This is a genomic window from Limnoglobus sp. (assembly GCF_059499385.1).
Genome location: NZ_JCABYM010000153.1, coordinates 1 through 55,229 on the forward strand (window position 1 = coordinate 1; position 55,229 = coordinate 55,229).

54 protein-coding genes (1 of these 54 running past the window's edge) are annotated in these 55,229 nt (G+C 68.5%); 14 read left to right on the forward strand and 40 right to left on the reverse strand.

The window, feature by feature from the left end; all coding sequences use genetic code 11:
* The first annotated feature begins 119 nt into the window (after positions 1-119).
* The 3 genes from AC5JJ2_RS26225 (at position 120) to AC5JJ2_RS26235 (ending at position 3,496) form a co-directional block, all read left to right on the forward strand.
* Positions 120-446: a winged helix-turn-helix transcriptional regulator gene (locus tag AC5JJ2_RS26225; RefSeq protein WP_495861012.1), complete on the forward strand. Its 327-nt coding sequence runs from the start codon at positions 120-122 to the stop codon at positions 444-446.
* Positions 447-582: 136 nt separating this feature from the next.
* Positions 583-2,538: a protein kinase domain-containing protein gene (locus tag AC5JJ2_RS26230; RefSeq protein WP_495861013.1), complete on the forward strand. Its 1,956-nt coding sequence runs from the start codon at positions 583-585 to the stop codon at positions 2,536-2,538.
* Between the two features lie 139 nt (positions 2,539-2,677).
* Positions 2,678-3,496, forward strand: coding sequence for a metallophosphoesterase (locus AC5JJ2_RS26235; RefSeq protein WP_495861014.1), 819 nt, complete (start codon positions 2,678-2,680; stop codon positions 3,494-3,496).
* Positions 3,497-3,576: 80 nt separating this feature from the next.
* On the opposite strand, the gene AC5JJ2_RS26240 is transcribed toward AC5JJ2_RS26235, so the two are convergent.
* The 4 genes from AC5JJ2_RS26240 to AC5JJ2_RS26255 all read right to left on the reverse strand — a co-directional run bounded on the left by AC5JJ2_RS26240 (position 3,577) and on the right by AC5JJ2_RS26255 (position 10,546).
* The gene (locus AC5JJ2_RS26240) at positions 3,577-4,098 is read right to left on the reverse strand and encodes a pyridoxamine 5'-phosphate oxidase family protein (RefSeq protein WP_495861015.1); all 522 of its coding nucleotides are present in this window, start codon (positions 4,096-4,098) and stop codon (positions 3,577-3,579) included.
* Between the two features lie 92 nt (positions 4,099-4,190).
* Entirely contained in the window at positions 4,191-7,631 is a 3,441-nt protein-coding gene (locus AC5JJ2_RS26245) for a PVC-type heme-binding CxxCH protein (protein WP_495861016.1), read from the reverse strand.
* A 211-nt stretch (positions 7,632-7,842) separates the two neighbouring features.
* Positions 7,843-8,253, reverse strand: coding sequence for a nuclear transport factor 2 family protein (locus AC5JJ2_RS26250; RefSeq protein ID WP_495861017.1), 411 nt, complete (start codon positions 8,251-8,253; stop codon positions 7,843-7,845).
* A gap of 97 nt (positions 8,254-8,350) precedes the next feature.
* Complete coding sequence (locus AC5JJ2_RS26255; RefSeq protein WP_495861018.1) at positions 8,351-10,546, reverse strand: hypothetical protein; 2,196 nt, start codon at positions 10,544-10,546, stop codon at positions 8,351-8,353.
* Between the two features lie 248 nt (positions 10,547-10,794).
* Here AC5JJ2_RS26255 and AC5JJ2_RS26260 point away from each other — a divergent pair, with 248 nt between their 5' ends.
* Complete coding sequence (locus AC5JJ2_RS26260) at positions 10,795-11,754, forward strand: DUF1559 domain-containing protein (RefSeq protein WP_495861019.1); 960 nt, start codon at positions 10,795-10,797, stop codon at positions 11,752-11,754.
* 215 nt (positions 11,755-11,969) lie between these two features.
* Here AC5JJ2_RS26260 and AC5JJ2_RS26265 read toward each other — a convergent pair whose 3' ends face one another.
* The 11 genes from AC5JJ2_RS26265 to AC5JJ2_RS26315 form a co-directional block, all read right to left on the reverse strand.
* Positions 11,970-13,211 (reverse strand): hypothetical protein, encoded by a 1,242-nt coding sequence (locus AC5JJ2_RS26265; RefSeq protein ID WP_495861020.1) that lies wholly within the window; start codon positions 13,209-13,211, stop codon positions 11,970-11,972.
* Positions 13,212-13,283: 72 nt separating this feature from the next.
* On the reverse strand, positions 13,284-13,976 hold the full coding sequence (locus AC5JJ2_RS26270) for a hypothetical protein (RefSeq protein WP_495861021.1): 693 nt from the start codon (positions 13,974-13,976) through the stop codon (positions 13,284-13,286).
* Between the two features lie 12 nt (positions 13,977-13,988).
* Complete coding sequence (locus tag AC5JJ2_RS26275; RefSeq protein WP_495861022.1) at positions 13,989-14,471, reverse strand: hypothetical protein; 483 nt, start codon at positions 14,469-14,471, stop codon at positions 13,989-13,991.
* A gap of 6 nt (positions 14,472-14,477) precedes the next feature.
* A complete protein-coding gene (locus AC5JJ2_RS26280; RefSeq protein WP_495861023.1) occupies positions 14,478-14,825 on the reverse strand; it encodes a hypothetical protein in 348 nt (115 codons plus the stop codon).
* A 149-nt stretch (positions 14,826-14,974) separates the two neighbouring features.
* Positions 14,975-15,604, reverse strand: a complete 630-nt coding sequence (locus AC5JJ2_RS26285; RefSeq protein ID WP_495861024.1) for a histidine phosphatase family protein — start codon at positions 15,602-15,604, stop codon at positions 14,975-14,977.
* A 57-nt stretch (positions 15,605-15,661) separates the two neighbouring features.
* On the reverse strand, positions 15,662-16,105 hold the full coding sequence (locus AC5JJ2_RS26290; RefSeq protein ID WP_495861025.1) for a molybdenum cofactor biosynthesis protein MoaE: 444 nt from the start codon (positions 16,103-16,105) through the stop codon (positions 15,662-15,664).
* A gap of 10 nt (positions 16,106-16,115) precedes the next feature.
* Positions 16,116-16,361, reverse strand: coding sequence for a molybdopterin converting factor subunit 1 (moaD, locus tag AC5JJ2_RS26295; protein WP_495861026.1), 246 nt, complete (start codon positions 16,359-16,361; stop codon positions 16,116-16,118).
* Complete coding sequence (locus AC5JJ2_RS26300) at positions 16,358-19,333, reverse strand: FAD-linked oxidase C-terminal domain-containing protein (RefSeq protein ID WP_495861027.1); 2,976 nt, start codon at positions 19,331-19,333, stop codon at positions 16,358-16,360. Before AC5JJ2_RS26300 ends, moaD begins: the two co-directional genes overlap by 4 nt.
* A gap of 23 nt (positions 19,334-19,356) precedes the next feature.
* The gene (gene folE / locus AC5JJ2_RS26305) at positions 19,357-19,971 is read right to left on the reverse strand and encodes a GTP cyclohydrolase I FolE (RefSeq protein WP_495861028.1); all 615 of its coding nucleotides are present in this window, start codon (positions 19,969-19,971) and stop codon (positions 19,357-19,359) included.
* A gap of 71 nt (positions 19,972-20,042) precedes the next feature.
* The gene (locus AC5JJ2_RS26310; protein WP_495861029.1) at positions 20,043-20,489 is read right to left on the reverse strand and encodes a hypothetical protein; all 447 of its coding nucleotides are present in this window, start codon (positions 20,487-20,489) and stop codon (positions 20,043-20,045) included.
* Complete coding sequence (locus tag AC5JJ2_RS26315) at positions 20,477-20,728, reverse strand: hypothetical protein (protein WP_495861030.1); 252 nt, start codon at positions 20,726-20,728, stop codon at positions 20,477-20,479. Before AC5JJ2_RS26315 ends, AC5JJ2_RS26310 begins: the two co-directional genes overlap by 13 nt.
* Before the next feature lie 97 nt (positions 20,729-20,825).
* Here AC5JJ2_RS26315 and AC5JJ2_RS26320 point away from each other — a divergent pair, with 97 nt between their 5' ends.
* The 3 genes from AC5JJ2_RS26320 to AC5JJ2_RS26330 all read left to right on the forward strand — a co-directional run bounded on the left by AC5JJ2_RS26320 (position 20,826) and on the right by AC5JJ2_RS26330 (position 24,330).
* Positions 20,826-22,592 carry an acyl-CoA dehydrogenase family protein gene (locus tag AC5JJ2_RS26320; RefSeq protein WP_495861031.1) on the forward strand — a complete coding sequence of 589 codons (1,767 nt, stop codon included), beginning with the start codon at positions 20,826-20,828 and terminating at the stop codon, positions 22,590-22,592.
* A 140-nt stretch (positions 22,593-22,732) separates the two neighbouring features.
* Positions 22,733-23,719 (forward strand): GTP 3',8-cyclase MoaA, encoded by a 987-nt coding sequence (moaA, locus tag AC5JJ2_RS26325; protein WP_495861032.1) that lies wholly within the window; start codon positions 22,733-22,735, stop codon positions 23,717-23,719.
* 122 nt (positions 23,720-23,841) lie between these two features.
* On the forward strand, positions 23,842-24,330 hold the full coding sequence (locus tag AC5JJ2_RS26330; RefSeq protein ID WP_495861033.1) for a fasciclin domain-containing protein: 489 nt from the start codon (positions 23,842-23,844) through the stop codon (positions 24,328-24,330).
* 58 nt (positions 24,331-24,388) lie between these two features.
* Here AC5JJ2_RS26330 and AC5JJ2_RS26335 read toward each other — a convergent pair whose 3' ends face one another.
* The 7 genes from AC5JJ2_RS26335 to AC5JJ2_RS26365 form a co-directional block, all read right to left on the reverse strand.
* Positions 24,389-24,709 carry a type II toxin-antitoxin system RelE/ParE family toxin gene (locus tag AC5JJ2_RS26335; protein ID WP_495861034.1) on the reverse strand — a complete coding sequence of 107 codons (321 nt, stop codon included), beginning with the start codon at positions 24,707-24,709 and terminating at the stop codon, positions 24,389-24,391.
* On the reverse strand, positions 24,706-24,945 hold the full coding sequence (locus AC5JJ2_RS26340; RefSeq protein ID WP_495861035.1) for a hypothetical protein: 240 nt from the start codon (positions 24,943-24,945) through the stop codon (positions 24,706-24,708). The genes AC5JJ2_RS26335 and AC5JJ2_RS26340 overlap by 4 nt, the downstream gene beginning before the upstream one ends.
* 23 nt (positions 24,946-24,968) lie before the next feature.
* Positions 24,969-25,736, reverse strand: a complete 768-nt coding sequence (locus AC5JJ2_RS26345) for a DUF4058 family protein (protein WP_495861036.1) — start codon at positions 25,734-25,736, stop codon at positions 24,969-24,971.
* A gap of 21 nt (positions 25,737-25,757) precedes the next feature.
* On the reverse strand, positions 25,758-27,152 hold the full coding sequence (locus AC5JJ2_RS26350) for a DUF1501 domain-containing protein (RefSeq protein ID WP_495861037.1): 1,395 nt from the start codon (positions 27,150-27,152) through the stop codon (positions 25,758-25,760).
* A gap of 117 nt (positions 27,153-27,269) precedes the next feature.
* Positions 27,270-27,731 (reverse strand): carbohydrate-binding domain-containing protein, encoded by a 462-nt coding sequence (locus AC5JJ2_RS26355; protein ID WP_495861038.1) that lies wholly within the window; start codon positions 27,729-27,731, stop codon positions 27,270-27,272.
* A gap of 205 nt (positions 27,732-27,936) precedes the next feature.
* A complete protein-coding gene (locus tag AC5JJ2_RS26360) occupies positions 27,937-28,758 on the reverse strand; it encodes a TIGR02996 domain-containing protein (RefSeq protein ID WP_495861039.1) in 822 nt (273 codons plus the stop codon).
* Positions 28,745-29,539: a TIGR02996 domain-containing protein gene (locus AC5JJ2_RS26365; protein WP_495861040.1), complete on the reverse strand. Its 795-nt coding sequence runs from the start codon at positions 29,537-29,539 to the stop codon at positions 28,745-28,747. The genes AC5JJ2_RS26360 and AC5JJ2_RS26365 overlap by 14 nt, the downstream gene beginning before the upstream one ends.
* 129 nt (positions 29,540-29,668) lie before the next feature.
* Here AC5JJ2_RS26365 and AC5JJ2_RS26370 point away from each other — a divergent pair, with 129 nt between their 5' ends.
* Positions 29,669-30,259, forward strand: coding sequence for a hypothetical protein (locus AC5JJ2_RS26370; protein ID WP_495861041.1), 591 nt, complete (start codon positions 29,669-29,671; stop codon positions 30,257-30,259).
* A 285-nt stretch (positions 30,260-30,544) separates the two neighbouring features.
* Here AC5JJ2_RS26370 and AC5JJ2_RS26375 read toward each other — a convergent pair whose 3' ends face one another.
* The 8 genes from AC5JJ2_RS26375 to AC5JJ2_RS26410 all read right to left on the reverse strand — a co-directional run bounded on the left by AC5JJ2_RS26375 (position 30,545) and on the right by AC5JJ2_RS26410 (position 36,596).
* The gene (locus tag AC5JJ2_RS26375; protein WP_495861042.1) at positions 30,545-33,400 is read right to left on the reverse strand and encodes a protein kinase domain-containing protein; all 2,856 of its coding nucleotides are present in this window, start codon (positions 33,398-33,400) and stop codon (positions 30,545-30,547) included.
* Between the two features lie 65 nt (positions 33,401-33,465).
* Complete coding sequence (locus AC5JJ2_RS26380) at positions 33,466-33,678, reverse strand: hypothetical protein (protein WP_495861043.1); 213 nt, start codon at positions 33,676-33,678, stop codon at positions 33,466-33,468.
* A 38-nt stretch (positions 33,679-33,716) separates the two neighbouring features.
* Positions 33,717-33,962, reverse strand: a complete 246-nt coding sequence (locus tag AC5JJ2_RS26385) for a hypothetical protein (RefSeq protein WP_495861044.1) — start codon at positions 33,960-33,962, stop codon at positions 33,717-33,719.
* A 42-nt stretch (positions 33,963-34,004) separates the two neighbouring features.
* Complete coding sequence (locus AC5JJ2_RS26390) at positions 34,005-35,396, reverse strand: DUF1501 domain-containing protein (RefSeq protein ID WP_495861045.1); 1,392 nt, start codon at positions 35,394-35,396, stop codon at positions 34,005-34,007.
* Positions 35,397-35,421: 25 nt separating this feature from the next.
* Positions 35,422-35,742: a type II toxin-antitoxin system RelE/ParE family toxin gene (locus AC5JJ2_RS26395; protein ID WP_495861046.1), complete on the reverse strand. Its 321-nt coding sequence runs from the start codon at positions 35,740-35,742 to the stop codon at positions 35,422-35,424.
* Positions 35,739-35,987 carry an addiction module protein gene (locus tag AC5JJ2_RS26400; protein ID WP_495861047.1) on the reverse strand — a complete coding sequence of 83 codons (249 nt, stop codon included), beginning with the start codon at positions 35,985-35,987 and terminating at the stop codon, positions 35,739-35,741. The genes AC5JJ2_RS26395 and AC5JJ2_RS26400 overlap by 4 nt, the downstream gene beginning before the upstream one ends.
* 52 nt (positions 35,988-36,039) lie before the next feature.
* Positions 36,040-36,357 (reverse strand): hypothetical protein, encoded by a 318-nt coding sequence (locus AC5JJ2_RS26405; protein WP_495861048.1) that lies wholly within the window; start codon positions 36,355-36,357, stop codon positions 36,040-36,042.
* The gene (locus AC5JJ2_RS26410) at positions 36,354-36,596 is read right to left on the reverse strand and encodes a hypothetical protein (protein ID WP_495861049.1); all 243 of its coding nucleotides are present in this window, start codon (positions 36,594-36,596) and stop codon (positions 36,354-36,356) included. Before AC5JJ2_RS26410 ends, AC5JJ2_RS26405 begins: the two co-directional genes overlap by 4 nt.
* Before the next feature lie 106 nt (positions 36,597-36,702).
* Between AC5JJ2_RS26410 and AC5JJ2_RS26415 the strand changes: the two genes are divergently transcribed.
* Entirely contained in the window at positions 36,703-37,983 is a 1,281-nt protein-coding gene (locus AC5JJ2_RS26415; protein ID WP_495861050.1) for a hypothetical protein, read from the forward strand.
* 236 nt (positions 37,984-38,219) lie between these two features.
* Here AC5JJ2_RS26415 and AC5JJ2_RS26420 read toward each other — a convergent pair whose 3' ends face one another.
* The 6 genes from AC5JJ2_RS26420 to AC5JJ2_RS26445 form a co-directional block, all read right to left on the reverse strand.
* Entirely contained in the window at positions 38,220-39,254 is a 1,035-nt protein-coding gene (locus AC5JJ2_RS26420) for a 3-keto-disaccharide hydrolase (protein ID WP_495861051.1), read from the reverse strand.
* A gap of 96 nt (positions 39,255-39,350) precedes the next feature.
* Entirely contained in the window at positions 39,351-39,734 is a 384-nt protein-coding gene (locus AC5JJ2_RS26425; RefSeq protein WP_495861052.1) for a hypothetical protein, read from the reverse strand.
* A complete protein-coding gene (locus tag AC5JJ2_RS26430) occupies positions 39,731-40,522 on the reverse strand; it encodes a hypothetical protein (RefSeq protein ID WP_495861053.1) in 792 nt (263 codons plus the stop codon). The genes AC5JJ2_RS26425 and AC5JJ2_RS26430 overlap by 4 nt, the downstream gene beginning before the upstream one ends.
* A 3-nt stretch (positions 40,523-40,525) precedes the next feature.
* Positions 40,526-41,023: a hypothetical protein gene (locus AC5JJ2_RS26435; RefSeq protein ID WP_495861054.1), complete on the reverse strand. Its 498-nt coding sequence runs from the start codon at positions 41,021-41,023 to the stop codon at positions 40,526-40,528.
* A complete protein-coding gene (locus tag AC5JJ2_RS26440) occupies positions 41,020-41,442 on the reverse strand; it encodes a hypothetical protein (protein ID WP_495861055.1) in 423 nt (140 codons plus the stop codon). Before AC5JJ2_RS26440 ends, AC5JJ2_RS26435 begins: the two co-directional genes overlap by 4 nt.
* Before the next feature lie 68 nt (positions 41,443-41,510).
* Positions 41,511-41,840 carry a hypothetical protein gene (locus tag AC5JJ2_RS26445; protein WP_495861056.1) on the reverse strand — a complete coding sequence of 110 codons (330 nt, stop codon included), beginning with the start codon at positions 41,838-41,840 and terminating at the stop codon, positions 41,511-41,513.
* Between the two features lie 604 nt (positions 41,841-42,444).
* On the opposite strand from AC5JJ2_RS26445, the gene AC5JJ2_RS26450 reads away from it, so the two are divergent.
* Positions 42,445-44,187, forward strand: a complete 1,743-nt coding sequence (locus AC5JJ2_RS26450) for a hypothetical protein (protein WP_495861057.1) — start codon at positions 42,445-42,447, stop codon at positions 44,185-44,187.
* Between the two features lie 104 nt (positions 44,188-44,291).
* Complete coding sequence (locus AC5JJ2_RS26455; RefSeq protein ID WP_495861058.1) at positions 44,292-45,800, forward strand: helicase HerA-like domain-containing protein; 1,509 nt, start codon at positions 44,292-44,294, stop codon at positions 45,798-45,800.
* Here the strand turns inward: AC5JJ2_RS26455 and AC5JJ2_RS26460 are convergent, their stop codons facing one another.
* From AC5JJ2_RS26460 to AC5JJ2_RS26475, 4 genes are all read right to left on the reverse strand, one after another.
* Positions 45,801-46,529, reverse strand: coding sequence for a DUF4058 family protein (locus tag AC5JJ2_RS26460; RefSeq protein WP_495861059.1), 729 nt, complete (start codon positions 46,527-46,529; stop codon positions 45,801-45,803). It lies immediately after the preceding gene.
* 48 nt (positions 46,530-46,577) lie between these two features.
* The gene (locus tag AC5JJ2_RS26465) at positions 46,578-50,291 is read right to left on the reverse strand and encodes a sigma-70 family RNA polymerase sigma factor (protein ID WP_495861060.1); all 3,714 of its coding nucleotides are present in this window, start codon (positions 50,289-50,291) and stop codon (positions 46,578-46,580) included.
* Between the two features lie 80 nt (positions 50,292-50,371).
* A complete protein-coding gene (locus tag AC5JJ2_RS26470; RefSeq protein WP_495861061.1) occupies positions 50,372-51,091 on the reverse strand; it encodes a DUF4058 family protein in 720 nt (239 codons plus the stop codon).
* A 38-nt stretch (positions 51,092-51,129) separates the two neighbouring features.
* On the reverse strand, positions 51,130-51,789 hold the full coding sequence (locus AC5JJ2_RS26475) for a Uma2 family endonuclease (protein WP_495861062.1): 660 nt from the start codon (positions 51,787-51,789) through the stop codon (positions 51,130-51,132).
* A 291-nt stretch (positions 51,790-52,080) separates the two neighbouring features.
* Between AC5JJ2_RS26475 and AC5JJ2_RS26480 the strand changes: the two genes are divergently transcribed.
* The 3 genes from AC5JJ2_RS26480 to AC5JJ2_RS26490 form a co-directional block, all read left to right on the forward strand.
* Positions 52,081-52,920 carry a hypothetical protein gene (locus tag AC5JJ2_RS26480; protein WP_495861063.1) on the forward strand — a complete coding sequence of 280 codons (840 nt, stop codon included), beginning with the start codon at positions 52,081-52,083 and terminating at the stop codon, positions 52,918-52,920.
* A gap of 153 nt (positions 52,921-53,073) precedes the next feature.
* Positions 53,074-54,189 (forward strand): DEAD/DEAH box helicase, encoded by a 1,116-nt coding sequence (locus AC5JJ2_RS26485; protein ID WP_495861064.1) that lies wholly within the window; start codon positions 53,074-53,076, stop codon positions 54,187-54,189.
* 81 nt (positions 54,190-54,270) lie between these two features.
* Positions 54,271-55,229, forward strand: the 5' portion of a protein-coding gene (locus AC5JJ2_RS26490) for a DUF932 domain-containing protein (RefSeq protein WP_495861065.1). It continues 181 nt past the right edge of the window; 959 of the gene's 1,140 nt are visible here — the first part of the coding sequence; the start codon lies at positions 54,271-54,273; its stop codon lies beyond the right edge, outside the window.

Sequence of the window (55,229 nt, forward strand, 5' to 3'; positions counted from 1 at the left end):
CGGCCCTCCTCCAGCGGTGACGATCGCGGCCGCGGCTGGAGGCTCACCCCCCTCCCTAACCCTCCCCCCCAAGGGGGGAGGGAACAAGAACAGACATGAACCGAGGTCGCTTGGAACCCATGCCGAAACCCCGCCGCTCCCCGTGCCCCATCGCCTGCACGCTCGACCTGATCGGCGACCGGTGGACGCTGCTCGTCGTCCGCGACTGCCTGTTCGGGAAGTCGCAGTTCAAGGAGTTCCGCGCGTCGCCGGAGGGGATCGCCACGAACATCCTGACCGACCGCCTCGCCCGGCTGGTGGACCACGGCGTCCTCGCGCGAGACGAAGCCGGCTACCACCTCACGCCGAAGGGGAAGTCGCTCTTGCCGATCCTGGAGTTCATCAAGGACTGGGGCCTTGCGAACATCCAAGGGACCGCGGCGCGGATGAAACCGAAGGTGAAGTGAGCCGCCGCCGGCAAATATGCACGCCCGCCTGAACCGGCGGGAATTCCGACGCCGCCTTCGCGCATCGCGCGAACCGGTGTTCTATCCTTCCGTTACGCCGCCGCCCCGGCCGTCGTCCACCGTTGGTGATCCTCCCGTGACATGGAATTCCACCGTCCTCGGGTCGCCGAAGGCGACTCAGGCCGTGCCCCCGCCCGGCGACCCGAAGACCAAGCTCGCCGCCATCTTGAAGCACGCCCGGCTCATCACGCCGCCGGCCGTCGCGCTGCGGGTCGTGGACGCGGCCAGCGACGACGAGTGTACGCCGAAGGAGATCGCCGACCTGCTCGCCCAGGACCCGGTGCTGTGCGGGAAGGTGCTGAAGGCCGTCAACTCGTGCGTCTTCTCGACCGGCACGCAGCCGATCGCCACCGTCGAGCGGGCCGTCATCCAGCTCGGCATGAACCCGCTCCGGTCGCTCGTCCTCGGCCTCTCGCTGCCGGTCATCCAGTCCCGGTCCGCGACCACGAAGACGAACCGCGACTTCTGGATCAGCTCCGTCAGCGGCGGCATCCTCGCCCGTGAGCTGTCGGCCGTCCGCGGCAAGTCGTCGCCGGGGTACGACCTCGTCGCCGGGCTGCTCCGCGACCTCGGGATGTTGCTGCTCACGCAGGCCAACCCGGCGGCGTGGGACGCCATGTGCAAGATGCCGGTGATCGACGTAATCGCGAACCGGCTCGCCGTCGAGGAGCGGCTGTTCGGCGTGAACCACGCGGAGGTGTCGGCCGAACTGCTGACCGAGTGGAAGCTGCCGCCGGACGTGGTCGAGCCGATCCGCCACCACCACCAGCCGGACAAGGCGACCGCCCGGCCGTCGTGGGCGGAGCGGGCCGAGCTTTTGAGCTTCGTCGAGATGCTCACCAGCCTCGACCACGTGGCCGAGTCGCCGAAGATGCTGGCCGAGATGCTGGCGAAGGCGTCGAGCCGGTTCGACCTGTCGAAGAAGCATCTCATCGCGTTCCTCGAAGGCGTCGCGCCGAAGATTCGGGCGTTCACCAGCCTCCTCGACGTGGAGGTCCACGAGTCGCCGGACTTCGCCGCCGTCCTGACCCGCGGGAGCGAGGCGCTGGTCGATCTGGCGCTGTCGAACCAGTTCCGGCAGTCGGTCGCGCACGTGTCGATCCGGGACGCGGCCGCCGACCCGGTCGGGCAACCGGCGGAAGCCGCGCCGGCGTCCGGCCGGTTTCCAGGCTTGAACCTGCCGGCGTTCTCGCTCGACTTCCTGGCCGGGCTGCCGCCGGAGGGGTGTCAGCTCCAGCAGTACCACGTGAAGCAAATCCTCGGCCGCGGGGCGATGGGCGTCGTGTTCGGGGGTGTCGATCCGGCCCTCGGCCGCGAGGTCGCCATCAAGATCATGTCGCCGGAGTTCGCGGCCAACCCGGAGGCCCGGCTGCGGTTCACCCGCGAGGCGCAGGCGCTCGCCGCGATCGCGCACGAGAACGTCGTGGGCGTGTTCGCGGTGGGCACGGCCGAGGGGATGCCGTTCATCGTGATGGAGTTGGTCCGCGGCGGGTCGGTCGAGGACCGGGTCGAGCGGGACGGGCCGCTGCCGGTCCAGTGGGTCGTCGAGTACGGCGGCCAGATGGCGCTCGGGCTGGCGGCGGCGCACGCGAAGGGGATCGTCCACCGGGACATCAAGCCGTCGAACATCCTCATCGAGGAGGCGACGAACCGGGTGAAGGTGAGCGACTTCGGGCTGGCCCGCGCGACGACGAACTTCGGCATCACGCAGGCCGGAGCGCTGGTCGGCAGCCCGCTGTTCATGTCCCCGGAGCAGATCGACGGGCTGCCGCTGGACGGCCGGTCGGATTTGTTCTCGCTCGGGGCCGTCCTTTACAACATGTGTACCGGCCACCTGCCGTTCCAGGCGGCCGGCATGGGCACGCTCATGCGGCTGATCTCCGAGGCCCGGCCGTTCCCGCCGATCGCGCACCGGCCGGAGCTGCCCCTGTGGCTGAACGAGGTCGTGCTGGACCTGTTGAAGAAGCGGCCGGCGGATCGCATCCCGACGGCCGAAAAACTCTACGCCCGCCTGAAGGCCGGGCGGCGATAACTAACGGCGTTAACTTTCGGCAACGCCCGCCCCGACGACCCCGGAAAATCGTGCCGCCGGATCGGGCGATTCGCCTCGCGAACGGCGGCCGGTTCCGTTACCCTCACACGACGGGAACGCGATTCGCAAGGAACCCGGCATGAACCGCCGCGCGTGTCTGAAGTACCTGGCCTCCTCCGCAATCGCCGCCGGCCTCGGCGGGACCGGGTACGGCTTCTTCGAGGCGAGCTGGGTCCGGGTCGAGAAGCCGACGTTCCGGCTGCCGAACCTGCCGCCGGCGCTCGACGGCCTGACCGTCGCGTTCCTGACGGACATCCACTTCGGCCCGTACAACGACCTCGATTCGATCCGGTCCCTCGTCCGCACCACGAACCTGCTCGACCCGGACGTGATCGTCCTCGGCGGCGACTACGCCGTCCGGGACCGCAAGTACATCGCCCCGTGCTTCGACGTACTCGCCGACCTCCGCGCCCCGCACGGGGTCTTCGGCGTCCTCGGCACGCACGACTACCGCCACGGCGTTGAGGAGACGCGGGCCGCGATGCGGACGGCGAAGGTCACCGAGCTGACGAACGCCGGCGTCTGGCTGAAACTGGGTGACGGCCGGCTGCGGCTAGCGGGCGTCGATGATTTGGAACGCGGGAAGCCGGCACTGGGACCGGCGCTCGGCGACGCGGCGGCGAAGGACGCGTGCGTGCTGGTGAGCCACAACCCGACGTTCGCGGAGTCGATCCGCGACCCGCGGGTCGGCCTCGTGCTGAGCGGCCACTCGCACGGCGGCCAGGTGCGGCTGCCGGTGGTCGGGTCGCCGTGGGTCGGGAGTGGACAAAAGTACCGCGCGGGGTTCGTGCAGGCCCCGGAGACAAAGGTGTACGTGTCCCGTGGCCTCGGCGTGAGCGGGCTGCCGGTGCGGTTCGGCTGCCGGCCGGAGCTGACGCTGCTGACGCTGACGGTTTGAAATATAGCCACCGGCTTGCCGGCGGGGTTTTGAGAGCCGCAAAACCCCGCCGGCAAGCCGGCGGCTATATAGTTGGTTCGTTACGGCTTCATGACGCCGTGTTCCGCGGTCGTCTGCACGCGGTTGCCGGTGGCGACCGCCTTCACCAGGCTGAACAGGTACGACAACTGCGACGGCCCGTCCCAGTACTCGGCTTCCGCCACGTCCACGCGGATGATGCCGAGGTTCGGGTCGTCCGGGCCGCCCGGCCACCACCCCTTCGCGTGGACGTTCCACAGTTCCTTCGCCTTCGCCGGGTCCCGCTCCGCGTCGGCCGTGCCGGTAACGGTCACGAACCGGTTCTTACCGGGGTCGGCGTAGGTCAACAGCACGGCCGGGTTCGCGTTCAGCTCGTCCACCTTGCCGGAGTGGATGTCCGACAGGAACCAGAGCGACCCGGTGAACGTCTCGGCGTCGAGCTTCTGCGTGTACATCGGCCGGGCGTGCGGCTTCCCGGTCTTCGCGTCGAACGTGGTGAACATGGTGACGCGGATGTCCTTGACCAGGTCGGCGAGCTTCTTGAGTTGTTCGGCGTGGGACAACGTTTCGGGTGGGTGCGTCATGGCGTGCCTCGCAGCAGGGACGGGCGAACGGAGTGAGCAACCCGTTTCCTGCTGCAAGGCCGATGCCGCCGACTTAAGCGAAAACGTGACGCCTACTTCTTCGCTGGCTCCTTCAACGTCGCCAGGAACTCGACCACGTCCCGCAGCTCCCGCTTCGACAGCTTCTTGTACAGGTCCTCCGGCATCGCCGACTTGTCCGGCTTCGGCTTCCCGTCCACGTCGTCCGCCGGGATCGTGATGAGCTTGTTGTCGGCCGTGATGAGCGTGAACTCCTTCGCCGTCTGGTTCTTTACGATGCCGCTGACCTGCTTGCCGTCCACCAACTCCAGGATCACGCTCTGGTAGCCCATCGCGATCGTCGCGTTCGGGTTGACGATCGACGCCAACAGATAGTCGCGGTCCTTCTGCGCGGCGATGCCGTTGAGGACCGGCCCCACGTCGCCGCCCTGGCCGTCGAGCTTGTGGCACCGCTGGCAGTAGACGGCCGCGTTGTTCAGGAAGATGTCCCGGCCCCGCTCCGCGTCGCCGCCGGCGAGCGTTTCGGGATACCGCTTCACCGTGTCCGGGCCGGCCTTCGCGCGGACGGTCTTGTCGTAGTCGGCCAGCTTCTCCCGCAGCGGGGCGTGCAGCTTCAGCCCCTTCGTCCGGGTGCGGGCTTCGGCCGCCTCCAGCACGTCGAGCTTCAGTTCCGCCGGGACCTTGTCCGCGATTAGCGCGTCCAGCCACCCGGCCAGGGCCGCGTCCACGTCTTTCGACTCCTTCATCCCGCCGAGGACGCCGAGGGCCATCTGCTTCTCGATGGCGCTGGCGGCCTCGTCCTTCAGCAGTCGCGGAAGTTCCTGCGCGGCGACGGCCTCGTTCGCCTTCGCGATCACCACCCGCGCCGCCGCCCGCAGCTTCGGCTCCTTCGCCTGAAGCGCCGCCTTCGCGGTGTCGGCCAGTTCCTTCGCCTTCAGCGCCTCGAGCGCGAACAGGCTCTCGGCCCGCGTCGTCGCGGACTGCTTCCCGTCGGCGACCATCGCGGCGAGCAGTTCGCCGACCTCCGTGATGCCGAGCTTCGCGACGACCTGCACGGCCTCCTTGCGGACCGCGTCCGACCCGGCGAACGCCTTGCCAATGACCGGTTTCAGCGCGTTCACGGCAATGGCGGCGTCGCGGTCCGGCAGGTCTTGGCGGCAGCCGGTCACGGCGTCCCGCTTCGACGGCTTCGCCCACTCGCCGAGCAGCTTGAGGGCGCTGATCCGCAGCGGGTCCGCCTCGGACGCGCGGGCGGCGAAGTTCGCGACGCGGGCCGCGGCCTCCGGCGTGCCGAGCTTGAAATTCGCGCTGACGGCCCGGAACGCCACCGCCTCCGGCAGCCCCGGCTTGTCGAGCAGCGCCGCGAGCGCGGGCATGGCGTCCGTCATGTTGTTGTCGTGTACGGCACGGGCGGCTTCAGCAACGATCCGCGATTCCACGTCGGTCAGAAACTCCGCGATCTTCGGGTTGTGTGTTTGTCGGAGTGCCAAAACCACACCGAGCCGCACGGAGGGGTTATCACTTTTGGCCCCTTTCCAAGCCGTGTACAGGCTGGCCCAGCCGGCCTGCTCCGCCCGAACAAGTCCGGTCACGATTGCCTGTCGAAGGTATGGATCGCGGTCCTTATTTTCGGCGAGTAGTTCAAAAAATGGGGCGAAGTAGCCCACCTCGGACACCGGTGTGAAGGTATGCTGAGCCGGACCGATCTGACCATAGGCCAGAATCGCCTCTGCCTTCACTCGTAGGTCTTGATCCTTCGTCAATTTGATGAGAGCCGTCCGCGATTCTTCCCGAATCACCTCGGCCTCAAATTGCCCACTCCACCAAGTGTGGCGTTGGATCAATCGAGCGGCATGTCGGCGAATTTCTGCATCTGGATCGGTCGCGAGGGTGATTGCGAACTTGTTTTCTTTGTAGTCCAACTTTTTCCGCATCCCGAGTGCCCAAATCGCGTGGAGTCGAGCTCGAAGTGACTTTGCGTTCTTCGCAACATGTCGGAGTTCTGTTACCGCATCTCGGCTAGCCAGTTCGTACTGAGCCTCCAGCCGTACATTCTGAATCGGGTGATCGAGCAGCTTCACCAGCTCGTCCACGTTCTTCTTCTCCAGCCCGTCGGCAAGCAGCTTCCGCGCCTCCTCGATGGCCGGGTTCTTCATCGCCTCCGGGTCGGCGGCGCGGAACAGGCGGCCCTTGTTCGGCTTGTCCCAGCCGCCGAGCCAGTCGCTCCAGTAGAACGCCCCGTCCGGCCCGAACTCGCAGTCCGTCGGCACCACGCCCTGCACGAACGGCCGCAGGTTCACGACCTCGAACGCCGCCCCCTTCGGCTTCACCGCCAGCGTCCAAATCTTGCTGTTGCCCGCGCTCGCCGTGAAGTCGCACGCGAAGAAGTGGTCCTTGTACTTGTCGCCCAGCCCGACGCCGGGGTAGTGCGTGAGGCCGGACGGCCCGTTGCCGAAGTGCGCCAGCGGCGGCACGACGTAGGCCGGCTGCCCCTCGTGCTGGAGGTGCCAGAGCTTCTCCGTGTTCCACGGCCCGCGGTTGCCCTGCGGCACGGCCGCCGTGTGCATGTGCGTGCCGTACTGGTAGCCGCACCGCCACCCGCTGTCCCCGCCCTCGACGACGTACACCCACCGCGCGGAGTCGCCGCTGTCGCAGTTGTTGTCGTAGGTGAACAGATTTCCGAAGTCGTCGAACGCCAGCTCCTGCGGGTTCCGCAGCCCGGCGTGGACGACCTCCAGGTTCGCGCCGTCCGGATCGCACCGCAGCACGGCCCCGGCGTCCGGGTAGTAGAGCTTCTTCCCTTCCTTCGTGGTGACGTTGAACCCGCGGTCGCCGACGCTGAAGTAGAGCTTGCCGTCCGGCCCCATGCGGAGGCCGTGCAGGTCGTGGCCCTGGAACTGCGCCCGCACGCCGAACCCGGTGGCCAGCGACTTCTTCTCGTCCGCCTTGCCGTCGCCGTCCGCGTCCTTCAGCACGTACAGGTCCGGGATGCAGGTGAAGTAGACCGACCCCTTGCGGGCCAGTACGCCGGCGGCGATGCCGTCCTCGGTCCGGTTGTACCCGCCGGTGAACGTCTCCGCCTTGTCCGCGTGCCCGCTGCCGGTGCTGTCCCACAGCACCCGCACGCGGTCCTCGAACTTCTCGAACTGTGGGTAGTTGTGCTTCTTGTACATCGCGACGCGGTCGGCGACGGAGGCGGCGTTGATGTCCTCGTCCAGCCAGTACATGTGCCCGCGGGTGTCCGGCACGCCGTCCTTGTACCGGTTCGCCTCGACGACGTAGCACTTGCCGGCCTCGTCGAACGCGAACGCGATCGGGTTCTGGAACTGCGGCTCGGCGGCCCAGACGGTGGCCTTGAGGCCGCCCTCGATTTGGGCCCGCCCGGCGGCCGCGTCCGGCGACTGGTCGGCGGCGTTCTTCTTGTTCTTCTCCTGCTCCGGCGGCACGGCGAGGGCGACGAGGGCGAATCCGCCCGCCAGCACGCTGGCGAACAGGGCACGGGTCCAACGCGACATATCGACTCCGAGAGAGGGCGAGCGAACGCGCACACCGGCGCGGGCGGGGATGTGTTCAAGCTAGCTGCGAAATGAAACGAGGGCAACCGTCTTGTAGGGCGGGTCAAGGCTTTGCGCCGACCCGCCGACGCGGTCCCGGCCGGTTCGGCGGTTCTCCGTGCGGTTGCGGTCCCCCGGCGGGTCGGCGCAAAGCCTTGACCCGCCCTACAAATCAATCCTTCCGCGTCGCGGCCATCGCGGCGGCGGTGTCGAAGAACTCGAAGTACTCGGTCACCTTCCCGTCCCGGAACCGCCACAGCCCGACCGTCGGCGACACCACGGTCTTCCCGGTGTGCTTGCACGTCCACGAGCACTCGCCGACCGCCACGACCCGGTCGCCGTGCTCGATGAACTCGTCGGTCCGGTAGTAGACCATCTCCCAGTCGGCCTTCAGCCCGGCCAGGTACTGCTTCAACTCGTCCCGGCCGCTCCGCTTCTTGGAGAACTCCACCCCCGGCCGGCCCTCGCCGAGGGAGCGGAGTTTGAAGTCCTCGGCCGCCATGTCGAGCCAGACGGCCTCGTCCTGGCCGCGGGTGTCGTGCCACCGCTGGTAGGCGTGTCGGAGCTTGTCCACGTTACTCATGAGAAACCCCCGCGGCCGCGAGACTTGAACCACGATATGAGCGTGCGTTCAAGGTACGCGGCCGCGGGGCGGCGGCAACCGGGGAAGTGCGCCGCGACTACGAACCGATCAACGCCCGGACTTCCTCCTCCGCGGCGGCCGGGTCGATGCCGGTCCGGCTGGTCGGGTCGCCGAGGTAAGCGTTCGCGATCACCGTCCGCGGAACCGGGAACGTGCTGACAACTGCCGTGCCCGCGGCGGGCTGGAACACCTGCACCCGCGGCGCGCCGCCGACCCCGGCCCCGACGGCCAGGGCGTCGCCGCCCGCCGTCGGCACGAAGTCCACGAAGCACCCGCCGCGGAAGTTCGCGTCCTCGAAGGCCATGAAGTTGTCCACCACTTCCGGCCGCAGCCCGGCGGCGAGGGTCGTCCCGTCGTACACCGTCACCCGCGGCCCGCCCCCCTTGCCGGCCCCGACCGCCAGTTGCGTCCCGGCCGCCAAGTACCGGCCGATGGCGACCGTGCCGCCGCCGCGGAAGTTCGCGTCCGCGATGCCGAAGAAGCTGTGGACCTGCTCCAGCGCCGCCCCGTCCGCCGACAGCCGCAGGACCACGACCCGCGCGCTGCCGCCGGCCTGGGCGCACACCGCGATCTCGGACTTCCCGTCGCCGTCGAGGTCGCCGGCGTCCCACGACAGCCCGCCCTTGTACCGCTCCTCGTAGGGCTGGTAGCCGGCGACCAGGACCGCCCCAGTCTTGCCGTCCGTCACTTCCAGCCGGTTCGTGTCCACGACGCGGACCGTCTCGGCCACCCGGTCGCCGTTCAGGTCGCCGGGGACGGCCGGGAGAAGCGTCAGGGCCGGGGCTTGGGGGTCCACTAGCGCCGCGACGCGGACGTCCTGGCGGAACGGCTGGTACGGCTCGAAGGTCCCGCCGCGGCCGTTCGCGCCGTACACGGCCAGCAGGCGGTCCCCGTCCAACAGCAGGTCCATGACCGTCGGCGTCGCGCTGCTCTGGTAAAACTGTTCGCCGGTCACGCGTTCCGTGGCCAGCTTCAATACTTGTTCGCTCGCCCCGTCGGCGGTGAACACCTCGACGGCCGCGAACCGATCGACGACCGTTTCCCCTTCGCTCGTCTCGTGGTCCGACCCGGCCACGACGAACCGCCCGTCCGGCAGTTGGACCAGGGTCGTTTCGCTGAACGTGTCCGGGGGCGCGAGGCTCGACCGGAATGCGTCGTACCCCCGGAGGGTCGCCAAGCTGGTTCTCGCCCGCCCGCTGTCGCCGAAGGTCGGGTCGAGCGTGCCCGTCGGCGTTAGGCGGATCAACTCGTCGCGGGGCGGCTTGAGCGAGATGCCGGCGTCGATCACGGCCAGGAACGCGGCCGTGTATTTGCCGGCGATTTGCACCACCAGGCCGCGGGCCGTGTCCACCACATCGCTGACGTAATACTCGGTGTTCGAGGGGGCCGGCAACAGGGTACTTAGTTCCAGGAGGCCGTCGGTCCCCCACCCGGCATCGCGTGCCCCGTTCGGGCGGAGGCGGATCACGAATCCGTCCGCCACCCGGTCTTGAAAGGTACTCCCGGCGACCACGATCCGTCCGTCGGCGTCCGCGAGGACGTTCGCGATCGCGATCACGTCCCCACCGAAGCCGCTCAACGTCGAGGACGCGGCGGCCGGGAGCGGAACGCGGGCCGTGCCGCCGTCGCCGAACGTCGTGTCGAGGCCGCCGGTCGCGGTGAACTTCCGCACGGTCACGAACCGCTGCGGTTGCGAGTTCACATCGAAGAACTCCTGCCCGGCCGCGGCGAGGACCGACCCGTCGGCCAGGACCGCCACCTGAAACTCGGTGCCGTCGACGTGCGTGCCGAACTCGCCGCCGACGAACACGTACCCGTTGTTCCCGAACGTCGTGTCGATGCTGCCGTCGGCGTTCAGTTGGTACAGCGCCGCCGGGTACTCCGGGACGAACGCCTCCGTGTCGTTCGGGTAGCCGTACCCGGCGACGAGGACCTTGCCGTCCGGCCGGGTGTGGACGCTCGTCTGCACGAAGAGGCGGAGGTTCGCGGCCGCCGCGGTCGCCGCGCCGGTCGGAGTCACGCGGGTCAGGACCGGGCCGCCCGGCGTCCGGGTCGCCACGAGCACGTCCGGGCCGGGCAGTGCGGCGAGTTGCAATTCCGACCAGGCCCCGGTCGGCAGGGTGACCTGCCCGCCGTCGCCGAACGTCGGGTCGAGGCCGAACGCCGGGGTGACGCGGTCTTCCAGCCGTTCGATGCGCAACCGGGGCCGGGAATGCGGGCGGAAGTCAAACATGGAACACCCTTGCGAGTCGGGGCGGGGTTGGTGGGTATCGGGTCAGGCACGGAACGGCCGGCCGGCGGGCCGCGCATTCTCTAGACGATCCCCGGCGGTCGTTCGTTTCTCATACGCCGCCCCGCCGTTCAACCCCGACAACCCGCGCCGCTTTCGCGGCCGGGCGAACGATTTCTCACACCTCTCCGTCTCACCTGCGGTAGAATCGAAGCCGTTCACTCCGTTCTTGTCCCCACCCCGGATGCCCCATGCGTCCCCACCGCCGCGGGTTCACGCTCATCGAGCTGCTCGTCGTCATAGCGATCATCGCCATCCTCATCGGCCTGCTGCTGCCCGCCGTCCAGAAGGTCCGCGAGGCCGCGGCCCGCGCCCAGTGCCTGAACAACCTCAAGCAGCTCGGCCTGGCGCTGCACGGGTTCCACGACACGAACACCGTCTTCCCGGCGTCCGGGTGGACGGTGGCCGGCCCCGGCAACCCGGACGGCAAGTTCGTCGGCTGGCGGCCGCTCACCCTGCCGTACATCGAGCAGGAGAACCTCAAGCAGCTCTACGACTTCAAGGTCAACTGGTGGGAGGGGAACAACCTCGTGGCCGGGGCCGTGCCGGTGAAGACGTACCAGTGCCCGAGCGTGCCGAACCGGGCGACGGTCACGTCCGCCATCGCGAAGCCGCCGCGGCCGGCGATGACGTTCCCCAACGCCCTCGCCCCGACCGACTACGAGGCGATCCTCGGCGTGCAGCCGGGGTCGATCAACCCGCACCTGCCGACGGCCGGGTTCTACACGGCCGGCAACCGGTTCTCGGTCATGTCGCGGAACTCGCGGACGACGATGGTCGGCGTCCAGGACGGCACGTCGAACACGATCGTGGTCGTCGAGTGCGGGGCGCGGCCGCTGGTGTACAACAACCGGTCGGTGAACGCGGCCGTCGGCAACGACCAGGGGATCGGCTGGATCGACAGCGAAGGCCCGTTCAGCCTGGACGGGTCGAGCGCCGACGGGTTGACGGAGGGCTGCGGCACGGCGACGCCGGGCTGCGCCGTGGCGATGAACAAGCGGAACAACAACGAGCCGTACGGCTTCCACACGGGCGGGGCGAACTTCCTGTTCGCCGACGGGCACGTGCAGTTCGTGCGGGATGCGGTGTCGCTGGTGACGCTCGCGGCCCTCTGCACGATGCAGGCCGGCGAGGTGGTCGGGGACATATAGCGGTGTGGCTCTGCCCACCGTGCGGGTTCGAGTCTTCGAGAACCCGCACCACGGAGACGCACCACGTATCACGGGAAGGTTCACGCGGGCGCAAAGACGTTCCTCCCGCGGGAATCTTTTTCCCACCGAAATCAGTTCCCCGTGGGAGGCTGCGTGGTGCGGCCGTCGAAGACTCCGGCCGCGCGGTGGGCAGAGCCACACCGCTATATGACAGACTACTTCACCCGTGCCGCGTCCAGCACGGTCATGTTCCCGTAGCCGGTCGGCCACTTCGACTCGACCTCCGCCTGCCCGACGAAGTCGGCCTCACCCAGCTCCGCCTTCCAGTCCTTCGCCAGCTTGTCCGTCGCGTCCAGGTACACCTTCACCAGGTACTTGCCCGGCGGCAGCGTCGGCGTGCCCGCCTTCCACGTCTTCGCGTCCGCCGAGTCTGGCGTCGTCAGCAGCGTGAGGTTGTGCTGCCAGAGCTTGCCGCCGCCCCACACCTTGCGGTCGGTCGTGGCGACCGGCCGCTCGGCCCACTTCTTCGCGGCCGCGTCCCACGCGAACAGCTTCACGGCGACGTACTTGTCGGCCCACGCCGGCGGCGTGTTCTTAATTTTCAGCCACGCTTCCGTGCCGAACTGCACTTCCTTCGGCTTCCCCGGCAACTCCGCCGCCGACGCATAGCTTCCGCGCACCACGGCGGAGTAGTCGTCCAGGAAGCTCCGGAACGCCTTGTACCCCTGGTCGCCGACGAGGAACTTCACGCCTCCGCCGTGCTTCACCTCCTCGTTGAGCGGCTTGAGCAACAGCACGCTCCGCTCCGGCTTCTTCGCGTCGATCAGCTCCGACCGCGTGAGGTACGCCAGCGTTTCGGCGGCCGTCGGCCGAATCCACGCCATGTGCTCGCCGTGCTCCTCGTCCGGCTTCTTCTTCCGGCGGTCGGCCACGCTCTCCGGCGTGTGGCAGCCGGCGCACCGGAACCGCAGCGCCCAGACCGTGTTCTCGAACGATTGCAGCACCCGGTCGGCCCGCGCGTGGCGGATCACCGCGTCCGGCTTCGCCGGCCTCGCCAGCGCCTTGGTTTCCAGCTTCGGCGCGGCCCGCAATTCGGCGTCGGCGCAGCTCGCCTTCACCCACGCGGCGAACGCCTCGTACTCGGCTTGCCGCGTCTTCTGCTGAACGTCGGTAGCCTTCTTCGCCTCCTTGCCCATGTCGATGAGGTGGAGAATCTTCGACTTCTCCGGGCGGTCGAGATCGACGAGGCCCTGGTCGCGCAGCGAGAGGAACGTCTCGCGGTGGGAGGGGCGGATGTAGTCCTTGAGGTCCACGCCGCTGAGGTGGCACTGGACGCAGCTCGAGGGGTTCGGCGACTTGAAGATCGGCACGATCCGGTTGGCGAAAACTTCCTCCGGCGTGTCCGCGCGGGCGGCGAGGGAGAGCGTCAGTGCGGCGAGGGTGAGGCAGAGGCGCATGGAGAACTCCAAGTCGTGAACGCCGCCGCGCCGCGGCGGGCCGCGGGGCGGAAGTGATTCTACAAGAAGCGATCAGCGATTCGGGACGACGATCGTGTATTCGACGGCGGCGAACTCGAACGGCTTCGGGGGGTCGTTTCGTTCCGACACGACCAAGAAGTATCGTCTCGCCGTTCGCTCCTCGCGGTCGAGTTGGCCGTCCCGGTTGCTGTCGAAGAATCGGGTCCCTTCCGCATCGTCGGCATCGGCCATCCGGATCATTTCCTCAACAACCCACGCGGGGCGGACCCACGGCCGTTCGACCGTCGGCAAGTTCGGCCAGTCCTTGGGACTCAAAGAGTTGTACCGGACGCGACGCACCTCCCGGCCGTCGAGGGTGAACACGCAGTCGTATTGCGGTGCCTCGCCGGAGTGAAACTGCAAGCCCAGCAAGTTCACGCGGGTCCGCCCGCCGCACTCGTAAGTCAGCCCGCGGTGGTGAAAGGTCATTCGCCCGTCGGCGTCGCAGACGACGGGGTTTCCGGGCACGAACTCATCGACCGGGTAGAGGTAACTTCGTCCCCCGGCCTGGGTGAACACGTCGAGCCGCACGCCGGGGACCGGCCGACCGTCCGCGTCCACGAACCGCAACCGGTATTCGATACTCGGAAAATGGCTGTCCCAGGACCATCGTTGGAACGGGATGAGCAGCAGCGCCGCGAGAAGCCCGAAAACGACCCAGGCGGTTCGTCGTACCCATCGTCCGGGCTGGCGGCCGTCGGCCATGCGTCTCGCCTTTCATGCCGCCTCGCCGTGGTGGTCCCGGTTCAGTGTAAAGGTCGTGCCGTCCCACGTCGATTCGGCGCTGAAGTTCCTCAGCACGTCGCGGGTGCCGAGGATCGGCATGGCTAGTTGGTCCACGACGATGACGTGCAGTTGAAACGCCAGGTCCGGCTCGCGCCGCCGCTTCGAGAGGAGCGGGAACTGGACTTTCATCGTGGTCAGCCACGCGGGTTGGCTGCCGCCCACGCCGCCGATACCGCCGGGGATGCGGTCGTCGGTGTCGTGCAGGCGGAGGGAGTACCGGAGGGCGAAAACGCGGCTCACCATGCAGAGGTGAGAGCCGGTGTCCCAGAGGAACGGGATGGGGTGATGGACGAACTGCCCGGTCGCGTTGTTGCGGACGGCGAGCGGCACGCGAAAGAACGGGCAGTTGAGACCCAGGTAGTTCCGAGTCGAAACGTCCTCGAACTCTGGGTTGACCGTGAACCAGCGGGCCATGACGGGTTAGCCCTGGGGGACGTAAGCGAACGCCTGATCGACTGGGTGGACGTAGCGGACCTCCGCCCCTTCCCGTTGTTCGTCCGGCAAGGCGTCGTACAGCGACAGCCCCTCTTGCTCCGTATCGCCGACGGCCAGCAGGTACGGCTCGACCAACTTCTCGCCGTCCCACTTCGAGCGGATCACGGCGTACATCCGGGGGTACTGCTTCTTAATTTCATGGAACGCCGCGGTCTCGGCCTTGATCCGTTCTGGCGGATAGCCCGCCGCCCGGACGCGGTCCCGCATCTCTTGGACCGGGTCGCGCTCGTCTTCCGGTGATTCCAGGTCGGTGTCGGTGGTCGTCGTGTTCATGTCCTGCCCTCCGCGAATGCGCTCACGCCGAATCCTACCACGGCTGCCCCACGCACGCAGAAATGAACAAATTTCCATTATACCGACCGCGTCAAGGGCACATCGCCAACTCCCCTGCGACACGGGTTGGCGATGTTGGCGATGTGGTGTCACTTCTTCGCCGGCAGGACGCACCCCTCGCCGCTCAGGTGGCGGTCGTCGTTCCAGAGCATGATCGCCGGCTCGTCGAGCTTCCCGTGGTCGAAGTACAAGACGCTGATCGACGACGTGCCGAGCAACAGGTGCTGGGCGAACGCCGGGTCGGCCCCGACCCACCGGGCCGCGAACACCCGCAGGTAGTGGCCGTGCGCGAACACGAGGACGTTGCCGGTCAGCGCCTTGATCTTCGCGATGACGCGGTCCGCCCGCGCCGCGACTTGCTGGATCGTCTCGCCGTTCGGCGCGCCGTGCTTGGCGAGCTGCCAGCCGGGGTTGTCCTTGCGGATGTCGGCGGTCTTCTTCCCCTCGTAGCTGCCGTAGTCCCACTCCATCAGGTCCGGGTCCACGAAGGCCGCGAACCCGGCGAGTTCGCTCGTCCGCTTCGCCCGCTGCAGCGGGCTGGTGAAGACGTGGCTGAACGTGAGGTGCGCGACCCGCAGGCCGATGAGCTTGGCGTCCTCCTCGCCGTCGGGCGTCAGCGGGATGTCGGTGCGGCCGGTGTGCTGCCCGGTCTTGGTCCACTCGGTCTCGCCGTGGCGGGCGAGGTACACCTTCGGCAGGTTGGACGGGACGACGGCCATCGGTCACCAGGGGTCAGGAGTCAGGGGTCAGGGGTCAGGGATCAGGACAAGAGGGTGCTAACTGACACCTGACTCCTGATTCCTGACCCCTGGTTGCGGGTGCACCCAGGCCGTGTTGCCGTCGGGCGCGTTTTCCTTCTTCCAGATTGGAACCAATTCTTTCACCCGGTCAATCACGAACCGGCACGCGTCGAACGCCTGCGCCCGGTGCGGGCAGCTCACCGCGACGGCCACGCTCACGTCGCCGACGTGAAGGCGGCCGAGGCGGTGGACGATCATCACGTCGCCGACCGGCCACTTCGCCCGCGTTTCGGCCTCGATTTCGGCCATCTTCTTCTCGGCCATCGGCGGGTACGCCTCGTAGTCGAGGAAGACGGTGCGCACGTCGGCGGTGAGGTCGCGGACGGTGCCGAGGAACAGGACCACGCCGCCGCAACCGGGGCGGATCACGGCGGCGGTCAGCGCGTGGTAGTCGATGGGGTCGGGCGTGAGCCGGGTCATGGGGACGATTCTACCCGCCGCTGACCGGCGGGATGACCGCAATTTCGTCGTTCTCGCGAACCGTGTCGGAATCCTCGGCAAACGCCTGGTTCACCGCGACGGCCGACGCCGCGAGTAGCGGCGCGAGGGCCGGGATTTGAGCGGCGAGATGGAAACGAAGGTCGGCGACGGTGGCGTGCGACGGCAACTCGACGGCGACCGAATCGCGGCCGGCGAGGTCCTTCGCACGGGCGAAGAGCAGGACGCGAACGGTCATGACAGGTCGAACTCCATCAGCCCGTAAGCCATCGCGAGCCACTGGACCGGGTGCAGCGTTCGCTTGCCGGCCGCGTCTTCCATTTGCATCCGACACGCCGAGCACTCGGTCGAGCCGTAGATGATCCGCGGCCGGTCGAGAGCGGCGAGCATCTCGGCCCCGGCGGCCAGGGACGTGTCGCGGTTGCGGGCGGACAGGCCCCACGTCCCGGCCATGCCGGAACAGCCGCGGTCCACCGTCTCGACCGTCGCCCCGCCGATGAGTGCGAGCAAGGCCGGAGCCGCGGCCGGCTTGCCGAGCGCCTTCACGTGACAGGGCACATGATGCCCCAGGCCGACGGGCAGCTCCCGCGTCGTCGGCTTCAGCTCGCCGCGGTCGTACAACTCGCCGAGCAACGACATCAGCTCGACCGTGTTCTTCGCCACTAGCGCCGCGTCCGCGTCGTCGAGTAGCGACAGGTAGTCCTGCGTCAGCGCGAGGGCGGCCGTCGGCTCGGAGCAGACGATCGTGTACCCGTCGCGGACCAACTCGGCCAGTTCCCGGACGTTGTACGCGGCAACGTCCCGCGCCCGGTCGGCGTCGCCGAAGCTCAACGGCGTCATCCCGCTGCCCCGCTGCCGGGACGGGACGTGGACCTCGAACCCGTGGTGCTTCAACACGGCCACGGCCGCCTCGCCGATGCCGGGGTCGCAGTAGTTCGCGAACACGTCCACGAAGTACGCGACCTTCCTCGCCCCGGCCCGCACCGTGCCGCGGCGGGTCAGCCCGGCCCACCACGCCCGGCGGAGGAACGTCCGGTGCGTGAACCGCGGCACCTTCCGCTTCCGCGACAGGCCGAAGAACTTCTCCAGCAGCCACCGGCTCCACCGCATCGCGAGCAACGTGTTCATCGTCCAGGAGAACTGCCCCGCGAGCCGGGCGAGCGACTCGGCCCGCGCGACGAGCCACTCGTGGCGGTTGAACCCGTGCTCCTCGAAATGGGCGGCCTTCGCCTCCAGCATCAGCTTCGGCACGTCCACCTTCGCCCGGCACTCGTCCCGGCACATCTTGCAGTTGACGCAATGCCGCGAGACCTCTTCCACCTCGTCGCTCGACAGCTTCGCCGGGTCGTCGAGCAACTTCACGGCGTTCGCCATGCCGCGGGGGGTGGCCGCCTCGTCGCCGGTGGCGCGGAAGATCGGGCACATTCGTCCCGGCCCGGTCCGCGGCCGGCAGTCGCCGCAGCCGTTGCACCGGGCGGCCTCGGCGGTGGGACTCGTTTCTTTCCACACGAGGAGCGATTGGGGGGAGTCGGGTTTCGGGTTTCGGGTTTCGGGTTTCGCAGAATCGGACGGCGGCGTGCCGTTGAGTGACACCTGAAGAGCGGCCTCCGTGGGCTCCAACGGCCGGTGCGTCTTCGACCCGTTGAGGGAAGCGGGCACGGGGGTGGCTTCGTCCGACGAACCCCGAACCCCGAACCCCGAACCCCGATCTGGGGCCATCGGCCACGCCGGGCGGCTGGGGTCCGGGCCTAGAATCTTGCCGGGGTTTAGGATGTTCTTCGGGTCGAAGATGCGCTTGAGTTCGCGGAACACCGGCATCAGCGGGCCGCACTGCTTCTCCACCCACGGCGTGCGGGCCAGGCCGACGCCATGCTGCGTGCTGATCGTGCCGCCGAGGTCGATGGCGAGCGTGTGGACCTTGTCCGCCAGCGGCCACATCTTCTCGCGGTCGGCCGGGAGCAACAGGTCGAGCAGCGGCCGCGTGTGAATCTGACCAGTGAGCAAGTGGACGAGGAACGAGGCGTTGATCTCGTCGGTGCGGAGGATCTCTTGCACCTTCGCGACGAACTCCGGGACGTGCTCGGCGGGGACGGCGATGTCCTCGACGAACGCCTCCGGCCGCCGCCCGCGGCCGATGGCGTACAGCCCGGACACGGCCGAATCGCGGAACACGATCAGCCGTCGGACCTCCGCCGGGTCGCACGTCGGCTCCTGGAGGACGACGCACTGGTGCGACCCGCGGACGATCTCAACCGTCTTCGCCGCCAGGTCGAGCGCGTCGCGCTCGGTGTCCGCTTCGACCTTCCCGATGAGCACGGCCCCGACGGTCGGCGGCACGGGCGACGCCTTCGCCAGCGACAGCAGCCGTTGGTCGAGCACGTCGCCCCCGGCCATGCCGGGGGCGCGGCGGAGGTCCGGCCCGGCCCGGAGGGCGGCGTCGAGCGTGGCGAACCCGACGAGGAACTGCGCGACGCCCCCGGCGAGCGGGATCGTGCGGAGGGTGGCCCGCGTGACGACGCCGAGCGTGCCCTCGGAGCCGACGAGCAGCTTCGCGACATCGACGCCGGTTGGCGTCAGCAAGTCATGGAGAAGGTAGCCGCAGCGGTCGAACGGCGTCCGGGGCCGTTGGGCCGCGATCAGCTCGCGGTGTTCGTCCAACAGCGTTCCGAGTTCCGAGTTCCGAGTTCCGAGTTCGCCGCCGTCGTCGGCCACGGCGGTGACGGCCCGGACGTGGTCCCGCGTGTACCCGTGGCGGAACGCCGTGCCGCCGCTCGCGTTCGTCGCGATCATGCCGCCGAGCGTGCAGCTCGCGCCGCTCGCCGGGTCCGGCGCAAACCGGCGGCCGTGCTTCGCCAGTTCCGCGTTCAGCTCGCCGAGCGTCACGCCGGGTTCCACTGACACCGCGGTGTCAGTAATGTCCGAGACGCGGCGGAAGTGCGTGCTGAGGTCGAGGACGACGCCCGCGCCGAGGGCCTCGCCGGCCAGCCCGGTCCCGGCCCCGCGGGGGACGACCGGCACGCCGCGGTCGAACGCGAACTTCATGACGGCCCGCACGTCGGCGTCGTCCACGGGGACCACGACGGCGGCGGGCAGGACGTGGAACGGGCTGGCGTCCGTGGCGTACAGCCCCCGGGCCAGCGGATCGACGATCAGCTTGCCGCGAACGACGCCCCGGAGCTCGCCGGCGAGTTGTTGCGAGGTCAACGTCACAAGGGGCGTTATATGCCCGGCGGTCAGCGGTTGTTGTAGACGAGGCTCATCAGCTCGTTCCGCGTCATCGGGTTCGTCTTCACCAGCCCGCGGACGGCGCTCGTCATCGTCATCGCGCCGGGCTTCCGCACGCCGCGGATCGTCATGCACGAGTGGCTCGCCTCGACGATCACGCCGACGCCGCGGGGCTGCACCTCGTCCATGATGAGGTCCGCGATGGCTTCCGTCATCCGCTCCTGCACCTGCGGCCGCTTCGCGATCACGTCCACGACGCGGGCCAGCTTGCTGAGGCCGACGACCTTCCCGGCCGGCAGGTAGCCGATGTGCGCCTTCCCGGTGAACGGCAGCAGGTGGTGCTCGCAGCACGACGCGAACTCGATGTCCTTGACGATCACCATCTCGTCGTGCTTCTGCGTGAACAGCTTCTTGAGGTGGACGGCCGGGTCGGCGTGGAGGCCGCTGAAGATTTCCGCGTACATCCGGGCCACGCGGTCCGGGGTTTCGAGCAGCCCCTCGCGGTCCGGGTCCTCGCCGACGGCGAGGAGGATTTCCCGCACCGCGGCCTTGATCCGCTCCACGTCCACCGGCTGGAACTCGGCCGCCCGCATCCGGGCGAGGTCTTGGAGGGACGGGTGCATCGGCTGTCTGCTCACGGCGGCGTCTCAAGGGGAGAATGCGAGGGCATTTTAGGCCGCCGGCGGCCGGGAGGTCAAAACGCGAGGGTGAACGCCTTCAACGGGCCAACGAGATTGAACTGGCAGGCAGCCAAGATGTCCAAGCCGATGAGGCCCTGCACGTCCTCGTCCGGGCGAAAGCCGTCCGTCGCGAGGACGTTGCCTTCAAAAATGGGATGTGCGATTCCCCCAACGAGGAACGACAACGAAGCGATGTAGATGTCGCACGGGTGCGGGCTGGCGGGTTGGGTGGACGGTGTCAGAATCGCCGTCGCCCAATACGGCTGGATGTCGAGCGAGCGGAACACCTGCACCGCGAAACCGGTCAGGTGGGACCCGGTATCCACGAGGGCACGCACGGGGACCGGCGGCGGAACGGGGAACCCGTGCTTGCGGAGCAACGCGGCCCGCGATTCGCCCACCGCGACGAATACGTCGATGACCGCGCCGCCGTTCGCCAGCGGGCCGGTTAAGAGCGGCATGCGATCGGCCGGGAGAAGTACAACGGCTTGATCTGGTCGTTCACTTCCATCACCAGGAAGGGGGCCAGCTCGAACTTCTCCTCGCCGGCCTCGCGGGCGGTGTCGAGGTTCGGGTACAGGCCGACGATCTGCCCGTCGTGCAGCAGGGCGAACTTGCCGCGGTTCGCGGGGTCAGTCAAAAGGCCCGGCAGCGCGGCCTTGAAAACCGCGTGTTCGCGCTCGTGATATTTCTTTTCCATCCCCCCATTCTCGCCGCCCCCGGCCCGCGGTTCAACCGCATTCCACCGGTGGCATCGCCTACAATGGACTATCCACTCTCTCGCGGAGGTTCCTCGCATGGCCCTCACGGCGGCACAGGTCGCGGAGCAGAAAAAGCAGGTCGAAGAACTCCTCGGCGAGGTCGAGCAGCTCGGGTTCGCGAAGGCCCTGTTCTTCGGCAAGGTCCGCGGCGACCTCCTCTTCCCGTACCCCACCCTCCCGCCGGCGCAGCAGCAGCCGGCCGACGAGGCCGCCGCGAAGGTCCGGCAGTACGCCCGCGACCACATCGACCACATGAAGATCGACCGCGAGGCGATGATCCCCGATTCCGTGATCCGCGGTCTCGCCGACTTGGGTGTGCTCGGGATGACGGCCCCGCCGGCCGTCGGCGGCCTCGGGTTCAACCAGCAGCAGTACCTGAAGGTCATGGAAATCATCGGCGGGCACTGCGCCAGCACGGCCGTGTTCGTGAACGCGCACCACAGTATCGGCATCCGCGCCCTGTTGCTGTTCGGCACGAAGGAGCAACAGGACCGTTGGTTGCCGGACCTCGTCGCGGCCAAGAAGATCGCCGCGTTCGCGCTGACGGAACCGGAGGCCGGATCGGACGCCGGGAACGTGCAGACGACCGCGACGCCGGACGGCGACGACTTCGTCCTGAACGGCACGAAGCACTACATCACCAACGGCGGCATCGCGGACGTTCTCACCGTGATGGCCCGCACGCCGGACAAGGACGGCAAGTCGAAGGTGACGGCGTTCCTGGTGACGCCGGACCTGCCCGGCTTCGAGGTGCTGGAGACGCGGGCCGAGAAGTGCGGCATCCGCGGCACGGCCACCGGCAAGCTGCGGTTCACGAACATGCGCGTCCCGAAGGCGAACGTCCTCGGGCCGCTCGGCAAGGGGCTGAAGGTCGCGCTCACGGTGCTGGACTTCGGCCGCACGACGTTCGGCGCGAGCTGCACCGGCCACGCGAAGGCGTGCGTCGAGGCGATGACGAAGCACGCGAAGGCCCGCAAGCAGTTCCAGCAGACGCTCGCCGAGTTCGAGTTGGTGAAGAAGAAGATCGCGTTCGCGGCCGCCCACACGTTCGCGATGGAGGCGGCGACGGCCCAGTGCGCCGCGTGCATCGACAGCGGCCGCGAGGACTACATGCTGGAAACGGCGATCCTCAAGGTGTTCGCGACCGAGCACCTGTGGACGATCGTGAACGACTGCATCCAGGTGTTCGGCGGAAAGGCGTACTTCAGCGACCAGCCGTACGAGCGCTGGATGCGGGACGCGCGGATCAACCTCATCGGCGAGGGGGCGAACGACGTGCTGAAGGCGTTCATCGCCGTCGTCGGCTGCCGCGGGCCGGGCGAGTACCTGAAGTCGCTCCGCGACGACATGCTCGGCGGCCGGTGGAGCCTCCGCAAGATCGGCGCGGCCCTCGGCGTCGGCACGCAACTCGTCATCCCGTGGGCGAGTACGCCGACCGTGCCGGTGAAGTCGCCGAAGCTCGACGCCGAGGCGACGGCGTTCGCCCGGTTGGTGAAGAAGTTCGGGCTGGAGCTGCCGCACGTCTTCCTGCGGCTGAAGGACGAGACGAAGTTCGTGCAGGCGCAGCTCATCCACGAGCGGATCGCGGACATCGCCATCGACCTGTACGTGTCCGCGTGCGTGCTGGCCCGGCTGGACCACCTGATCGCCAATCCGAGCAAGGACGTTTACGCCGACGTTGGGGCCGGGCGGTACTTCCTGAAGCTGGCGAACCGCCGGATGGCGGCGAACTTCGCGGCGCTGACCGACCACGACGACGCGGACACGGTGAGCGTCGCGGACGGGGTGTTGGAGACGTTTTAACCCCGACTTCCGAAGTCCGGCTTCGACTTCGGAAGTCGATCCCGCGCGGGGGCGGTCCTCAACCCGGATCGGCGCTGGCCCTGTTCGACTTCCGAAGTCGAAGCCGGACTTCGGAAGTCGGGTTCTCCTACACTACCCCGATGCCTCCCGCGCTGATCGACTCCTTCGGCCGCGTCCATAATAACCTCCGCGTCTCCGTCACGGACCGGTGCAACCTCCGCTGCACGTACTGCATGCCGGAGGACGTGACGTTCCTCGACCGCGGCGAGCTGCTCACGTTCGAGGAGATCGCCCGGTTCGTCCACGTCGCCGCCCCGCTCGGCGTGACCAAGCTCCGGCTCACCGGCGGCGAGCCGCTCATGCGGAAGGACCTGCACAAGCTCGTCCGCCAACTCGTCCCGATCCCCGGCATCGTCGATGTCGGTCTCACCACCAACGGCCTGCTGCTCAGGGACCAGGCCCCTGCCCTGCGCGACGCGGGGCTGACGCGGCTGAACGTCTCGCTCGACACGCTCGACCCCGGCCGGTTCCGCGAACTCGCCCGGCGCGACGGCGTCGAGAAAGTCGTCGAAGGGTTGCTCGCGGCGAAAGCGCTCGGCTTCTCGATCAAGGTGAACGCCGTGGCGATCCGCGGGTTCATCGAACACGACGCGGCCCCGCTCGCGCGGTTCTGCCGCGAGAACGGGTTCGAGCTGCGGTTCATCGAGTACATGCCGATCGGCGCGGAGGCGTGGGAGCGCGAGAAGTGCGTCCTCGCGCACGAACTGCTCGACCTGTTGGAGCGAGAAGTGTCGCCGGTCGTGCCGTCGCCGGACTACGACCCCCGCGCCCCGGCGATGGAGTTCGACTACACCGACGGCCGCGGCCGGGTCGGGATCATCGCGTCCGTGTCCCGGCCGTTCTGCCGAAGTTGTAACCGCGTCCGCCTGACCGCCGACGGAAAGCTCCGCAACTGCCTGTTCGCGCTCGACGAGGTGGACGTGAAGCCGCTGTTGCGGCAAGAGGGCACGGACGCGCTCCTCGCGGCCGCCATCCGTGGCAACGTGGCCGCGAAGTGGGAAGGCCACCAGATCAACTCGGCGGCGTTCGTGAAGCCGCCCCGGACGATGCACGCCATCGGCGGGTGACTTGAAGAACTTCGGAAAAATCTCTCACCTTCTTGACCCGCCCTCCCGCCGCGCGCCTAGGAATTGGGTCGTGCCGGGGGAATTGGCTTCCCGGCACATCACCTCAGACACCGAGAAGCGTCATGAAGAAGCTGTTCACGTTGGCGGTGGCCGCGCTCGTCGCGGTCGGGTTCTACGCCGGGGCCGAGGACAAGAAGGAATTGACGATCGTCGAGACGGCGATCGCGAACAAGGACTTCAGCACCCTGGTCGAGGCGGTGAAGGCGGCGGAGTTGGTGGACACGCTGAAGGGGGACGGCCCGTTCACCGTGTTCGCCCCGACGAACGCGGCGTTCGACAAGCTCGGCAAGGACACGATCGCGGCCGTGCTGAAGGACAAGCAGAAGCTGACGGCCATCCTGACGGCGCACGTCGTCAAGGGGAGCGTCATGGCGGCCGACGTGGTGAAGCTGAACGGCAAGGAGGCGGAAACGCTCCAGGGCACGAAGTTCCCGATCAAGGTCGAGGGCGACAAGGTGATGATCGGCAACGCGACGGTGACGAAGACGGACATCAAGTGCAAGAACGGCGTCATCCACGTGATCGACACGGTGCTGATGCCGAAGGAGTAAGCCGGAGGAATTGACTCGCGCGTCGGCCCGTTCCCGCGAGGGGGCGGGCCGGTGTCGTTTAATTCCACCTCGGTATCCGCCGGACCCACGCGCCGGGCCGTTGGCGGGCGTGGACCACGGCGATCACCTCGGCCAAGTCGTCCGACACGAAACCGTAGATGACCCGATACTCAAACCGTTGGATATAGAACTCGCGCGTCTCCACGTCGTCCGGGCCGTCTTCCGTCCGCCCGTACATCTGCGGGCTCGCCTCGACCGCCCGGAGGGCTTGCTCGAACAGGTCGGTGAACTGCGTGCCGTACCCCGGATGCTCGGATTCCAGCCGTCGTTCGACGGCCTGGGCATCGAGTTCGGCACTGTCCGAGACGCGGACCCTCATGCCCGCCGTGCCTCGTTTTGCCGGCGGAGGCCGGCGATCACTTCCTCAATGCTCTTCGTCCCTTCTTGCCCGGACCGCAACCGCTCCCAGCGGCGGGTCAGTTCGGCCTTTAGTTCCGGGTCGCCCGTGCGGTCGTGCATCAGCTCGCCCGCGATCATCTCCTGCCACTCGACGGGCAGCTTCTTCGCCCGCTCGATCAGCTCGCGGGCCTCTTGTTCCGGCGTCAGCGGCGTCATGGGTCGTCCTCGGGGATCTAAACTCAGGGCGTGCCGTCCGTCTCCAGCACGGCCTTCCACCGGCGGGGCACGCCACGGTACGCCGCCCGATAGGTTTCCTCCAAGGGTACGTTGACGTACCGGTCTTCCGTCAGGAACAGCGGCATCTCGATCAACTCGCGGCCCACCGCCGTCGGCTCGACGTACGCCCGCTTCCGTTGCCCTGCCGAGTACGCGGCGAGCGTCAGCGGCAAATCCTTCGGCAGCGCGAACGCGGTGTCGTTGAACTCGTGCCAGATGGCGGAGTGAATGCCTTCCGGGTCGCGGGGCGACGGCGGGAACAGGTCGATGATGAGCAGGTGGTAGCCGCGGAAGAGGGCTTCGACGGCCTTCTCGACGAACGTCTCGAACGCGTGCCGGGCCGCCTTGTTTCCGGGCGAGACGATCTCGAGCAATGCGACCATTCGATCCCCGGACGTGTGCCGGATCACGACCGTGCGCCGCTTGAGGACGTAATCGTTCATTTCCCCTTCATCGACCAACTTCACGCGTGGGGCGGCCTCCGCGATAGCCACGCCGCCCTCGGTCGGAAGGTCGCGAGGCTTGGCGTGCCCGTTCGATCCCCCCGACGGGAAGTCAACTTCCTGAAGCGTGAGTACGTCCGGGCCGAGCGGCCCCGCGATTTGTTCCGCCTGAGCGTAGTACGGGGGCGGCAGTAGCTCGTTGAGCCGCTCCTGGATCGAGGCCACCCAACTCGTGTGGAAGGCGTGGAACGTCCCGTCCGTCACGCGGGTCCAGTCGTGGATCGGCATCGCGCGTCCTCCTGACCGGGATTATACCAGCACCGCGTTCACCACGCCCCCGCCGTGGCTGATCGGGATCGGCCGCGTCGTGTGGTCCGGGACGGTCGCCTCCGGGTCCACGCCGATCAGGTGGTAGAACGTCGCCGCGATGTCGCCGGCCGACACCGGGTGCTCCAGCGGGTACGCCGCCGCCTTGTCGCTCGTGCCGTGGACGTACCCCTGCTTTACCCCGCCGCCGAACAAGAGGCAGAACCCGCACTGCGGCCAGTGGTCGCGGCCGGCCTGCTTGTTCACCTTCGGCGTGCGGCCCATGTCCCCGTGGACCATCACCAGCACGTCGTCGAACAGCCCGCGGGCCGTCAGGTCGTCCAGCAGCGCCGGCACGGCCCGGTCCAGGAACGGTAGCAGGACGTGCTTGAGCAGGTTGAAGTTGTTGTTGTGCGTGTCCCAGTGGCCGCTGCCCTTCGCCTCCGTGTGGACGGTCACGAACGTCACGCCGGCCTCGACCAGCCGGCGGGCGAGCAGCACGCAGTTGCCGAACAGGTCGCGGCCGTACCGGTCGCGGGTGCGGGGGTCCTCCCGCGACAGGTCGAACGCCGATTTCGCCTTCGGCGACAGTAGCATGTCGAACGCCGCCCGCCGCTTGTCCGCGACCCGCCCGGTGCTCGCGTCGAGCCGCCGCTCGGCGGCGTCGAGCTGTTCCACCAGCGTGCGACGACTGTTGAGCGCGTCGAGCGTCACGCCGCCGTCGATCTTCGGCAGCGTCGGCTCGCCCATCGCCACCAGCGTGTGGTCGTAGAAGTCCGTGAGCGAGTCCGTCACGACCCGCGGCCACTTCGGCTCGCACAGGCTGAACATCGGGTCGTACTTCGGCCCGAGGTAGCCGCCGTAGGGGCCGGCCCGCCGCAACCCCTGGCTGTAGCCCGGCAGTGCCGGGAGCATCACGTATCCCGGCAACTCGCGGCCCGTCCCGATGCCGAAGTATTGCGCCACCGACGGCATGCTCGGGTGGTTCGTCGGCTTCGAGTAGTAGTCCGTCCGGTCGTCGCCGCCGTCGAACCCGGTCATCACCCCATACGGGTTGTGGCTGTTGTACCGGTGCGACACGGTGCGGATGAGCGTCGTCCGGTTCAGCCGCTTCGCCAACTGCGGGACGTGTTCGGTCGTGCGAATCCCCGGCAGGGCGGTCGGGATCGTGCCGAACTCGCCGCGGATTTCGGCCGGCGCGTCCGGCTTCGGGTCGAACGTGTCGATGTGGCTCGGCCCGCCGTACAGGTCGATGAGGATGACGGCCTTCGCCCGCCGGGCGCGCGTTTCAGCGCGGGCAGTCAGCCCGGTGAGCATGGCGAGGGAGCCGGCCCGCAGCAGGTCGCGGCGGGTGAGGCCGTCGCACGCGGTCGTGCCGCGGCCGAGGAGGCGGAGCATGGGAATCATTCCGAGGGCAAAAAGTGACGACCGGCAGATGGGATGAGCGTAACCGAGACGTGTACGAGGGGCAAGCGGAAAGCCCACACACGATCGTGTGTGGGCTTCGCCCGGCAATTACTTCTTCTCCAGCGCCGCCTTGTAGATGAACAGGTTCAGGTCGTACTCGTTCTCCTTGTACTTGTCGTTGAGGAACTCGACGACCAGCTTCGTGTCGCCCTTCTTGAGCTTCACGGTGAACGTGTACTCCTTCGACTCCTCGGCCGTCAGGTCGAACTTCTCCTTCACGACCTCGTCGCCGACCTTGACCTTCACCTGCGCCTTCGTCTTGTCGGCCTCCGTGCAGCCCATGTCGAGCTTGAGCGTGTACTCGCCGTCCGCCGGGACCTTCACGTCGGCCGTGGCCGTGCCGTTCGTGTAGAGGAAGATGCGGCTCTCGCCCTCGTCGTGCCCGCCCAGCTCCTCGCTGACGGCCTTGACCTTGAAGTCCTTGAGTTCGAGTTTGATCGTCTCGGCGGCGACCGCGACGCCGAACCCGACGGCGACCGCGACGGCGGCCGCGAGGAAGCGCTTCACCATGACCGACTCCTGAAATGAGGGAGAGCGAACCGACCAGACATGTACACGGGTCATGATAGGGAAACCTGACACGGAAAAGGCCCGACTTCCGAAGTCCGGCTTCGACTTCGGAAGTCGAACCGCGCAGGGGGCGTTCGTCGTGTCGACACACGCCCCTCTTCCCCATCGACTTCCGAAGTCGAAGCCGGACTTCGGAAGTCGGGGTTCACATCACCACGCGGTCGCCGAAGTGGTTGGCGAGCATCCGCCGGCCGAGCGGCGACAGCGGGTTTCCGGTCATCACCAGCCGCCCCACCGCCGTCAGCGACGGGGCGACGCTCAGCGCCGTCGCGCCTTGGTCCTGGATGTTGTTGTCCGACAGGTCGAGTTCGCGGAGACCGTCGCGGAACACCGCCTCCCGCAACGCCCGGTCGAGCAGATAAATGCTCTCGACGTTCAGGTCGCACCCGGCGAGCGACAGCCGCTCCAGGTTCCGCAGAGACGGGTATCGGGCCACGATTTGAAACGCGAGCCGGGTGCTCTCGCCGCTGCCGCCGAGGTTGGTCGTCAGCCACAGGGACCGCAAGCCGCTCAGGTCCGGCCGCCGGCCGTGCATCGCCTCCATGAACTCCTGATACCGCGGGAGTTGGTCGGGGCGGGCCGAGACGACGAGACTTTGGATCGGGGCCAGCCCGAACAACTCCCCGCCGCTGTAGTGGACGGTCCGCACGGACGCGTGTAACTCGAACGGGAATCCGCGGCGGTAGATGAGCAGGCTCTCGTACCATTTGTCCCACGTCGGCACGTCGGCGTTCCACGCCTCGCCGAACGCGTTGAACAGCCGGGCCGCCGCCGTCTCCAACCGCGCCCGCGCCTCCGACCCGGCCGGCAGCCCCTCGGCCTCGATCTCCAGGCGGATGAACGCGGCGCGGGCCACGTCCGCCTCGCCGCGGGGGTGTTCCTCCAGCCAGTCGGCGTACACCAGCCGCGGCGCGTCCGCGTCCGGGTCGGCGAGGACGGCCGCGTACAGGGCGTCACGCTCCGTCACGGTCGGGCCTCCACGACACGAGGTCCCAGGCCTGCGGCCCCACGTCCGGGTGGCCGGCCGCGGCGAGGAGCGTCGTGCCCACCGGCGTCAAGTTGTTCTTCGGCAGGTGCAACGTCCGAAGCCCGCGGGTCGCCGGCGCGCGGGCCAGGACGCCGGCCCCGTCGTCGGTCACGCTACAGTAAAGCAGCGTCAGCCCGGTCAGGCGGTCGAGGACGGAAAGTTCGACCAGCAGCGACAGGATGCGGTCCCCGAGCCCGAGGTAGTGGTTGAAGGTCAACTCGCGGAACGGCAGGCCGGCCAAGGCCCGGACGAACGCGACGGTCGCGGCCTCCGGCGGTTCGTCCCACCCGCCGTTCGCGTGGATCGCCCGGAGGAGCCGGCCGGCTGGGCACGCGGCCGCCTCTTCGACGCAGTGCGGGGCCGGGTAGTTGAAGGTCACGGCGTCCAACCACCCCCGCCGCCACGTCACCCGGACCGGGGACCGGTCGCCGATGACGGCGCGGCGGAGCGTCGTCATCGAGTCGGCGGCCGGGTCTACCAAATGATACAGGCTCCCGAGCCAGTCCCGCTCGTGCCGGCCGCGAAGGTCCGCCGCCCGCCGCGTCAGGTCCGCCCGCTCGTCCGCCGACAAACCGGCGTCCTCCAACGCCAGCTCCAGGCGGACGTACTCCCCGCGCGGGTCGCCCTCCTCGATCAGCAGGTCGGCGTAGGCGGAGTGTAACGCCACGTTATCGGGGTCCGCGACCAGGGCAGCCTCCAGCGTAGCGCGGGTGTTCGTCATCGCGGCGAACCTCAACCTTCCGGCCCGCCCGCAATTCTACCGACCGATTCCGAGTTGGCGGGTCGCGTATTCCGTTCTACGGTTGGGGTGAGGAACCGCCCTCGTTGGCAAGCGGCCGACGGTGAACGCGTGAACAACTTCTGGAACCGGTCGAACAAGACCAACGGCCCGCTCTTCGGCAAGTCGGACCCGCCTGCGCCCCCACCCCCACCGCCGCCGTCCGCCGCCACCCCGCCGCCGACGAAGACGCCTGGGTCCAACCCCGGCCTGAAGTCCACCGTCTCGAACCTGTCCGCGAAGTCGTCGCCGAAGCTCACGCCGATCACCGAGTCCGGCGTCGTCCGGGCGGCCGGGTTCGACCACGACCTGGCGTGCGGCGTGTTCGTCGGGGCGTTCGACATCCCGAACCTCGGCGTGTCCGTGGACGCCGTCGAGGTCACCGACCCGGTGTCCCGGCGGACGGTGCGGTTGGAGAACTGGCTTCGCACGAACGACATGCTGGCGATCCTGACCCGCGAGTACGACAAGGCCCGGAAGCGGCTGGAGTCGCTGCCGCCGCCGCCGCCGCCGGCCCCCGGCCGCCCGGCCGCGTCGAAGGACTACCAGGACGCGGAGCGGCGGGTGACGGAGGTGCGGGACCAAGTCGTCTGCCTGCTGCACAGCCGCCGGGCGTACCACCGGGCGAAGGAAGCCGGCATCCGCATCCTGATTGAGGTCTGAGTGAAACCGCCACCGCCGCCACCGCCACGGGTGGCCCCCCGTGGCGGAAACGCCACCTGGGTTGACGCGACCGGTATAATGTAGATTCGTACACATCATTTCTTTTCGCCGCCCGCCTCCAACTGTTGGACCCGCTTCTCGAAGAATTGAACCCGCGTGGCCGCCACCGGCGGGTCGGCCACGGCCCGCCCGGCACGCCTGCGCCCAGTCCAACGCGGCCGGCCTCTCGCCCGGCGTGAGGGCGAGGATCGCCAGGTGGTCATTACCGCGCGGCGGGAGGGTCCATCAGTCGCGGCTCGACGCCCGCGGCGGCGGGGCGGTCTCGCGGCGCTTCGCCGGCAGGTTCGCCTTGCAGTCCCCCAGCCGACCCTTCACCACCCCGACTTCGTTCGCGAACAACGCCGGCTTCTCGAACCGGGTCGCCACGTCGATCGCCTGCTCGTACCACCCGACCGCGGCGGCGTAGTCCTCCGTCCGCTGGGCCACGTACCCGAGCGCGAAGAAGGCCACCAACAGGTCCCGCTGGGCCTCCGCACCCTTTGTGTCGGCCTCCGCCCGCCGCCGGTGGACGGCCAACGCCTTCCGGTGCATCTCCGCGGCCTCGAGGAATTGGCCGCGCTGCTCCAGCGTCCCGCCGATCTTGCTGTAACTCATCCCGAGGTCGCGGTGGGACCGCGCGTCGTTCGGGTCGGCCGCCGCCAGCCGCTCGACGATCCGGGACCACTCCCGGTAGTGGCCCTCGGCGTCCGGCCAGCGGCGGAGCTTCTCGGCCACGTCGCCGAGGTTCGAGAAGCTCCGCCCGAGGTCCCGTCGGGCCTGGGCGTTGTTCGGGTCGGCGTCCGCGAGCCGGCGGCGGACGGCCAGCGACGCCTCGTAGTGCCCGACCGCGTCCGTCGGCCGGTCGAGGTCCAGCGTCACGTCGCCGAGGTTGTCGTGGCTGATGGCCAGGTCGCGCTGGGCCTGGAAGTTGTTCGGGTCGGCGGCCGCCAGCCGCTTCTGGATCGCGTTCATCTCCCCGTACACGGCGAGGGCGGCCTCGCGGTCGCCGAGCACCCGGTTCAGGTAGCCGAGCTTGTGCAGGCCGACGGTCAGGTCGCGCCGGGCCTGGGCGTTATCGGGGTCGGCGGCGGCCAGCCGCCCGGCGATGTCCTTCGCCTTCCGGTACACGTCCCGCGCGGCCTTCATCTCCCGCAGTTCCAGGGTCACGTCCCCGACCCGCGTGTAGCTGATGTGCAAATCGCGCTGGGCCTGGGCGTTCGTCGGGTCGGCGGCCGCCAGCCGCTCGGCGATCGCCAGCGCCCCCTGGTAGTGGTCGAGGGCGTCCTTCGTCTTCCCCCGCCGGATCGCCACGTCGCCGAGGCCGTTCAGGCTCCAACTCAGGTCCCGCTGGGCTTCCGCGTTCGTCGGGTCGGCGGCCGCCAGCCGGCGGGCGAGCGCGTTCATCTCGGTGAAGTGCCCCAGGGCGTCGTCGAGGCGGCCGAGTTGTTCCGCCGCCTCGCCGAGCCGTTGGAGGCTGACGCACACGTTCCGCTGGGCGACCGGGTCGGCCGGGTCCGCAGCGGCCAGCCGGACGGCGAGGGCGTGCCCGGCCCGGTACTCCTTCTCCGCCGCGGCCGTGTTACCGAGTGTCCGCTCCACGTCGCCCATGCGGAAGTGGGACCAGACCAGGGTGCTGTCCGGGGACCCCTGCTTCCGGGCCTCGTCCATGATCTTCGCCAACCCGTCGCGGGCCTTCTCGAGCAACTCCTTGCGGAGCCGCTGGGTTCCGGGCTGGGTTTCCAGCTTCGATTGAACCGCGAACACCATGTCGTTGTTAATGTCGAGGGCGTGCCGGGTTTGTTTCCGCGCCGAAAGCTCCTGGCTCTTCGCTTCCTGTTCGTTCTTCTCGGCGAGGTCCTTCGCCTTCTTCTCCTTCCGCGCGTTCTCGTCGGCTTCGTCCTTCGCCGCCTTCGTGTTGAGAAGCTCCTGGCCGATCTTCCCTTCCGCGGTCTGCGCCCGGAGCATCTGCCAGACGGACACGGCCGTCCCGGCGGCGAGCACGGCGACCACGGCCGTCGCGGACCACGCCCACAGCCGTTGCCGCTGCCGCTGTTCGGCGGCCCGGACCTCGGCCTTCGCCCGGTCCGTCTCGGCCTGCCGCGCCCGCCGCTCGGCGTCGGCCCGCAGCGCCGACACCTCCGCGGCGACGGCCGCCCCGTTCGCCGGCCGGTCCGCCGGGTCCGGGGCCAGGCACCGCTTGCAGAGGGCGACGAGTTCCGGCTCCGCCCCGCACGCGTCGAGCCGGGCGAAGGCGTCGGCCACCTCCCCGGCGGCGGCGAGCCGGTGGGCCGAGGCCGCGTCCCCGCCGACGAACGGCGGCCGGTCGGTCAGGATGCGGCAGAGGATCGCCCCGAGGCCGAACACATCGCTGCGTTCCGTCACCCGGTCCACGGCCCCGACCGCCTGCTCCGGCGGCATGTACGCCGGCGTCCCGAGGACGGCCCCGTCCCCGGTCCGGGAGTCGTCCGCCGCCCGCGGGTCCACGAACGTGCTGGCGTCCGACCCGCCCGCCGCCCCGGCGGCCGCGGTCGCGTCCCCGCGGAACTTCGCGAGGCCCCAGTCCATGACTTGCACTTCGCCGAACGGGCCGACCATGACGTTCGCCGGCTTCAGGTCGCGGTGCAGGACGCCGCGGCTGTGCGCGTACCCGACCGCCTGGCAGATCGCCTCGAACACGCCGACGAGGTGCCCGCGGTCGTGCCCGGCGTCCGGCCGCGCCCGCAGCCGGGCGTCGAGCGTCTGCCCCTTGATGAGCTTCATCGCCAGGAACGGGCTGCCGTTGACGAGCGTGCCGAGGTCGTAGACGGGCGGGACGCTCGGGTGCTGGAGCTGGGCCGTGACGGTGGCCTCGTACTCGAACCGGCGGCGGGCGGGGGCGAAGTCCTGGGCGTGGTCGAGCAGCACCTTCACGGCCACGTCCCGCTTGAGGGCGGCGTCCCAGGCCCGGTAGACGGCCCCCATGCCGCCCTTCGCGATCAGGTCGTGCAGTTCGTACCGGTCGCCGGCGTCCGGCGTCGCGGGCCGGGGCAGCGCCGAGATTTCCGCGGACCGCCGGTTCTGGTCCGGGGTGGCGGCTTGCGTGCCGGGCGTCGAATCGGGCATGGGCGGTCCTCTCGGGGAAGCCGCCCGAGTTTACCCGCGGAACGACGGGGATGCCAGCGGGTGGGTCATCCGATCCACTTCACGGCGTTCACGTACACGACCTTCGCGATTTCGTCGATTTGAAAGTGCAGGCACAACGGCGGGTGGAACCAGACGCGAACCGTCGCCCGGTCGCGGGACTCGCCTTGCTCGTGGGCGGCGTCGCGAAGAATCCGGTTCACCGCATCGACGGCATCGGCCACCGCGTCGGGGGGCTTCTTCTGCCAGATCCGTCGCATTTGGGATTCCGCCTGTTCACGCCAATACACAGTAAAATTCATCGTCCGGCTCGCAGGTCGGCGAGGATGTCTTCGAGCAGTCGGCCGGGTCCGGTGGCCTGATCGGCTTCACGGAGTTCTTCTTCCGTGAACGGCCCGAAGGCCGACGGGCCGTGCATGGCTCGGTAAGCGCGCGGTGACATCATCACGGCGACGAGCTGCCCTTGTTCGTTGTAAATCTCCGTCGTCTTCGACAACCCGTTCAATTTCGCGAGCGTCTCGGCGTCCAGCGTCAGTTTGCTCATCGGTCGGTCCCTCCTAAACGCATCGTAAACGCGGCGGCCGTTCTACGCCAGCAGCTTCTTCACCACGTTGCCGTGTACGTCCGTCAGCCGGAACGGGCGGCCCTGGAACTTGAACGTCAGCCGCGTGTGGTCGAACCCCAACAGGTGCAACAGCGTCGCGTGCAGGTCGTGGACGTGGACCTTGTCCTCGACCGCGTTGAACCCCAGGTCGTCCGTCGCGCCGATCGTCTGGCCGCCCTTGATGCCGCCGCCGGCCAGCCAGTACGTGAACGCGTTCGGGTGGTGGTCCCGGCCGTCCGACCCGCCCTGCACCATCGGCGTCCGGCCGAACTCGCCGCCCCAGATCACCAGCGTGTCGTCCAACAGGCCCCGCTGCTTCAGGTCCGTGATGAGCGCGGCCGACGCCTGGTCGGTGTTCTTGCAGTTCTTCTTCAGGTCGTTGACGAGGTTGCCGTGCTGGTCCCACGCCTCGTGGTAGATCTGCACGAACCGGACGCCCTTCTCGACCAGCCGCCGCGCCAGCAGGCAGGCGTTCGCGTAGGTGTTCTTGCCGGGCTCGGCCCCGTAGAGGGCGAGCGTCTGCTTGTCCTCCTTCGCGATGTCCATGACCGCCGGGGCGGCGTGCTGCATCCGGTAGGCCATCTCGTAGCTGTTGATCCGCGTCGCGATCTCCGGGTCGCCGACGGCGTCGAGCCGGAGCTGGTTGAGCTTGTTGACGGAATCCAGCGCGTCCTTCTGGGCGGCCGCGTCGATCCCGGCCGGGCTGTTGAGGAACAGCACCGGCTCCGCCCCGCCGCGGAACTGGACGCCGTTGTAAACCGTGGGCAGGAACCCGGACCCCCAGCAGGCGTTGCCGCCGCTCGGCCCCTTGCTGCCGGTCGAGAAGACGACGAACCCCGGCAGGTCCTTCGACTCCTGGCCGAGGCCGTAGAGCGACCACGACCCGAAGCTCGGCCGGCCGAACTGCATCGCGCCGGTGTTCATCATGCACTGGGCCGGGGCGTGGTTGAACGCGTCCGTGACCATCGACTTCACGATCGCGATGTCGTCGGCGATCTTGGCCGTGTGCGGCAGCAGCTCCGACAGTTCGGCCCCGGATTGGCCGTGCTTGGCGAACTTGAACTTCGGGCCGAGGCACTTCGAGTTCGGGTTGATGAACGCGGCCCGGTAGCCGTCGAGCAGCTTCGGCGGCGGCAGCTTGCCGTCCTGCTTCGCGAGTTCCGGCTTGTGGTCGAACAGTTCGAGGTGGCTGGGCGCGCCGGCCTGGAAGAGGAAGATGACCCGCTTCGCCTTCGGGGCGAAGTGCGGAGCCTTCGGCGCGAGCGGGTCGTCCGCGGCGAAGCCGTCGTTGGCGAGGATGGAGCTGAGGGCGGCGGCCCCGAGGCCGACGCCGCACTGCTGAAGGAACCACCGGCGCGCGAGCGGGGCGTGCATGGGAGAGAGCCTCGAATGGATGTCGTCAGTTTAAGCCGCGGGTACGATGAATCCAGGACCGCGGCCGCCGCGAGGCGTGGTGGACGGCGACGAACACGATCTCGGTCGGCCGGACGACGTAGATCAGTCGGTACTTGAACCGCTTGATGTAATACTCGCGGGTTTCCAACCGCCGCGGGCCGTCGGCCGTTGTGGGGTACATGGCCGGGTTCGCGGCCGCCGCCAACACGCCGCGATGAAATTCCGCCGTGAACGCCGGCCCGTACCCCGGATGCTCGCCCTCCAACCGGGCTTCGGCTTCGAGGGCGTCCTGCTGTGCTCCTAGCAGGATGCGGTACGGCGTCATGACTTGCGGTCTTCGGCTTGCTTGCGAAGGGCGGCCATGACTTCCTCGAGTGAAAGCGCCTGTTCTTCCCCGCTCTCGTACCGGTCCCACCGGCGCTGTATCTCTTCTTGCCACTCGCGGCGGACCGTTTCCTCATCGCCTTCCGGCCCTTCGAGGCTGTCGAGCAGTAAGTTCGCAAGTTTCTCCCGCTCGTCGGGCGGGAGTTGCAGACCTTGCTGAAGGAGTTCTTGGGTCAACGTCGTCATCGGTCGGCCTCCGGGTGTTCACCGGCATCTTACCCGAAGCCGGACGGCGAGGTCACGGGCTTTCGACGCGGGCGAGCCAGTGGGCGGAGCGGCGTTGGCCCCGCGAGAAACTCGAGACGACGATCTCGTTCGCGTGGAGCTGGTACACGATCCGGTAACCGTACCGCGGCAGGATGTAGTTGCGAATCTCGAACGCCGACGGGTTGTCCTCGGCGAGCGGGTACATCCGCGGGTTGGCGGCGATCCGATTTTGGCCGTCCAGCCACATGGCCCAGAGGCGGGCGACCGCACGAAACTGAAATCGGCGGACGTACCACGCGAGGGCCTCAGTTACCTCGCCGTTCGCCGCGGGCAGGACGCGGAAGTTCACAGCTCGACGCCCAGCTTGCGGATCGCCTCGCGAACTTGTTGCTCGGCTTCTTCCCGCGACAGGCTCACGTAGTTGCCGCTCGCCACCATCGCGGCGCGGCGGCCGATTTCGGCAGCCTCTTCCTCGCCCGAGCGGCCCGGCGGCGGGTCGTCTTCATCGAGCAAGTCCCGCACGACGCCTTTGTCTTCCGGGCTAAGTTGCTTCAACGTCGCGAGAAGTTCCGGCGTCAACGTGGTCATCGGTTGGCCTCCGTTCGATCCTCGTATCTTACCGTCGCCCCGTGCCGCCCGCCATCGGGGGTCCGGTTGCGGGTACAATCGGCGATGAGTCCTCGGAGGGCGGCGGATGTCCGCGTTCATCACCTGCCGGTGCGGGCGGCGGCTGAAAGCCCCCGCGGCGGACGAGCCGGTCGATTGCCCGGCCTGCGGCCGCAGCGTCGTCCGCGGCGAACCCGACGGCCGCGGCAACCGCGTCGCCGGGGCGGTCGCCGCCGGGTTCGCGCTCGTGGCCGTCGCGCTCGTCGGGCTGGCCCTCGACCGCCCGCCGTCGCCGCAACCGGTCGCGGCCGTCGCGCCGGAACCCGCGGCCCCCGCCCCCGCGCCGGTCGTTCCGCCGCCGGCGATCATGCCGGACGCGGTCCCGTTGCCGCCGCCCGAGGCGGAGCCGCAACCGATCCCCGACCCCGTGCCGGTCGAGCCGCCGCCCGCGCCGGAGCCGTCGCCGAAGCCGCGGGTCGGCACGTTGGAAGCGAACGTCCCGCCGCTCGGCGCGTACACGGTCGGCGAGGTCGTCCGGCAGGAAGTCGTGTTCACCCGCCGGTCCGCGTTTCAGATCGCCGGCCTCGACGCGGCCGAGGGGGCGCAGTTCGTCCTCACGTCCTCAATGAAAATCACGGCGGTGAACGCCGACGGGTCGTTCGCCGTCGAGCAGGCCATCGAGAAGGCGAAACTGGTCGCCGCCGACGGGCCGCTCAAGGACACGCTCGCGGCCGCGCTGGCGAAGGCCGAGGGGACGACGTTCACGCTGAAGGTGGCCCGCACCGGCGAGGTGACGGCCCTCGACGGACTGAAGGACGAGGTCCGCGTACAGAACGGGAAACCGGACGCGCGGGGGCCGTCGTTCCGGCTCTGGTCGATCCTGGACGCGGACGCGTGGAAGGAGCTGGCCGGGCTGACGTTCTTCCAACCGGAGAAGCCGCTGAAGCCGAGGGCGGCGTGGGACCGGCCGGCGAGCCACGACTGGGGGCCGCTCGGCAGTTGGCGGGGGAAGACGCTGTTCGTCGCGATGGGGAAGCCGGCGAAGTCGAGCCTGGAACAGGTGAACTACCGGCACGACATCTACCACAAGCCCGCCGCGGCCGGGGCGGACCGCGAGCTGCCGTTCAAGATCGGGAAGGTGCAGTTTCAGGTGGTGGCGTCCGCCGGCGCGGTGCTGTACGACCCGGCGACGAGCCGCGCGACGGCGGCCGAGGAAGTGTTCCGCGTCCGCGGGGCGGTCGAGGTGTCGCTGCTCGACGCGCCGGCGGCGGTCGGGCTGGAGGAGGCGCAGGGGTTCAAGTTGACGATCGGCGACCCGAAGGAGCGGGAACTGACCGGCCAGCCGCCGAAGCCGCGGGGAAGGAAGTAGCGGGTCAGTCTTTGCCCCGAAGGGGCGCAACAAGTCAGCCCAGGGCAACGCCCTGGGTAAGACCACATGTTAAAGGAACAAGCCCTGAAAGGGCGGAACACTCTTCCGCCCTTTCAGGGCTTGATCGTTGGGTGAAGTTTACCCAGGGCGTTGCCCTGGGCTGACTTGTTGCGCCCCTTCGGGGTAAAGAGTGGTCCGCCGTCGCGGGACATGTTCCCGGTTCGTACCCGCCGCCGTCACCTCGCGGCGTGGAACAGGTTCATCACCTCCAGCCCGGCGGCCGCCTTGATCGTCAGCGGCGACGGCTCGGCGAGGTTCTCCAGGCTCACCGTCGCCCGCGTCCACTGGCCCGGCTTCCCGCCCGGCGGCAGCGCCATCGTCATCGGCTTGCCGCCGACCTCGATCACGCACTCCTGTTTTCCCTTCGCGGCCACCTTCCAGTCGAAGACCAACTCGCCCTTGCCGAGCTTCGCCGCCGTCGTCAGGTCGCCGTTGCCCGCGGACCGCAGCGCGCCGCCGGCCTTCCACCCGTCGCCGGTCCAGCCGGTCAGCGTCGAGCCGTCGAATAAACTCTTGTGCCCGGCCGCGACGGTCGCGACCTCGTCCGGCTTCGGGTTCGTGCCCGGCAGCTCCTTGATCTTGATGTTGCGGAAGTGGCACTCGACGCCCTCGCTCTCGAGCGCGAGGTAGCCCTTCCGCGGGCTGCACTGGCTGACGCCGGAGACTTCCTTGCCGTTGACGTGCAGCTTGATGACGCCGTCGTTGGCGACGATCTTGTAGTGGTTCCACTCGCCGGCCGGCTTCGTGCGGTTCTCGCTCGGCAGACAGCGTTCGATCCCCTTCGGGTGCGGGCGGTCGGGTTTGCACTTCGCCCCCCAGATGCTGAAGATGTCGCCTTCGCTCGTCGCCCACCCGTCGGCCGGCTTGTAGTTGAGCAGCACCTGCACCTCGATCCCGCGGGTGTACGGGCTGCCGACGGCCGGGATCGGGTCGCCCCAGACGAAGATGCCGCTGTTCGCCATCTTCGTCTTCTCGACGTGCATCCACTCGACTTCGAGGACGAAGTTCTCGTAATGCTTGTCGGTGCGAAGGAACCCGGTCGGCGTGCCGGTGGTGACGATCTCGCCGCCCTTCGCGGCGAACGTCGTTGGGGCGCAGTTGACGTTGTGCCAGCCGGTGAGGTCCTTGCCGTTGAAGAGCGGGACGTAGCCGTCGGGGTCGGCGGCGGCGAGCGGGGCGGCGAGGAGCAGGAGCGCGAGAAGGGTGCGCATGGCGGGGCCTCCGGGGGTGGGGGTGGGGAGGTAGTGTATGCGAAAGGCGAGCGGGGGGCGTCAGCCCCCTGATTCTGAAGTGCGTCGGCGGGAGAATCAGGGGGCTGACGTCCCCCGCTCGCCGTCGTCGAGGCTGACATCGAGCGGGCCGCAGGTGTCGCGGTAGTCTTGTGCCTTCTCGCGGATCGCGCGGGCGAGTTCCGGCGTCATGTCCTGAAGTTGCTGCGGCGTCGGCGGGTTCGCGTTGCGGGCCTCGGCACGGGCGACGTGCTTCGCCGCCGCCGTTTCGATCCGTTCGCGGAAGTCTTCGTTCGCGAACTCCACGGGGCGAACTTCCTCGCTCGTTGCCGGCGCAGGCACAGCCTGACGCAAGAGCGCGGAGAGTTCCGCCCACTCGGCCGGGGTCAGCGGGTTGCCGAGCGCGAGGTCGGTGCGTTCGATTACGGGCAGTTCGGTCGGGAGGACGCTGTCGTCGTTCATGACGGCACTCCCGCCGGGACGCCGACCAGCACGTACTCCTGGAAGTCTTTGATGGGCAGCGGCTTGCCGAACTTCGCGATGGTGTAGTCGTTCATCGCGTTGTAAAGGTCGAGCAACTTCTGTTGCGCGACTTCGGGATCGACGCCGTCGCGGATGAAGGCCCGGAGGACGATGTCGGGTTCAGGAGCGTCAGGTTCCGTGGGTCGTTCGGGCGGCGTGTCGTGAAACGGCAGGAACACCGTAGGAGGAACAGGCGTTGAGTCGGTCCACTTCTCGGCGTTTGATCGGCGGAGAAGGCTGTCAAAGGCGAACCGGATGTCGAATGTATCGACCCCCCAAAGGGCGGCGAATTTGGCCGCCTTTGCTGCGAAAACGGCGGCGGCGGCCTTATCGTCTCCAAAAACAGCATGCCCGTTGTCGTCGGGGTACGGGTCGAGGAAGTAAGAAACTGGAACGCTCACCCCGTTTTCATGGAAAGTGAGTTCCTCATTAGTGAACGCGGCCGACTTGGCGGCGGCCCCGGCGGCGGCCCCGGCAAAGGCCCTTGTTCGTTCGGCCCGCTCGGCGACATCTAGGGCTGCAACCCCGGCCCCACGGGCTTCGCTTGCTGCCAACTCTCCTGTTTGAACGGCTTCCTCAATCGCGGACGAATCCTCGGCGGGCGCTTCGCGCAACCCGTTCGAGGGGAGTGACAGAGCTAATCGCGCACAACGAGCCGCGAATGCCACCCGCGCCCAACAGGGTAGTTGGGCAATGTCGCTTCTCGTCGGCAGCTTAACTTCGGCCACGGATCACACCTTCGAGGCCGGAACCTCGCTCACCACGGGCGACTTCACTTCGCGGATGCCGGCCAGCACCGGCGTCAGCTTCTCCTTCAGCCATGAGAGCCGCGCAGCGGCTTCCGCCGTTGCGGGCACGAGCTGAATCGCGATCCGCCCCGGCTCGCCGTTCGAGTTCGCACGATCCCAGGTGAAGCCGCAGCCCTTCACCAGTTCCAAGATCGGCACGACCTTCGCCATCACCGCCTGCGGCGTCAGGCCGAGGTCGGGATCGATGGAAAACGTGAGGTGGAGTTTCGGCGTGTCCAGCTGTACGAACCCGCTTCGGCCTTCCGGCCGGTTATCTGGGTGGGTGACCGGCCCTGTCGTCGTGCGGGTCACGAAGTTGCCCATCACGAACTCTTCGCCGAACTGGGCCATCCACGGCGAGCAGTCCACGTCCACGACCGGCCCCCGCACCGTGGGCCGCACGAAGCTGCCGTAGGTCAACTTATTCTTGTCCTCGCTCATGACGCCTCTCCCGCCAACACATCGAGGTAGGCCGTGCCGTTCTCAAGTACCTTGCCACCCGCCAGAAGGCGAAACTCGTACTGGCCGGGCTTCGGGATCGCGACGTTCCGCAACCGGAACGCGACCTCATGGACTTCGAGCCGATCTACAAAGTGACGGCGCTCGGGTTCGCTCCGGCCCAACACGAGGGGGGAAGGCCGCGAGGGGTCGAACGGCACGAACTCGACACCCAGGCTGAACTCGCCGAGCCCGTCGCTGAGTTGGGCGTAGACCCAGAGTTCCCGCTGTCCGAAGTTCTTCGTAACGCCCGGCGGCATCCAGACCGTGTGATACGGCCGGCGAATGACCCACGACCCGTCCGCCAAGTCGACGACCACGTCCTGACATGCCACGAGCATCCGAACAACGGGCAGGTTCATGCGGCAACTCGGGCGGGGGTCTGCCTCATTCTACCTACGGATGCCGAAAGACTTCAACCGTGTCCGCTTCAGTTCCGGCTGAACGGCCTCGCCTTCTTCGCCTCGACGCCGAGCGGGTCGTTCACCAGCTTCATGTAGCACCCGCCGCACACGTCGTAGCTCCGCCGCACGCACACCGGCAGCATCTCCACCGTGTCGCCGTCGTCCTCCCGCTGCTCCCGCTCCAACAGCAGCTCGTCCACCGACTCCACGCTGTCGTCGATCTCCAGGTCGTCGTCCTCCAGGACCGTCGGCTCCTCGGCCGTCGGCACCGGCGTGCCCTCCACCTTCCAGACGAACCGGGGGTCGGATTGCGGGTTCAGGGTCTTGCCGCACACATCACAAGAGAAGAGACGCATGGCGTGTGATGCTCCGGGGTGTCGGGACCGACCCGCGGCCGGGTCGGGGGATCATTGCGAGTCGGCCGCGGGGCGAACGCGCCCGCGGCGGATGAACCGTCGATACATTCATCTGTCGCGGTTTTTCCGCCGCAAGTCAAGCGCAATTTAGCGACGGGGCGGGCTGTGCCGGCTACGGAAAGGTGGCCGGTTTGCAACTTCGCGTGTCGAACTTTCACGCGGACCGGCCCGGCGGCGCGGCCGGCCTTTCCCACTTTGCCGGGCCGGGCGGGTGGCGCGGTCATTCTTGCGAAATCGGTTCTGGCACGGGGCGTGCAAAGTAATCTCCCGTCCCCGCGGGTCGATGTCGCAGCGGGTTAACCGCGACGCCGACCCGCGGGGGCCGAGTCAACTCCCCCAACGTATCCCCCGGACGGGCGCGGCAACGCGGCCCGGCACGCCGACCCGCCTCATCAGGTTCCAACTCACCACGGCCGGTGCGATTCTCCTCGCACCGGCCGCTTCGTTTTCCTGTCCCTCGCGTTCCCCGTTACCCACCCGTTGCGCCGTCGGCGGTATAGTCTGCGCAGTTCCTCGCTCAACCCTGCGAACCGAAGGTGAACCCATGACCCGCCTCCCCCTCGCGGCGATGCTGCTCGTCGCCGCGACCACGACCGCCCGCGCGGAGCCGGCCGCCCCGCTCGGCGCACTCGCCAAGATGCCGGTGAAGGAAGTCACCGTCTTCAAGGACGGCCATGCTTACGTCGTCCACCAGGGCACGATGCCGGTCGATTCCAGTGGAAGTGTTTTGCTCGACCTGCTGCCGAACCCGGTGCTCGGCACGTTCTGGCCGTACTCGCTCGACAACCGGGCGACGCTGCACTCCGTCACCGCCGGCCGGCGACGGGTCGCCGTGGATCGCACCGCGCTGACCGTCCGCGAACTCATCGAGGCGAACCCCGGCGCGGAGGTGATCGTCACCGAGGGCGGCAAGCAGCCGTACCAGGCGACGATCGTGAAGCTGCTCGTCCGCGAGACGGAGGAACTGGAAGCGACGGCCCACGCCCCCGGCGAGTACCCGCCGCAGAAGGGGAACGTGCTGCTGCTGAAGACCATCGACGGCACGCGGGCGGTGAACATCGACGCCGTGACGGACCTGAAGTTCGTCGGCAAGTACGAGACGAAGCTGCGGGCCGAGGAGTACCGCAACCTGCTGACGCTGAAGCTCGACTGGGCCGGCCAGCCGGCGGCGAAGTCGGCCGAGGTCGGCATGGCCTACGTGCAGAAGGGCATCCGCTGGATTCCGAACTACCGCGTCGAACTCGACGGCAAGGGGAAGGCCGTCGTGAAGCTCCAGGCCACGCTCTTGAACGAGCTGACCGACCTGAAGGACGCGACGGTGAACCTCGTGATCGGCGTCCCGTCGTTCTACTTCAAGGAGACCACCGACCCGATCGCGCTGTCGCAGGCGGTGGCCCAACTGTCGCCGTACTTCCAGACGGACGCCTCGACGCAGTACGCGCTGAGCAACTCGATGATGACGCAGGTGGCCCGCGGCGGCGAGGTCCGCCGCGCCCCCGGCGGCGGGGCGGCCGCCCCGGACCTCGGCCCGCCGCTCGACGGGCAGCAGAGCGAGGACCTGTTCGTCTTCACGGTGAAGAACGTGACGCTCGCGAAGGGCCAGCGGATGGTGCTGTCCGTCTCCCAACAGACGGTCGAGTACAAGGACGTGTACGGCCTCGACATCCCCTACGTCCCGCCGCCGGAGGTGCGGCGGCAGACGAACGACGCGCAGGTCGCCGAACTCGCCAAGCTGATGAACGCGCCGAAGGTCCAGCACAAGGTCCGGCTGACGAACGGCAACTCGCAGCCGCTCACGACCGCGCCGGCCCTCGTCATGAAGGACAACAAGGTGCTGGCCCAGGGGATGATGACGTACACGTCGAAGAACGCGACCGTGGACCTGGCGCTGACGACGGCCGTGGACGTGAAGGTGAAGAAGAAGGACAAGGAGGCGAAGCGGACGCCGAACGCGGCGTCGTACAACGGCACGGCGTACTGGCGGATCGACATCGCGAGCAGCCTGGAGCTAACAAACGCCGGGCCGAAGCCGGTCGAAGTGGAAGTAACGCGGTACGTGCTGGGGAACCTGGACAAGGCGTCCGACGGCGTGAAGGCGGAGATGGTGAACCTGTTGGAAGCCGACGACGGGCCGGGCGGGTACGGCCGGCCGGCGTGGTGGGGCTACTACTCGTGGCCGGGGTGGTGGGGCCACCTGAACGGCGTCGGCCGGCTGACGTGGACGGCGAAGCTCGACCCCGGCCAGTCGAGCGAGCAGACCTACGCCTGGCACTACTTCTGGCCGTGACCGCTCCGAGGACGACGGCCGGGCGCGGACTGCCCTGGAAACGCGCCCGGCCCCGCCCGTAGAGTGAGGGGTACACCGTTCCCCCTCCTTCCCCACGGGCTGCCATGGCCGAACCGATCCGCGTCGCGACGGGCGACCACGACATCTGCCTCCTGCCGAAGATGGCCAACCGGCACGGCCTCGTCGCCGGGGCGACCGGGACCGGCAAGACCGTCACCCTCCAGCGGATGGCCGAGGGGTTCAGCCGCATCGGCGTGCCCGTCTTCCTCGCCGACGTGAAGGGCGACCTGTCCGGCCTCAGCCGCGTCGGGTCGGCCGCCAACGCAAAGGTCGCCGCCCGCGTCGAGCAGCTCGGCCTGAAGGACACGTTCGAGTACGCCCCGTGCCCGGTCGTCTTCTGGGACATCTTCGGCGAGCAGGGCCACCCGGTCCGCACCACCATCAGCGAGATGGGGCCGCTCCTCCTCTCCCGCCTCCTCGACCTCAACGAGACGCAGGCCGGCGTCCTGCAGATCACGTTCAAGGTCGCCGACGACAACGGGCTGCTCTTGCTCGACCTGAAGGACCTGCGGGCGATGATGCAGCACGTCAGCGAGAACGCGAAGCAGCTCACCACCGAGTACGGCAACGTCTCGGCCGCGAGCGTCGGCGCGATCCAGCGGGGCCTGCTGCGGCTCGAAGAACAGGGCGGCGACCGGTTCTTCGGCGAGCCGGCGCTGAACCTGATGGACTTCATCCAGACCGGGGCGAAGGGCCGCGGGCACATCAACATCCTGGCCGCGGACAAGCTGCTCCAGTCGCCGCAACTGTACGCGACGTTCCTGCTCTGGATGCTGGCCGAACTGTTCGAGCAACTGCCCGAAGTCGGCGACCTGGAGAAGCCGAAGATCGTGTTCTTCTTCGACGAGGCGCACCTCCTGTTCAACGACGCGCCGAAGTCGCTGCTCGAAAAGATCGAGCAGGTGGTGCGGCTGATCCGGTCGAAGGGCGTCGGCGTGTACTTCGTGACGCAGAACCCGCTGGACGTGCCGGACACGGTGCTGGCGCAGCTCGGCAACCGGGTACAGCACGCGCTGCGGGCGTTCACCCCGCGGGACCAGAAGGCGGTGGCGGCCGCGGCGAAGACGTTCCGGCAGAACCCGAACCTCGACGTGGAGGAGGCGATCACGCAGCTCGGCGTCGGCGAGGCGCTCGTCTCGTTCCTGGACGAGAAGGGGACGCCGACGGTCGTGGAGCGGGCGTTCGTCGTCCCGCCGGGGACGCTGATCGGGCCGATCGCGCCGGACCAGCGGAAGGCGGTGATCGACACGTCGGTGGTGGCCGGCGTGTACGAGAAGGCGATCGACCGCGAGTCGGCCTACGAGGTGTTGAAGGGGAAGGTCGCGCCGGACGCGGCCCCGGCGGAGGCGGGGTCGAAGCGGGCGGAGTTCGAGCAGAAGCGGGCCGAGCAGCAGGCGGAGGCCGAGGCGAAGGCGGCCGCGAAGGGGCCGAAGAAGGACAGCGTGGTGATGGGATTCGTCAAGAGTGCTGCCCGGTCGATGGGCACGGCGGTGGTCGGCGTCATCAAACGCGGCATTCTCGACAACCTGTTCGGCACGAAGAAGCGGCGGTAGCTATGCCACCCGCAGCGTGCGGCACGTCTCTTCGTAGGTCGCCTCCAGGTCGAGCATCGTACCGTCGCGGTCGTTCAGCCAGATCGGTAGCGACGGCAGCGGCTGCCCGACCCGCAGCGCGTGCGCCCACGTCTTCAGCCGCCACCGCGGGCGGTGGTTCTGCCGGTGGATCGTGACCGCGTACAGCGGCGGTGGGGTCGGCCCCATCGCCGGGTCGGACCGGCCGAGCAGTTCCAACAGGTCGGCGTACAGGTTGAACTGCCGGACCGTGACGAGATCGACGATCGACACGCACACGTCCTGTTGGAGCAGGGCCGCGCACTTCGCGACGAACGCCCGGCGGCTCTCCGGCCGGTCCTTGTTCGACGGGCTGACCAGCTCGATGGCGGCGACGAGCCGCTGCCCCTCCTCGGCGTCGAAGATTTGCACCTCGTACTCGTCCGGGTCCGGCACGTCCGTTTCCAGCGTGAGCGTCGGTTCCGGCGGTGCCCAAACCGCGGTCGCCACGCCGCCCTCGGCGGGATCGGACGCGCCCGCGAATCCCTCAGCCCGTTGATCGAACGTGGCGATGTCCACTTCAAAGAACTGCCCGAGGTGGACCTGCGGCGCGACGTGATAGCGGGCCGGAAGGACGCGGAACAGGTGTTGCGTGATGACGCCCGGCCACAGTCCGTGGACGCGCTCCCAGACGCGGCGGGCCGGGTTCTCGAAGTGGTCGCGGAGCGGCATCCGTGGTCCCTCGGGGTCACCCACAGTATACCGCGCGACCCGCACCGTTCACCGCAAGCCCGCGCCGCCGAGAACGCCCGCGACGGCCGCTAGCGCCGGCGGCCGCGGGCCCATGGACTTCGCCTTCGGACCGGGTTTCGGTTTCACTGTCGGAAACCAGCCGAGGAACGTCATGTCGAAACCTCGACCGGTCCAAAGCAACCGGCCGTCATTCTTGTCCTCCGCGCCGTACCGCATCAGAAGGCTGTCGCCCACGCGTGTGCCGCCGTCCCAGGTCCGTTCCCGGAGGTAGCCGATGCCGGCCACACGTTTCCCGTCCGGCGACCAACGACACACGGCGTCCCCCAATGCGTCGTGACACGTCGCAATCTCCCGGACGATGGAACCGGCCACTTCAACCGTGTACACCTTGTATCGGACCGGGTCGCTGGGCGGCGGGTGTTCCTGCCCGACGCCGGTGAGCGTTTTCCCGTCCGGCGACGGTTCCAACTGTACAAACGAATGCGTGTCGGCCAGGGGTTTCAACTTGCCGTCGGCCGTGAGCTTGAGCCACCGGTACTTCGGCAACTTCGGGTCACGGTTGTAATTGTCGTGTACGACCAGCCACCCCGACTGGTCGGGGAATTCCGCCGTTACCCGTTGGTCCGTGGGCAGGTCGAGCTTGGTTTCCTTCTTGGTCGCGAGGTCGATCAGCGCGTGGGTGTGGAGCGCGAACACGTACCTGGGAGTCCGCTCTTGCCCCACAAAGTGTTTACGAACGGCCTTCGACCGGTCGTGCGACCAGACGTACCAGTCGAGATCCTCGGACGGTAATCCCGTATCGACGCCGACAGTTTCGCCGTTGAGGTCGCGGAGGTGGATCGTCAGTCCTTTTTGCTCTCGCTGACCCGCGAGGCGACCGTTCTTCCCACGGAACACGATCTTCGAGCCGTCCGGCGTGACGCCGCGGAAATGCACGCCGTCTTTGATTTCGAGTTTCGTCGCTTCTATCCCGTCCGGCGTATAGGCGATAAGCTGGTCCGAACTCGACTTACGGAACCACATCAAGCCTTCATCCTTCCACCCCTTCGGCGGCGCCGCGATGGGCTGCCGCGCCTCCGGGAACCAGCCGAGCAGTTGCGTGTAGCCCTTCGGCTCCTTCGCGTAGTCGTGGACGGCCCACGCCGTCGGGTTGCGGCCGTCGGCGTCGCACGCCACCAGCTTCGCCTCGTCCGGTACCAGCGAGTCGGGGAAGTTCGGCAGCGGCTTGACGTTCAACCACAGGTACGCGAGGCGGCCGCCGTCCGGCGACCAGCAGACCTCCGTGTCGGACTGCATCGGGTGGTCGGCCAGTTGCGTCCGCTTGCCGGTCGCCGCGTCGAGCGAATGCACGGCCTCGCGGTGGAACCCCGCCCCCTTCGCGGCGTCGGCCGTGCCGGACGCCAGGACCCGCTTGCCGTCCGGGGAGATCGCCGCGTACTTCAGCGCCGGCAGCTCGGCCAGCACCTTCGGCTCGCCGCCGTCGAGCGGCACGCGGTACAGCTTGCAGAGTTGCGGCGGGCCGCCCTTCTTCGCCTTCGGGTCCGGCGCGGCCCACTCCCGCGCCAGCGCCCACGTCCCGTCCGGCGACAGGCCGATCATCACGCAATTGTCGAGGCCGTCGATGGCCGTTTCCTGCTTCGTCTTCAGGTCGATGACGGCGTGCGTCTGCGGCCACGGGCGGGCGCTCTCCTTGCCCGGCACGACGCGGGACCGCAGGAGCTTCGTGCCGTCGCGGGAGAAGACGAACGGGTGCGTATCGACATCGGGCTTGAACGGGATGCCGAGGTCGGTGGCGGCCGGGCCGTCGCCGAGCGGCCGGAGGTGGAGCGTGAGGCCGGCCGTGCCGTCCGCGGCGTACAGGACCCGCGACCCGTCCGGCGTGAGGCCGAGGAACCGGCGGCCGTCCGTCAGGGTGACGTCCTTCGCCGGCGTGCCGTCCGGGGCGTAGCCGACGAGCTTGCCGGTGTCGGCGTTGTACGTCCAGATGAGGCCGGCGGGTTTCGGCTTCGCGGGCGTGGCGACGGGGTTTCGCGGCCCGAGCCAATACATGTCGCCCAGGAACTGATGGGGGTACTTCACGATGGTCTTGCAGTTTCCTCCGTCCAAATCGCAGACGACGAACCGGGCCGTTTCGTCCCCGTCTCGGCCCTTTTCCTCGCGCATGGCGACGAGCAGCCGTCGGCCGTCCGGAGACCAGTACGCCCGCGAGACGAACCGGATGTCCTGCGGTGTCGTCACGAACTTCTCGACGCGGGTGGCCGCCCCGGTTTCGACGTTGAAACGGTAGAGTTCGGCCGGCTTGTTCTGCTCCCTTCGCAGGTGAGCGAACCCGACGAGTTCCTTCCCGTCCGGAGAGAGCCGCAGGTGAAGGCTCGAATATCCCTCGAAGAGCGCGTGAAGTTTACCACTGGCCAGGTCCAGCCGCTTCCACGTCGAAACCTCCGGTTCAATGTCTCTCTCCACCACGAGCAACCATTTCCCGTCCGGCGACCAACCCGCGACGGCGTGATTGCTCGCCAAGTCGAGCTTGGTCTCTTGCCTTGTCCCGAAGTCGTACAGGGAAAAGGTTCCCTTCCAGCGCGAGGGCGGCGGCTCGCCGGGTCGTTCGACCAACTGTGTGCGGACCACGCGGGTCATGTCGGGCGACCACCGGAAATGTTGGTTCGCCCGGTAGGTCAAGCCGGTGTCCACCCCTTGCGGCTCGTCGCCGGGCTTACGCAGGTGGACCGTCAAACCTTCCGTCTCACTTTCGGCCGCCGCACGACCCGCCTTACCGACGAACGCCACGCGGCCGTCCGGCGTGATGCCGAGAAGCCGCCGTTTGTCTTGGAGTCGGTAGTCTTTCACCACCGTCCCGTCCGGCCGGTAGGCCGTCAATTCGTTCCGGAACGGTTGATAGGCCCAGATCAATTCCTCTTGAACGTCCCCCTTCGGCACCGGCGCGGCGGTGGCCGTCGGCGTTGCCGTCGGGCCGAGCGACCACGCGGCGAACGCCGCGGCTAGCACGCACGCGGTCGCGGCGACCTTCAGCTTCGCGAGCATGAACGAGCGCATGACTCCCCCGGCGATGGCGGACGCGGTCGAAGAAGAAGCGAGCGGCGGCGCGGCGGTCGCCGACGCGGACAGCGCGGCGAACAGCCCCAGCGAGAACGTGACGCCGCGGGCCGTCAGCCGGGCGGCGAGCTGCTTGCGGGCCGCGGCCAGCCGGCTGGACAGCGTCCCCTCGGCGATGCCGAGCTGCCTCGCGGCGTCGGCCCGGCTCACGCCGTCCAGTTCGCACAGCACGACGGCCGCGCGGTACGCGGCCGACAGGTTCGCGATCTCCTCGTCGAGCATCGCGAGCACGTCGGCCTCGACCTTGTCGGCGGCGCGGGCCGGCGGCTCCGGCACGCGGCCGACGAGGGATTCCTTGCGGCGGCGGGTCACGGCGAACGCCTCCAGTGCGGCCTTGCGGGCCACCCCGTACAGGAACCCGCCCACGGCCGACCGCGGCCGGACGGCGTGGGCCTTCTTCGCCAGTACGACGAACACGGCCTGGTACGCGTCCTCGGCGAGCTGGTGGTGGCCGAGGACGCGGCGGCAGACGGCGTACACCTTCGGCCCGTGCCGCTCGACGAGCGCCGCGAACGCGGCCTCGTCGCGGGTGGCGACGAACCGGTCGAGCAGGTCGCCGTCCGCGTCGCCGCGGTCGATGCCGCGGCGGAGGCGTTCGACGACGCGCCGCAGTCCGACGTGAGCCATCGGCGGTCCCCCTGGGGTTCGGGGTATTATCTGATGGAACCGCGGCGGCGCGTCGGTGGGATGTGAAAGAAAAGAGGAAGCTACCGCAGCCGCGAGACGCCGAGGAACTTGCACGTTTCCTCGTAGGTGGATTCGAGGTCGAGCTTCACCCACACGTCGTCGGCCAGGCCGATGGGCAGTGTCGGCAGGGGTTGCCCGACGGTGAGGACGTGCGACCACGTCTTGACGTGCGGGCGGCCGCGGCGGTCGCCGCGGATCGTAACGGCGTAGGCCGCGGCCGGTGGCGTCCCCATCGCGGGGTCGTCCCGGCCGATCAGGTCGAGCAGGTCGGCGTACAGGTTGAAGTGCCGCGCCGTCACGATGTCCACGATCGACACGCACACGCCCTGCTGCAGCAGCGTGGCGCACTTCGCGACGAACGCCCGGCGGTTCTCCGGCCGGTCCTTGTTCGACGGGCTGACGATCTCGACCGTGGCGACGAGCCGCCGGTCGCGGTCGTGGTCGTAGACGCGGACCTCGTACTCGTCCTGGGCCGGGATGTCGGTGTCGAGCCGCAGGTGCGGCTCCGGCGGGGCGAGGGTGGCCGTGCCGCCGGCCGCGGCCTGCCGGGCGTCGTCGCCCAACTCGTAGGCGGCCACGTCGTACTCCAGCCGCGCGCCGAGGTGAACCTGCGGGGCGGCGAAGTAGTTCGGCGGCAGTTGGGGGAACAGGTTCTCCACCATCTTGGTCGGCCACATGCTGTGGACGCCCTCGAACGGCAGGCGGTCGAGCGGCGGCTCGAAGTGGTCGCGGAGCGGCATCGGCGGTCCTCCTGCGGGTCAGTGTACCACGCGGCCGGTCACTTCACTTCGAGGACGTAATCGACCATGCCGAACCGCTCCCGTTGGACGAGGCGGAACGACCGGCCGAGTACTTCGGACTTGAGCCAACCTTTCACCTTGCGGACGGCGGCGAAGCCCTTCGGCGTGCGGCGGTGGATGGCGAGTTCGACATCGTCCGTGCGGGCATCGACGAGCCAGTACTCGGTAACGCCGGCCGCGAAGTATTCCGTCATCAGGCGCTCGTAGTCCTTCTCGCCCGAACTCGGGCTGACGACTTCGACGACCAGGTCGGGCGAGCCGTCCAGGATCGTCGCCGAGCCGGTTCGACTCGTCCGGCCGGTGGCGAAGGTGACGCGGCCGCTGGCGAGCGATTGGGCTGAAACGAAGATGGCGTCCGGGATCGTCGCGAGGCCCGTGTCCGCGTTGCGGTACAGGCCGCCGTCGCCGAAGTACAGGCCGAGGTTCTCGGCCTCGGCAATCGTGTCGATCGCCCGCGTGATCGCGAGTTTGACCCGGTTGTGGCTGAAGTATTCTTCCATTGGGTCGATCCACACTTGGCCCTGGATAAAGTGAACCTTCAGCTTCTCCGGCAGCTCGCCGGAGTGGACCCACTCGACGAACGAATCGAGGTCCACGACCCGGTTGGGAACTTCGATCTGCCCGAACCTGTTCGTCATCACGACCATCGCGTCGCCCTCGGCTGTGTCGTTAACTCTACCCGGCGGCGGTGGGGTTTGCCACGGGAAGCTCCCGTAAGGCGGGTCAAGGCTTTGCGCCGACCCGCCGTCGCGCCCCCGGTCTCCCGGCGGACCCTCCGAGTGGTTGCGGCCCCCCGGCGGGTCGGCGCAAAGCCTTGACCCGCCCTACAAGATGGCCGGCGACTTTTTCTCAAGTTTTCGCTTGCCCCGGCCGGGAACGCGGGTATCGTCCGGCCCGCGACGCCCGCCCCCAACCCCCCAGGTGCAAGGATGCACGCGATCCGATCCCTCCTCGTCCTCGCCGCCGCCGCGACCGCCGCGGCCGCGCAAGCGCCCAAGACCACGCCCGCCGCGGCCGTCACCGTGCGGGTCGTTTCCGTCCCGGACGCGGCCGTGCCGAAGCTGGCCGGAACCGTCGCGCAACAGGTGCAGGCGCTGGAGGCCGTCCGCGGCTCCGCGACGATGCAGATGCCGAGGCTCACGGTCGACGCCGCGGAGCCGGCGGAAGTTATCGTCGGGGAACGGGTCGCCGTCCTCGCCGCCGCCGACCAATCGGGTGGCATCAAGGGCGAGTGGCCGAAGACGGAGAGCGTCCTCGACGGCGTCGCGCTGAAGGTGGCGGCCGCCGTGTCGGACGACCGGAAGGCCGTCACGCTGACGCTCGACGCCCGGTTCACGGTGGTAAACCACGCCGCCCCGCTCGTGGCCGTGACGCGGATGGTCCCCGCCGACGGCGCGGGCCAGGCCGTGCCGTTCACGCAGTTCTACCGGAAGCCGGACGTGCAGACGCTGACGCACAAGCTGGAGGAGAAGCTGCCGACCGGCGGCGGGAAGGTCGTCGAGCTGGGCACGGTCGAGGTGACGACGTACCGAGACGCGATGCCGGACGCGGTGGCGCGGATCCCTTACGTGAACCGGCTGTTCAAGAAGAAGCCGACGACGGAGAAGCGGCGGGTGTTCCTCGTGCCGACGGTCGAGGTGGTGGAGCTGCCGGCCGCGACCGACCACGTCGCGGCGTACCGGAAGGCGGTCGCCGACGGCCGGCTGGCGGACGCGAAGGCGGAGGCCGAGCGGGCGCTCGCCGCGGACCCGGCCGCGTTCGCGAAGTGACCCCTTCTCGACGGTTTCGGGCTTCAGGCCGGTGGCCTGAAGCCCGGCTTTGGCAGGCGCATTTCGCCGGCATTTTCCCCCGCCTACGCACATCGGCGCGCGAACAAAATTCTGCGATAACCCCTCCACACCAACAGGGACGGGGGCCTCGCAATGGTCACGATCGACGACCTCATCCGCGACACGAACGTCGAGCCACGGCCGTACCAGACCCGGATCGTCGGCAAGGCCCTCGACCTGTTCCTCGACAAGCAACTGCGGTCCATTCTCGTCGAAAGCCCGACCGGTAGCGGCAAGACGGTCATGGGCCTGCTCATCGCGGCCGGCCTGCAGAAGCAGCTCGGCGTCCGCGTCGGCTGGGTCGCGATGCGGCGATACCTGCTCGCGCAAGCGAAAGCGGAAGCCGCCGAGCGCGGCATTCCGCTGACGGCCGAGTTCATCTCGATGTTCGACAAGAACCCGCCCGCGAACCTCGACCTGCTCGTCGTGGACGAGGCCCAGCACGACGCGGCCGGGAGCATGGCCCACCTGCACAACGTCGTCCGCCCGCGGTACATCCTCGGCCTGTCGGCCACGCCGTTCCGGGCGGACAAGGTGAAGCTCTGCTTCGACACCAGCATCCGCGACGCCGGGATTCGCACGCTCATCGAGGACGGCTACCTGTCGAAGTTCCGGCACTTCACGATGCCGGCGTACACGCCGGACAGCGCCGCCGAGTTCTACCTCCGCGAGCGGGACCGATGGGGCAAGACGGTCTTCTACTTCCACACCGTCCCGCAGTGCGAGCGCGCCGCCGCGATCCTCCGCAAGGCCGGCGTGCGGGTCGAGGTCGTCACCGCCGGCGGTGACCGCGACGCGCAACTCGAAGCCTTCGAGAACGGAGAAGTCGATGTGCTCGTCAACTGCATCGTGCTGGCGGAAGGGTTCGATTGCCCGAGCCTGCAGACGGTGTTCTGCCGGCCGAGCGAGAAGGGGATCACGGTGCAGATGTGCGGCCGCGTGCTGCGGAAGCACCCGGACGTGACCACGAAGAACATCGTACAGTGCCAGAAGACGCGGTGGCCGTTCGTCCGCACGGCGTCGGCGGAGCTGCAGTACGTGTGGCAGGACAACGACTGGCGATCACTCCAGGTGAACCCCCGCATTCAGCAAGTCGCCGTGAACACGATGCGGGCGCTGGCGAAGACCCAGGTGGACCTGCCCGAGTACCTCAAGAAGCGCACCCCGACCTCCTCCCGCCCGCGCGACCGGGCGAACGGCACGGCGTAAGCGTGCCGGTGTACCCCCCGATGCCCCCGGCCCCCACACCGGCACGCTTACGCCGTGCCGTTCGCCTTGAAAGGATTTCCCATGACTGCGACGTTCGAGTACGGGACCTGCCGCCTCCGCGACCTGCAAGTCCCCCCGGCCGACGACGCCCCGGACCGGCTCAACGGCGTCCGGTTCACGAACACGCTCACGCTCAAGGACCGCCCGGTCAAGACGAGCAAGCGGTTCTGGAACAGCCTCCAGATGCGGTTCGGGTTCACGCACAACATCTTCCGCTACTTCTCGCACGAGGAAGTGTTCCGCCGGATCAGCGCGAAGGCCCCGGACGACAAGATCCGCTACTGCCTGGAGACGCCAGACGACTCGCCGACCGCGACGATCCTGGCCGTGTCGAACCCGAAGGCCGGGGTCATCGAGAAGGACGACCTCGACAACCTGCTGCGGCGGTATCGGGCGAAGGACCGCGACTACCACGACGGCATCGTCCGCAGCTACCACGTCCCGCGGCACAGCAGCCCGTTCACGATCAGCGGCGACGGCTTTGAAGCACAGTACGTGATCGAGACGCCGATCGACGCGTTCGGCCGTCCGGCGGTGTACCTCGCGCTCCTGCGGCAGATTTGCATCAACGGGGCCATCGCGATGACCCCGGCGTTCCGCAGCGAGATCAACCTCGGCCGCGGCGGCGCGAGCGGCAGCTTCGGGCTGGAGCGGGCGCTCGAAGGGTTCAACAACGAGGAAGGGTTCGCGGCGCTCCGCCAGCGGTTCGAGTCCTCGACGAAGTCGTGGGCGTCCGTCCACGAGGTCGCGCGGCTGGCCCGCACCGTGACAGGGATGCTTCAAAACCGCGAGGTGTCGAACCGGATGCCGGTGAAGGGCGGCGACGGCGCGAGCCTCGGCGACACGCCGGTGATGCACGCGTTCGGCAAGATGGCCGGCGACCTGACGAGCATCTACGGGCTGGCGAACATGGACGCGCTGAGCGCGAAGCGGCAACGCACGCTGCCGACGGCCTGCCGGGTGTACGACCTCTTGAACTT

Coding starts and splice junctions, on each gene's coding strand:
- AC5JJ2_RS26225 (WP_495861012.1), top strand. CDS start 120: ATGCCGAAACCCCGCCGCTCCCCGTGCCCCATCGCCTGCACGCTCGAC.
- AC5JJ2_RS26235 (WP_495861014.1), top strand. CDS start 2,678: ATGAACCGCCGCGCGTGTCTGAAGTACCTGGCCTCCTCCGCAATCGCC.
- AC5JJ2_RS26240 (WP_495861015.1), bottom strand. CDS start 4,098: ATGACGCACCCACCCGAAACGTTGTCCCACGCCGAACAACTCAAGAAG.
- AC5JJ2_RS26245 (WP_495861016.1), bottom strand. CDS start 7,631: ATGTCGCGTTGGACCCGTGCCCTGTTCGCCAGCGTGCTGGCGGGCGGA.
- AC5JJ2_RS26250 (WP_495861017.1), bottom strand. CDS start 8,253: ATGAGTAACGTGGACAAGCTCCGACACGCCTACCAGCGGTGGCACGAC.
- AC5JJ2_RS26255 (WP_495861018.1), bottom strand. CDS start 10,546: ATGTTTGACTTCCGCCCGCATTCCCGGCCCCGGTTGCGCATCGAACGG.
- AC5JJ2_RS26260 (WP_495861019.1), top strand. CDS start 10,795: ATGCGTCCCCACCGCCGCGGGTTCACGCTCATCGAGCTGCTCGTCGTC.
- AC5JJ2_RS26265 (WP_495861020.1), bottom strand. CDS start 13,211: ATGCGCCTCTGCCTCACCCTCGCCGCACTGACGCTCTCCCTCGCCGCC.
- AC5JJ2_RS26270 (WP_495861021.1), bottom strand. CDS start 13,976: ATGGCCGACGGCCGCCAGCCCGGACGATGGGTACGACGAACCGCCTGG.
- AC5JJ2_RS26275 (WP_495861022.1), bottom strand. CDS start 14,471: ATGGCCCGCTGGTTCACGGTCAACCCAGAGTTCGAGGACGTTTCGACT.
- AC5JJ2_RS26280 (WP_495861023.1), bottom strand. CDS start 14,825: ATGAACACGACGACCACCGACACCGACCTGGAATCACCGGAAGACGAG.
- AC5JJ2_RS26285 (WP_495861024.1), bottom strand. CDS start 15,604: ATGGCCGTCGTCCCGTCCAACCTGCCGAAGGTGTACCTCGCCCGCCAC.
- AC5JJ2_RS26290 (WP_495861025.1), bottom strand. CDS start 16,105: ATGACCCGGCTCACGCCCGACCCCATCGACTACCACGCGCTGACCGCC.
- moaD (WP_495861026.1), bottom strand. CDS start 16,361: ATGACCGTTCGCGTCCTGCTCTTCGCCCGTGCGAAGGACCTCGCCGGC.
- folE (WP_495861028.1), bottom strand. CDS start 19,971: ATGCACCCGTCCCTCCAAGACCTCGCCCGGATGCGGGCGGCCGAGTTC.
- AC5JJ2_RS26310 (WP_495861029.1), bottom strand. CDS start 20,489: ATGCCGCTCTTAACCGGCCCGCTGGCGAACGGCGGCGCGGTCATCGAC.
- AC5JJ2_RS26315 (WP_495861030.1), bottom strand. CDS start 20,728: ATGGAAAAGAAATATCACGAGCGCGAACACGCGGTTTTCAAGGCCGCG.
- AC5JJ2_RS26320 (WP_495861031.1), top strand. CDS start 20,826: ATGGCCCTCACGGCGGCACAGGTCGCGGAGCAGAAAAAGCAGGTCGAA.
- moaA (WP_495861032.1), top strand. CDS start 22,733: ATGCCTCCCGCGCTGATCGACTCCTTCGGCCGCGTCCATAATAACCTC.
- AC5JJ2_RS26330 (WP_495861033.1), top strand. CDS start 23,842: ATGAAGAAGCTGTTCACGTTGGCGGTGGCCGCGCTCGTCGCGGTCGGG.
- AC5JJ2_RS26335 (WP_495861034.1), bottom strand. CDS start 24,709: ATGAGGGTCCGCGTCTCGGACAGTGCCGAACTCGATGCCCAGGCCGTC.
- AC5JJ2_RS26340 (WP_495861035.1), bottom strand. CDS start 24,945: ATGACGCCGCTGACGCCGGAACAAGAGGCCCGCGAGCTGATCGAGCGG.
- AC5JJ2_RS26345 (WP_495861036.1), bottom strand. CDS start 25,736: ATGCCGATCCACGACTGGACCCGCGTGACGGACGGGACGTTCCACGCC.
- AC5JJ2_RS26350 (WP_495861037.1), bottom strand. CDS start 27,152: ATGCTCCGCCTCCTCGGCCGCGGCACGACCGCGTGCGACGGCCTCACC.
- AC5JJ2_RS26355 (WP_495861038.1), bottom strand. CDS start 27,731: ATGGTGAAGCGCTTCCTCGCGGCCGCCGTCGCGGTCGCCGTCGGGTTC.
- AC5JJ2_RS26365 (WP_495861040.1), bottom strand. CDS start 29,539: ATGACGAACACCCGCGCTACGCTGGAGGCTGCCCTGGTCGCGGACCCC.
- AC5JJ2_RS26375 (WP_495861042.1), bottom strand. CDS start 33,400: ATGCCCGATTCGACGCCCGGCACGCAAGCCGCCACCCCGGACCAGAAC.
- AC5JJ2_RS26380 (WP_495861043.1), bottom strand. CDS start 33,678: ATGCGACGGATCTGGCAGAAGAAGCCCCCCGACGCGGTGGCCGATGCC.
- AC5JJ2_RS26385 (WP_495861044.1), bottom strand. CDS start 33,962: ATGAGCAAACTGACGCTGGACGCCGAGACGCTCGCGAAATTGAACGGG.
- AC5JJ2_RS26390 (WP_495861045.1), bottom strand. CDS start 35,396: ATGCACGCCCCGCTCGCGCGCCGGTGGTTCCTTCAGCAGTGCGGCGTC.
- AC5JJ2_RS26395 (WP_495861046.1), bottom strand. CDS start 35,742: ATGACGCCGTACCGCATCCTGCTAGGAGCACAGCAGGACGCCCTCGAA.
- AC5JJ2_RS26400 (WP_495861047.1), bottom strand. CDS start 35,987: ATGACGACGTTGACCCAAGAACTCCTTCAGCAAGGTCTGCAACTCCCG.
- AC5JJ2_RS26410 (WP_495861049.1), bottom strand. CDS start 36,596: ATGACCACGTTGACGCCGGAACTTCTCGCGACGTTGAAGCAACTTAGC.
- AC5JJ2_RS26415 (WP_495861050.1), top strand. CDS start 36,703: ATGTCCGCGTTCATCACCTGCCGGTGCGGGCGGCGGCTGAAAGCCCCC.
- AC5JJ2_RS26420 (WP_495861051.1), bottom strand. CDS start 39,254: ATGCGCACCCTTCTCGCGCTCCTGCTCCTCGCCGCCCCGCTCGCCGCC.
- AC5JJ2_RS26425 (WP_495861052.1), bottom strand. CDS start 39,734: ATGAACGACGACAGCGTCCTCCCGACCGAACTGCCCGTAATCGAACGC.
- AC5JJ2_RS26435 (WP_495861054.1), bottom strand. CDS start 41,023: ATGAGCGAGGACAAGAATAAGTTGACCTACGGCAGCTTCGTGCGGCCC.
- AC5JJ2_RS26440 (WP_495861055.1), bottom strand. CDS start 41,442: ATGAACCTGCCCGTTGTTCGGATGCTCGTGGCATGTCAGGACGTGGTC.
- AC5JJ2_RS26445 (WP_495861056.1), bottom strand. CDS start 41,840: ATGCGTCTCTTCTCTTGTGATGTGTGCGGCAAGACCCTGAACCCGCAA.
- AC5JJ2_RS26450 (WP_495861057.1), top strand. CDS start 42,445: ATGACCCGCCTCCCCCTCGCGGCGATGCTGCTCGTCGCCGCGACCACG.
- AC5JJ2_RS26455 (WP_495861058.1), top strand. CDS start 44,292: ATGGCCGAACCGATCCGCGTCGCGACGGGCGACCACGACATCTGCCTC.
- AC5JJ2_RS26460 (WP_495861059.1), bottom strand. CDS start 46,529: ATGCCGCTCCGCGACCACTTCGAGAACCCGGCCCGCCGCGTCTGGGAG.
- AC5JJ2_RS26465 (WP_495861060.1), bottom strand. CDS start 50,291: ATGGCTCACGTCGGACTGCGGCGCGTCGTCGAACGCCTCCGCCGCGGC.
- AC5JJ2_RS26470 (WP_495861061.1), bottom strand. CDS start 51,091: ATGCCGCTCCGCGACCACTTCGAGCCGCCGCTCGACCGCCTGCCGTTC.
- AC5JJ2_RS26475 (WP_495861062.1), bottom strand. CDS start 51,789: ATGACGAACAGGTTCGGGCAGATCGAAGTTCCCAACCGGGTCGTGGAC.
- AC5JJ2_RS26480 (WP_495861063.1), top strand. CDS start 52,081: ATGCACGCGATCCGATCCCTCCTCGTCCTCGCCGCCGCCGCGACCGCC.
- AC5JJ2_RS26485 (WP_495861064.1), top strand. CDS start 53,074: ATGGTCACGATCGACGACCTCATCCGCGACACGAACGTCGAGCCACGG.